This is a genomic window from Oceanithermus desulfurans (assembly GCF_014201675.1).
In the GTDB taxonomy this organism is placed as follows: domain Bacteria; phylum Deinococcota; class Deinococci; order Deinococcales; family Marinithermaceae; genus Oceanithermus; species Oceanithermus desulfurans.
This window is the reverse complement of the sequence record NZ_JACHEZ010000002.1, coordinates 275,175-329,361: the sequence shown is the minus strand read 5'-3', so window position 1 is coordinate 329,361 and position 54,187 is coordinate 275,175. Positions and strand designations below refer to the sequence as shown.

General features: G+C 71.8%; 59 protein-coding genes (2 of these 59 only partly in view). 24 read left to right on the top strand and 35 right to left on the bottom strand.

Annotated elements, in window-relative coordinates; all coding sequences use genetic code 11:
- On the top strand, positions 1-121 hold the 3' portion of the coding sequence (locus HNQ05_RS03980; protein WP_147147186.1) for a methyltransferase domain-containing protein. The gene continues 1,274 nt to the left of window position 1, outside the view; 121 of the gene's 1,395 nt are visible here — the last part of the coding sequence; its start codon lies off the left edge, out of view; its stop codon occupies positions 119-121.
- Between the two features lie 82 nt (positions 122-203).
- Here the strand turns inward: HNQ05_RS03980 and HNQ05_RS03975 are convergent, their stop codons facing one another.
- The 5 genes from HNQ05_RS03975 to HNQ05_RS03955 form a co-directional block, all read right to left on the bottom strand.
- Positions 204-617, bottom strand: a complete 414-nt coding sequence (locus tag HNQ05_RS03975; RefSeq protein ID WP_221266721.1) for a transposase — start codon at positions 615-617, stop codon at positions 204-206.
- 143 nt (positions 618-760) lie between these two features.
- Entirely contained in the window at positions 761-1,942 is a 1,182-nt protein-coding gene (locus tag HNQ05_RS03970; protein WP_147147190.1) for a serine hydrolase, read from the bottom strand.
- Complete coding sequence (locus HNQ05_RS03965; RefSeq protein WP_147147192.1) at positions 1,939-2,604, bottom strand: SdpI family protein; 666 nt, start codon at positions 2,602-2,604, stop codon at positions 1,939-1,941. The genes HNQ05_RS03970 and HNQ05_RS03965 overlap by 4 nt, the downstream gene beginning before the upstream one ends.
- A complete protein-coding gene (locus tag HNQ05_RS03960; RefSeq protein ID WP_246104113.1) occupies positions 2,564-2,872 on the bottom strand; it encodes a metalloregulator ArsR/SmtB family transcription factor in 309 nt (102 codons plus the stop codon). The genes HNQ05_RS03965 and HNQ05_RS03960 overlap by 41 nt, the downstream gene beginning before the upstream one ends.
- Before the next feature lie 50 nt (positions 2,873-2,922).
- Positions 2,923-4,728 (bottom strand): right-handed parallel beta-helix repeat-containing protein, encoded by a 1,806-nt coding sequence (locus HNQ05_RS03955; RefSeq protein WP_147147194.1) that lies wholly within the window; start codon positions 4,726-4,728, stop codon positions 2,923-2,925.
- 316 nt (positions 4,729-5,044) lie between these two features.
- On the opposite strand from HNQ05_RS03955, the gene HNQ05_RS03950 reads away from it, so the two are divergent.
- A complete protein-coding gene (locus tag HNQ05_RS03950) occupies positions 5,045-5,230 on the top strand; it encodes a YrhK family protein (protein ID WP_147147197.1) in 186 nt (61 codons plus the stop codon).
- A gap of 7 nt (positions 5,231-5,237) precedes the next feature.
- On the opposite strand, the gene HNQ05_RS03945 is transcribed toward HNQ05_RS03950, so the two are convergent.
- The 5 genes from HNQ05_RS03945 to HNQ05_RS03925 all read right to left on the bottom strand — a co-directional run bounded on the left by HNQ05_RS03945 (position 5,238) and on the right by HNQ05_RS03925 (position 10,266).
- A complete protein-coding gene (locus tag HNQ05_RS03945) occupies positions 5,238-6,479 on the bottom strand; it encodes a hypothetical protein (protein WP_147147199.1) in 1,242 nt (413 codons plus the stop codon).
- A 42-nt stretch (positions 6,480-6,521) separates the two neighbouring features.
- Positions 6,522-7,055: an inorganic diphosphatase gene (locus HNQ05_RS03940; RefSeq protein ID WP_147147201.1), complete on the bottom strand. Its 534-nt coding sequence runs from the start codon at positions 7,053-7,055 to the stop codon at positions 6,522-6,524.
- A gap of 634 nt (positions 7,056-7,689) precedes the next feature.
- On the bottom strand, positions 7,690-8,679 hold the full coding sequence (locus HNQ05_RS03935; protein ID WP_147147205.1) for a polyprenyl synthetase family protein: 990 nt from the start codon (positions 8,677-8,679) through the stop codon (positions 7,690-7,692).
- 232 nt (positions 8,680-8,911) lie between these two features.
- On the bottom strand, positions 8,912-10,084 hold the full coding sequence (locus HNQ05_RS03930; protein WP_147147207.1) for a hypothetical protein: 1,173 nt from the start codon (positions 10,082-10,084) through the stop codon (positions 8,912-8,914).
- Positions 10,072-10,266 (bottom strand): hypothetical protein, encoded by a 195-nt coding sequence (locus tag HNQ05_RS03925; RefSeq protein ID WP_147147209.1) that lies wholly within the window; start codon positions 10,264-10,266, stop codon positions 10,072-10,074. Before HNQ05_RS03925 ends, HNQ05_RS03930 begins: the two co-directional genes overlap by 13 nt.
- 78 nt (positions 10,267-10,344) lie before the next feature.
- On the opposite strand from HNQ05_RS03925, the gene HNQ05_RS12310 reads away from it, so the two are divergent.
- Genes HNQ05_RS12310 through HNQ05_RS03910 form a run of 3 tightly spaced genes read left to right on the top strand, consistent with a single transcriptional unit; the run spans position 10,345 to position 13,567 of the window.
- Entirely contained in the window at positions 10,345-11,031 is a 687-nt protein-coding gene (locus HNQ05_RS12310; protein ID WP_147147211.1) for a YcxB family protein, read from the top strand.
- On the top strand, positions 11,010-11,525 hold the full coding sequence (locus HNQ05_RS03915) for a ComEA family DNA-binding protein (RefSeq protein WP_147147213.1): 516 nt from the start codon (positions 11,010-11,012) through the stop codon (positions 11,523-11,525). The genes HNQ05_RS12310 and HNQ05_RS03915 overlap by 22 nt, the downstream gene beginning before the upstream one ends.
- Positions 11,522-13,567: a DNA internalization-related competence protein ComEC/Rec2 gene (locus HNQ05_RS03910; RefSeq protein WP_147147215.1), complete on the top strand. Its 2,046-nt coding sequence runs from the start codon at positions 11,522-11,524 to the stop codon at positions 13,565-13,567. The genes HNQ05_RS03915 and HNQ05_RS03910 overlap by 4 nt, the downstream gene beginning before the upstream one ends.
- On the opposite strand, the gene HNQ05_RS03905 is transcribed toward HNQ05_RS03910, so the two are convergent.
- Genes HNQ05_RS03905 through mnmG form a run of 4 tightly spaced genes read right to left on the bottom strand, consistent with a single transcriptional unit; the run spans position 13,564 to position 17,477 of the window.
- Complete coding sequence (locus HNQ05_RS03905; RefSeq protein ID WP_147147217.1) at positions 13,564-14,376, bottom strand: ParB/RepB/Spo0J family partition protein; 813 nt, start codon at positions 14,374-14,376, stop codon at positions 13,564-13,566. The two genes, HNQ05_RS03910 and HNQ05_RS03905, sit on opposite strands and share 4 nt — an antisense overlap.
- Positions 14,360-15,118 (bottom strand): ParA family protein, encoded by a 759-nt coding sequence (locus tag HNQ05_RS03900; protein ID WP_147147219.1) that lies wholly within the window; start codon positions 15,116-15,118, stop codon positions 14,360-14,362. The genes HNQ05_RS03905 and HNQ05_RS03900 overlap by 17 nt, the downstream gene beginning before the upstream one ends.
- Positions 15,115-15,657 carry a 16S rRNA (guanine(527)-N(7))-methyltransferase RsmG gene (locus tag HNQ05_RS03895; RefSeq protein ID WP_147147221.1) on the bottom strand — a complete coding sequence of 181 codons (543 nt, stop codon included), beginning with the start codon at positions 15,655-15,657 and terminating at the stop codon, positions 15,115-15,117. The genes HNQ05_RS03900 and HNQ05_RS03895 overlap by 4 nt, the downstream gene beginning before the upstream one ends.
- On the bottom strand, positions 15,654-17,477 hold the full coding sequence (gene mnmG, locus HNQ05_RS03890; RefSeq protein WP_147147223.1) for a tRNA uridine-5-carboxymethylaminomethyl(34) synthesis enzyme MnmG: 1,824 nt from the start codon (positions 17,475-17,477) through the stop codon (positions 15,654-15,656). Before mnmG ends, HNQ05_RS03895 begins: the two co-directional genes overlap by 4 nt.
- A gap of 88 nt (positions 17,478-17,565) precedes the next feature.
- Here mnmG and dnaA point away from each other — a divergent pair, with 88 nt between their 5' ends.
- From dnaA to HNQ05_RS03855, 7 genes are all read left to right on the top strand, one after another.
- Positions 17,566-18,894, top strand: a complete 1,329-nt coding sequence (gene dnaA, locus HNQ05_RS03885; protein ID WP_147147388.1) for a chromosomal replication initiator protein DnaA — start codon at positions 17,566-17,568, stop codon at positions 18,892-18,894.
- A gap of 260 nt (positions 18,895-19,154) precedes the next feature.
- Positions 19,155-20,240, top strand: coding sequence for a DNA polymerase III subunit beta (gene dnaN / locus HNQ05_RS03880; RefSeq protein WP_147147224.1), 1,086 nt, complete (start codon positions 19,155-19,157; stop codon positions 20,238-20,240).
- Between the two features lie 20 nt (positions 20,241-20,260).
- Positions 20,261-21,529: a phosphopyruvate hydratase gene (gene eno, locus HNQ05_RS03875; protein ID WP_147147226.1), complete on the top strand. Its 1,269-nt coding sequence runs from the start codon at positions 20,261-20,263 to the stop codon at positions 21,527-21,529.
- Positions 21,519-22,946 (top strand): pyruvate kinase, encoded by a 1,428-nt coding sequence (pyk, locus tag HNQ05_RS03870; RefSeq protein WP_147147228.1) that lies wholly within the window; start codon positions 21,519-21,521, stop codon positions 22,944-22,946. The genes eno and pyk overlap by 11 nt, the downstream gene beginning before the upstream one ends.
- 2 nt (positions 22,947-22,948) lie before the next feature.
- Positions 22,949-24,025, top strand: a complete 1,077-nt coding sequence (locus HNQ05_RS03865; protein ID WP_147147230.1) for a VWA domain-containing protein — start codon at positions 22,949-22,951, stop codon at positions 24,023-24,025.
- A gap of 8 nt (positions 24,026-24,033) precedes the next feature.
- Positions 24,034-24,288 carry a hypothetical protein gene (locus tag HNQ05_RS03860; RefSeq protein ID WP_147147232.1) on the top strand — a complete coding sequence of 85 codons (255 nt, stop codon included), beginning with the start codon at positions 24,034-24,036 and terminating at the stop codon, positions 24,286-24,288.
- A 10-nt stretch (positions 24,289-24,298) separates the two neighbouring features.
- On the top strand, positions 24,299-24,919 hold the full coding sequence (locus HNQ05_RS03855; protein WP_147147234.1) for a TenA family protein: 621 nt from the start codon (positions 24,299-24,301) through the stop codon (positions 24,917-24,919).
- Here the strand turns inward: HNQ05_RS03855 and HNQ05_RS03850 are convergent.
- Positions 24,916-25,713 (bottom strand): PhzF family protein, encoded by a 798-nt coding sequence (locus HNQ05_RS03850; protein WP_147147236.1) that lies wholly within the window; start codon positions 25,711-25,713, stop codon positions 24,916-24,918. The two genes, HNQ05_RS03855 and HNQ05_RS03850, sit on opposite strands and share 4 nt — an antisense overlap.
- Positions 25,710-26,195: a 2-C-methyl-D-erythritol 2,4-cyclodiphosphate synthase gene (gene ispF / locus HNQ05_RS03845; protein ID WP_147147238.1), complete on the bottom strand. Its 486-nt coding sequence runs from the start codon at positions 26,193-26,195 to the stop codon at positions 25,710-25,712. The genes HNQ05_RS03850 and ispF overlap by 4 nt, the downstream gene beginning before the upstream one ends.
- Positions 26,196-26,272: 77 nt before the next feature.
- Here ispF and HNQ05_RS03840 point away from each other — a divergent pair, with 77 nt between their 5' ends.
- The gene (locus HNQ05_RS03840; protein ID WP_183677602.1) at positions 26,273-27,622 is read left to right on the top strand and encodes an NHL repeat-containing protein; all 1,350 of its coding nucleotides are present in this window, start codon (positions 26,273-26,275) and stop codon (positions 27,620-27,622) included.
- A gap of 52 nt (positions 27,623-27,674) precedes the next feature.
- Positions 27,675-28,250 carry an HDIG domain-containing metalloprotein gene (locus tag HNQ05_RS03835; protein ID WP_147147239.1) on the top strand — a complete coding sequence of 192 codons (576 nt, stop codon included), beginning with the start codon at positions 27,675-27,677 and terminating at the stop codon, positions 28,248-28,250.
- Here HNQ05_RS03835 and HNQ05_RS03830 read toward each other — a convergent pair.
- The 3 genes from HNQ05_RS03830 to HNQ05_RS03820 are packed head-to-tail and all read right to left on the bottom strand — an operon-like array spanning position 28,247 to position 28,918.
- The gene (locus HNQ05_RS03830) at positions 28,247-28,582 is read right to left on the bottom strand and encodes a hypothetical protein (protein ID WP_147147242.1); all 336 of its coding nucleotides are present in this window, start codon (positions 28,580-28,582) and stop codon (positions 28,247-28,249) included. The genes HNQ05_RS03835 and HNQ05_RS03830 overlap by 4 nt on opposite strands.
- Positions 28,579-28,743: a hypothetical protein gene (locus HNQ05_RS03825; RefSeq protein ID WP_183677600.1), complete on the bottom strand. Its 165-nt coding sequence runs from the start codon at positions 28,741-28,743 to the stop codon at positions 28,579-28,581. Before HNQ05_RS03825 ends, HNQ05_RS03830 begins: the two co-directional genes overlap by 4 nt.
- Positions 28,744-28,747: 4 nt before the next feature.
- Complete coding sequence (locus tag HNQ05_RS03820; protein ID WP_183677598.1) at positions 28,748-28,918, bottom strand: hypothetical protein; 171 nt, start codon at positions 28,916-28,918, stop codon at positions 28,748-28,750.
- A gap of 93 nt (positions 28,919-29,011) precedes the next feature.
- Here HNQ05_RS03820 and HNQ05_RS03815 point away from each other — a divergent pair, with 93 nt between their 5' ends.
- Entirely contained in the window at positions 29,012-30,079 is a 1,068-nt protein-coding gene (locus HNQ05_RS03815; RefSeq protein ID WP_147147244.1) for a fatty acid desaturase, read from the top strand.
- A 167-nt stretch (positions 30,080-30,246) separates the two neighbouring features.
- On the opposite strand, the gene HNQ05_RS03810 is transcribed toward HNQ05_RS03815, so the two are convergent.
- The 6 genes from HNQ05_RS03810 to HNQ05_RS03785 are packed head-to-tail and all read right to left on the bottom strand — an operon-like array spanning position 30,247 to position 34,490.
- Positions 30,247-30,834, bottom strand: coding sequence for a trimeric intracellular cation channel family protein (locus tag HNQ05_RS03810; protein WP_147147246.1), 588 nt, complete (start codon positions 30,832-30,834; stop codon positions 30,247-30,249).
- Between the two features lie 30 nt (positions 30,835-30,864).
- Positions 30,865-31,581, bottom strand: coding sequence for an SDR family NAD(P)-dependent oxidoreductase (locus tag HNQ05_RS03805; protein WP_147147248.1), 717 nt, complete (start codon positions 31,579-31,581; stop codon positions 30,865-30,867).
- Between the two features lies 1 nt (position 31,582).
- Positions 31,583-31,918, bottom strand: a complete 336-nt coding sequence (locus tag HNQ05_RS03800; RefSeq protein ID WP_147147250.1) for a cupin domain-containing protein — start codon at positions 31,916-31,918, stop codon at positions 31,583-31,585.
- On the bottom strand, positions 31,915-32,190 hold the full coding sequence (locus HNQ05_RS03795) for a hypothetical protein (protein WP_147147251.1): 276 nt from the start codon (positions 32,188-32,190) through the stop codon (positions 31,915-31,917). The genes HNQ05_RS03800 and HNQ05_RS03795 overlap by 4 nt, the downstream gene beginning before the upstream one ends.
- A gap of 14 nt (positions 32,191-32,204) precedes the next feature.
- Complete coding sequence (locus tag HNQ05_RS03790; protein WP_147147253.1) at positions 32,205-33,350, bottom strand: M20 family metallopeptidase; 1,146 nt, start codon at positions 33,348-33,350, stop codon at positions 32,205-32,207.
- A 24-nt stretch (positions 33,351-33,374) separates the two neighbouring features.
- Positions 33,375-34,490, bottom strand: a complete 1,116-nt coding sequence (locus HNQ05_RS03785; protein WP_147147255.1) for a carboxylate-amine ligase — start codon at positions 34,488-34,490, stop codon at positions 33,375-33,377.
- A 465-nt stretch (positions 34,491-34,955) separates the two neighbouring features.
- Here HNQ05_RS03785 and HNQ05_RS03780 point away from each other — a divergent pair, with 465 nt between their 5' ends.
- Entirely contained in the window at positions 34,956-36,467 is a 1,512-nt protein-coding gene (locus tag HNQ05_RS03780) for a carboxypeptidase-like regulatory domain-containing protein (protein ID WP_183677596.1), read from the top strand.
- 12 nt (positions 36,468-36,479) lie between these two features.
- Positions 36,480-38,696: a S8 family peptidase gene (locus HNQ05_RS03775; RefSeq protein ID WP_147147259.1), complete on the top strand. Its 2,217-nt coding sequence runs from the start codon at positions 36,480-36,482 to the stop codon at positions 38,694-38,696.
- A 62-nt stretch (positions 38,697-38,758) separates the two neighbouring features.
- On the opposite strand, the gene HNQ05_RS03770 is transcribed toward HNQ05_RS03775, so the two are convergent.
- Entirely contained in the window at positions 38,759-39,265 is a 507-nt protein-coding gene (locus HNQ05_RS03770; protein ID WP_147147261.1) for a hypothetical protein, read from the bottom strand.
- Positions 39,266-39,759: 494 nt separating this feature from the next.
- Between HNQ05_RS03770 and HNQ05_RS03765 the strand changes: the two genes are divergently transcribed.
- The 3 genes from HNQ05_RS03765 to HNQ05_RS03755 all read left to right on the top strand — a co-directional run bounded on the left by HNQ05_RS03765 (position 39,760) and on the right by HNQ05_RS03755 (position 44,097).
- The gene (locus HNQ05_RS03765; protein WP_147147263.1) at positions 39,760-40,962 is read left to right on the top strand and encodes an adenylosuccinate synthase; all 1,203 of its coding nucleotides are present in this window, start codon (positions 39,760-39,762) and stop codon (positions 40,960-40,962) included.
- A 730-nt stretch (positions 40,963-41,692) separates the two neighbouring features.
- Entirely contained in the window at positions 41,693-42,493 is an 801-nt protein-coding gene (locus tag HNQ05_RS03760; protein ID WP_147147265.1) for a histidinol-phosphatase HisJ family protein, read from the top strand.
- Positions 42,490-44,097 (top strand): helix-hairpin-helix domain-containing protein, encoded by a 1,608-nt coding sequence (locus HNQ05_RS03755; protein WP_147147267.1) that lies wholly within the window; start codon positions 42,490-42,492, stop codon positions 44,095-44,097. The genes HNQ05_RS03760 and HNQ05_RS03755 overlap by 4 nt, the downstream gene beginning before the upstream one ends.
- Here the strand turns inward: HNQ05_RS03755 and HNQ05_RS03750 are convergent.
- From HNQ05_RS03750 to HNQ05_RS03730, 5 genes are all read right to left on the bottom strand, one after another.
- On the bottom strand, positions 44,074-45,909 hold the full coding sequence (locus tag HNQ05_RS03750) for a cation:proton antiporter (RefSeq protein WP_147147269.1): 1,836 nt from the start codon (positions 45,907-45,909) through the stop codon (positions 44,074-44,076). The genes HNQ05_RS03755 and HNQ05_RS03750 overlap by 24 nt on opposite strands.
- 6 nt (positions 45,910-45,915) lie before the next feature.
- Complete coding sequence (locus tag HNQ05_RS03745) at positions 45,916-46,539, bottom strand: DNA cytosine methyltransferase (protein ID WP_147147271.1); 624 nt, start codon at positions 46,537-46,539, stop codon at positions 45,916-45,918.
- Positions 46,540-46,580: 41 nt separating this feature from the next.
- Positions 46,581-47,342, bottom strand: coding sequence for an acetylglutamate kinase (gene argB / locus HNQ05_RS03740; RefSeq protein ID WP_147147273.1), 762 nt, complete (start codon positions 47,340-47,342; stop codon positions 46,581-46,583).
- Complete coding sequence (locus HNQ05_RS03735; protein WP_147147275.1) at positions 47,329-47,880, bottom strand: hypothetical protein; 552 nt, start codon at positions 47,878-47,880, stop codon at positions 47,329-47,331. Before HNQ05_RS03735 ends, argB begins: the two co-directional genes overlap by 14 nt.
- Positions 47,881-48,197: 317 nt before the next feature.
- Positions 48,198-48,629 (bottom strand): hypothetical protein, encoded by a 432-nt coding sequence (locus HNQ05_RS03730; protein WP_147147277.1) that lies wholly within the window; start codon positions 48,627-48,629, stop codon positions 48,198-48,200.
- A 39-nt stretch (positions 48,630-48,668) separates the two neighbouring features.
- On the opposite strand from HNQ05_RS03730, the gene HNQ05_RS03725 reads away from it, so the two are divergent.
- Positions 48,669-48,857 carry a hypothetical protein gene (locus HNQ05_RS03725; protein WP_147147279.1) on the top strand — a complete coding sequence of 63 codons (189 nt, stop codon included), beginning with the start codon at positions 48,669-48,671 and terminating at the stop codon, positions 48,855-48,857.
- Here the strand turns inward: HNQ05_RS03725 and HNQ05_RS03720 are convergent.
- Both HNQ05_RS03720 and HNQ05_RS03715 read right to left on the bottom strand, forming a co-directional pair.
- Positions 48,813-49,643 carry a CPBP family intramembrane glutamic endopeptidase gene (locus HNQ05_RS03720; protein WP_147147282.1) on the bottom strand — a complete coding sequence of 277 codons (831 nt, stop codon included), beginning with the start codon at positions 49,641-49,643 and terminating at the stop codon, positions 48,813-48,815. The genes HNQ05_RS03725 and HNQ05_RS03720 overlap by 45 nt on opposite strands.
- Before the next feature lie 46 nt (positions 49,644-49,689).
- Positions 49,690-50,598, bottom strand: a complete 909-nt coding sequence (locus HNQ05_RS03715) for a DMT family transporter (protein WP_147147284.1) — start codon at positions 50,596-50,598, stop codon at positions 49,690-49,692.
- Between the two features lie 61 nt (positions 50,599-50,659).
- Here HNQ05_RS03715 and HNQ05_RS03710 point away from each other — a divergent pair, with 61 nt between their 5' ends.
- Positions 50,660-51,313 carry a DUF47 domain-containing protein gene (locus tag HNQ05_RS03710; RefSeq protein WP_183677594.1) on the top strand — a complete coding sequence of 218 codons (654 nt, stop codon included), beginning with the start codon at positions 50,660-50,662 and terminating at the stop codon, positions 51,311-51,313.
- A complete protein-coding gene (locus HNQ05_RS03705; RefSeq protein ID WP_147147288.1) occupies positions 51,313-52,362 on the top strand; it encodes an inorganic phosphate transporter in 1,050 nt (349 codons plus the stop codon). Before HNQ05_RS03710 ends, HNQ05_RS03705 begins: the two co-directional genes overlap by 1 nt.
- Here the strand turns inward: HNQ05_RS03705 and HNQ05_RS03700 are convergent.
- The gene (locus HNQ05_RS03700; protein ID WP_147147290.1) at positions 52,359-53,504 is read right to left on the bottom strand and encodes a Fic family protein; all 1,146 of its coding nucleotides are present in this window, start codon (positions 53,502-53,504) and stop codon (positions 52,359-52,361) included. The two genes, HNQ05_RS03705 and HNQ05_RS03700, sit on opposite strands and share 4 nt — an antisense overlap.
- 112 nt (positions 53,505-53,616) lie before the next feature.
- On the opposite strand from HNQ05_RS03700, the gene HNQ05_RS03695 reads away from it, so the two are divergent.
- Positions 53,617-54,126 (top strand): asparaginase domain-containing protein, encoded by a 510-nt coding sequence (locus HNQ05_RS03695; RefSeq protein ID WP_147147292.1) that lies wholly within the window; start codon positions 53,617-53,619, stop codon positions 54,124-54,126.
- A gap of 5 nt (positions 54,127-54,131) precedes the next feature.
- On the opposite strand, the gene HNQ05_RS03690 is transcribed toward HNQ05_RS03695, so the two are convergent.
- Positions 54,132-54,187, bottom strand: the 3' portion of a protein-coding gene (locus HNQ05_RS03690) for a hypothetical protein (RefSeq protein ID WP_147147294.1). It continues 1,774 nt past the right edge of the window; the window shows 56 of its 1,830 coding nt (coding positions 1,775-1,830); its start codon lies off the right edge, out of view — the gene reads right to left on this strand; it ends in the stop codon at positions 54,132-54,134.

The following is a 54,187-nucleotide window of genomic DNA, read 5'->3' as shown; positions in this document are numbered from 1 at the left end:
GGACCCCGATTTCGTATCCGCGGAGCGCGTGCGGGAACTCGCGGCGGCTGCGGGGTTCGAACCACGCGAAAGCTACGGAACCGCACGTAACTTCACGCTCAACTTCGTCCGCCCCGGCTAGGGCCGCTCGCGCGCCGGCCGCTCGAGCGGGCAGCGGACCGAACGACCGATCGACCCCGTAGGGGCGGGTTTGAAACCCGCCCCTACGTTCTTGGGCCGTCGCCCGGACCGCCGGACGCCGGGTTCTCCCGGTCCAGGTGCCAGCGCAGCGGGTTGCTGGCGATGTATTCGCGCAGGCGGTCCCGTTCGGTTTCGTCACGAACGATGCGGTCGTGGTAGCTGCGCTGCCAGAGACGCCGACCGGGGGTCCCCCGCAGGGCGTTGATGCACCGGGCCGAAAAGGTCTTGAAAGCACGGACGATTTCGGGCAGACCGTGCCGCCGGTTTGCGGTAGGGGAGGGTTTTAAACCCTCCCCTACAACGGGTGCGATTGGTTTGAGGAATACGAGACCGTGGAAATGGTTGGGCATGACCACAAAGGCGTCGAGTTCGAGGTGCGGGTAGTGATTGGGTAGACGGGTCCAAACGTCTTCGACGACCCGCCCCAGGTCGTTCAATTCGAGGCCTTCTTCCGTGACCCGCCCGAACAAACACGCCCGCCCACGGGTCACCACCGTGACGAAGTACACCCCCGGGGTGCGGTAGTCGCAATCCGCGAGGCGGGTGGGCTTGTGGTGCGGGCGCCCTCCCACGGCGCCCCCTAGGGCCGCTCGCGCGCCAGCCGCTCGAGCACCGCCCCGTAGAGCCCGTAGAACGCGTTTTCGTCCAGGTCCGCGGCGTTCCAGGTGGCCGCCACGCAGTAACGGCTGCCGCCTTCGCCGGCCAGCGCGGTGGTGAGGTTCAAGACGCCCGGCTCGCTGCCGCCCTTGAAGGCGACCTGCTTCCAGGCGTCGCGGCGCGCGAGGCCGGGGTTGATGCCCGCAAGCGGCGTGTCCAGCGCCCGCAGGGCCAGCTCGCAGAGTTCACGGGCGGAGTAGAACCACTCGACCTCGGTCTCGGGCAGGGCCGCCATCAGCCCGGCCAGGCTCGGCAGCGGGCGGGCCTCGGCCTGGGCCACGAGCCTGCGGCGCTCGGCGCGGCTGGCCTCGAGCCAGCGCCGGCGCAGCTCGGAGTTGGCCTTGAGCACGAAGGCGGCGCGGGTGGTGAGCAGGGGGACGTTTTCGTAGGCGTAGACCTCCACCCGTTCACGCCCCAGCAGGTGGATGAGGTGATCGGTGGCGGTGTTGTCGCTCTCGGCCATCATCCGCCCCGCCAGGTCGGCCAGCGTCAGCGGCGTGCCTGCGGGCCAGTCCTGCAGGCGGCCCGAGGGCAGGCTCCTGTAGTCTTCGTTCAGCTTCACGGTCCGGTCCCACGCCAGCGCGCCGCTCTCCACCGCGTCCAGCACCGCTGCCAGCACCGAGAGCTTGAAGGCCGAGCCCACGGCCAGCCGGCGCTCGCCCTCGAGCTGCACCAGGGGTTCACCGTCCTTCAGCACCAGCAGCTGCTTGGCGCCCGGCCAGGCCGCCATGCGTTTCTTGGCCTCGGCCAGCGAGGCCAGCCGTGGGCGCGGCGGCCTGAAGAAAAGGCCGGCGATGCGGCCCTGCGCGTCGAGGCTGAGGCTCACCGGCACCTCGCCCCGCTCGAAGACGGCCACGTAGTCCGCCCCCTCGGGGCGCACCCCCTCGAAGGTCCCGAGCGAGCCGGAAAGCTGCTGGACGATCGCCGCCACCTGCGCCGCGGGCACCTTGGCCAGGAAGCCGGGGGCGAACCAGGAGCTTTCGATCTTCTGGGTGAAGAGCGCCTCGACGCGCGCCTCCTCGGCCGCGCCGGCCCGCACCGCGCCGCCCCAGGCCAGCAGCAGCACCAGCCCGCCCAGCGCCCACCAGGCGCGGGCCGGCTTCACGAGCCCGCCCCCTTTTCGGCGCGCCAGACGGCCCACGACAGGACCACCAGGTAGAGCGTAGCGAGCAGCAACGCCGCGGTCATCCCCCAAACCACCCACTCCGGCGGCCACCACCAGGCCGCGACGGCGACGCCCAGGCCCAGGGCGATGAAGAGCCAGCCGCCCACCCGGTTCGTCACCTGCCAGGCGCGGGGGCTGGTGAGCGTCCAGGGGGTGCGCACCCCGAAGAGCCAGTTCTGCGGTGCCTTGGGCAGGTAGTTCCCGATCAGCGCGAAGGTGAGGCCGAGCGCGACGAGCAGCACCCGCAGCCCCTGCTCGGAGGCGACCGGCCCGACCGCACCGCCCTGCAGCGTGGTCCAGGTCAGGTAGAGCACCCCCAGCTGCACCAGGGTGAGCACCCAGGCGGTGGCGGCGACGATGAGCGGCCAGGCGCGCCAGGGCCCGCGGCGGCTCGGGTCGAACCGGGGCCAGGCCGCGAGCAGCGCGACGATCAGCAGCTGCAGCGCCGGCAGCAGCAGGGTTTCGTATTTGGATCCCCAGCGGTCCACCTCGCCCGCGGCGTTCCAGTGGGCGGGGACGCGGTCGGGGAAGACCGCGAGCGCGTAGAGCGTGACCCCCCAGCTAACCGCCAGGGCTAGGCCGGTGAGCGCGTGTTTCTTCATCTTCTTCGCCTCCTTGCGTGAGCTCGAGCAGGTAGGCCAGCGCCTCCTCCATCACCGAGGCGGCCAGGCGGTAGACGCGGTGGTTTCCGCGCACCTCGACCTCCACCAGACCCGCTTCCCGCAGCACCCGCAGGTGCTGGCTGAGCGTGCTGCGCGCCAGGGGGAAGGCCTCGGCCAGCTCCCCGGCGGTGCGCTCGCCTTCGCGCAGGATGCCGAGCAGGGCGCGCCGCGTCGGATCGCCCAGGGCCTTGAAGAGGCGGTTGAGCACGGGTATTATTGTACCACTTTTTATTTCGGTATGTTGCAAAATGGCAGGGTTCAGCGCGGGCCGTAGTGGGGCAGCGGCAGGCCGCGCTCGTAGGGCCCCAGGTCGGGTGCCGCGCCGGCGTACCCGCCGCTGAGGTTCGGCAGCACCGCGCCGGCGTCGACCGCCGGGCAGCCGGGAAGCAGCTGGGGGTACTCGAGCTCGGCGCGGTCGGGCGGGCGGCGGGGGTGGAAGCTGGTAAAGCAGGCGGCGCGGTCGAGGGTCAGGCCGTGGGGCTCGAGCCCCGTGGCCGCCCGGAACGCCGCCAGGTCGGGGTAGCGGTGATCGGACCCCCATTTGAAGGCGTAGGCCGACCCGCCGGGATCGAAGCCGTCGTAGTCGAGCCGGCCCAAGACCGGGCCGTCGTCGGCCTGCTCCCAGAGGTAGCGGCCGGAGGCGGAGACGTAGAGGTTGTTGAGCGAGTCGATGCGGCGAAAGCCTTCGGTGTCCCAGAGGGCGCTGACGGCGTTGTCCCAGCCGACGAGCAGGTTGTGCGCGAGCAGCACGCGGCTGAGGCGGCGCAGCTTCAGCGTCGACTCGCGCGGGGCCATCACCTGGTTGCGGACGAAGTACCAGGGCCCGCCGTTCATCGGCTGGAAGCTGAGGCCGTTGTAGCGGGCGTTGGTAATCCGGTTTTGCCAGACGCGGACGTTGGCGTAGCCGTAGTCGGGCTCGATGCCGTCGTCGGTGACGTCGAAGATCTCGTTGCCGTAGATGTCGACGTTCTCCAGCGGGTAGGAGATGCCGTCGCCGACGAGCGAGATGCGGTTGTAGGCGACGGTGTGGCCGGAGGTGTGGCCCAGCTCGATCCCCTCGCCGCGGTAGTCCTCCTCGGGGCAGCCGTCGCCGCGGATGATGTTCCCGTCGTCATCGATGCACTGACGCAGGTCCTTGTCGCCGACGATGACGTTGTCGCGGATCACCCAGGCCTCGCCGCCGTGGTTGAGGGCGATTGCGTAGTGAAAGTCGGTGAAGGTGTTGCGCTGGATCACCACCCGCCGGGGGGCGTCCGCGGTGCGCAGACCCCAGTCGCGGCGGTCGTTGTCGCTGTCGCTGGCGTCGTTGGGGGTGCCGCGCAGGTGGACGCCCTCCAGCCAGACGTAGTCGGCGGCGATGCGCACCGGGGCGGTGAAGACCACCCCTTCCCCGGCCGCCTTCCAGACCACCCAGCGGCCCTCCTCGCCGGGGCGGTCGAAGCGGATCTCGCCGGAGGCAAAGTCGGCGTACTCGCCGGGCGCGAGCAGGAAGACGTCGCCGGGCCGCGCGTGCCGCTGCGCTTCGGCGAGGCCCCGGTAGGGGTCGGCCTCCGTGCCCGCGCCCCCGCCGCTGCCGGGCGCGACGTAGAAGGTGGGCGCGTCCGCGGCGATCCTTGGCTCGCTTTGGGTCCTGACCTCAACGACGCCCTCGTCCAAAAGACCCTCGGGCCCGGTGAGGGTGAGCCAGAGCTCGTAGGTGGCGCCGGGCTCGAGAAAGAAGACCGAGCCGGCGCAGCCGTCGAAGGCCGCGTCCTTGCCGGCCACCGGGCTGGGCGGGGTGTACCGGATGCGGTAGGGCGGCCAGCCCTCGCGCCAGGCGGTCTCGCCGGCGGCGCGGTACCTGAGGCCGCAGGCCGCCTTGGCCTCGGGGTCGGCGCCGAACCGCCACTCGAACCCCGCCGAGTGCAGGGTGGCGTAGGCGCGCACCTCGCCCAGCGCGGGGGGCGCGGTGGGTGCTTCGTCCATGGGGGGAGGGCCGCCCCCGGGCGGCCGTTCGCCCGTCGCCGGCGCCTGGCAGGCCGCCAGCAAACCGAGGGCCAGGAACGCAAACCACGTTCTTTTCATGCTTCCTCCTGGGCGGTCCGGGCCGTCGCCGCGGCGGGCGGGGCGAAGACGGGACAGGAACGTCCGCCCCGGCGGCCGGATCCGCCGCGGGCCGCGTCGTCGCTCGCGCCAGAAAAGCCGCTGGTGGCCACGTTCCGCCCTCCTCTCTCCGCCGGCATCCGCCGCCGGTCCGGAATCCGCCGCTGCTGGTGTCCCTTTGCGCAGCTGCTTTCTAGCTGAGTATAACCATATCGACATCGCCGGCTGCGGCCCTTCGGGGACCGGCGCCGGACGGAGGGACGAAGACCGCCCCTGGACGGTGTATAAGGGGGAGTAGATGCGGCGCGCGCAGAAAAAGGCCCTCACCGCCCTCGGCCTTTCCGGAGGGCTGGCCTTCGTGGTGGGAAGCGTCCTCTTCCTGAACCCCAACCGCTACACCGAAGGGGTCTACCTCTTCATCTTCGGCAGCACGGCGATGCTGCTCGAGCGCCTGGGGCGGCTCTGGCTGGACGGCGACGGCTGAAGCCGGGTCAGCGGTCGAGCTCGAAGTAGCGCCGCAGCGCCTCCGCGGCGCCGGGGGGCAGCGGCGCCTCCTGCAGGTAGCGTTCCGCGGCGCGCCGCACCGCTTCGGGCGGCGTCCCCTCCTCCCAGGGAGAGGGCAGCTCCGCCGGCGGCCCCTCCGGCGCCTTCGCGGCCTCGGGCGGGGCGGGCTCGAGGGCGTCGGCCGCGGCTCCGGAGGCGTTCGTGCGGCCCTGGCCCGCCCCCGCACCTTCGGCCCCCTCGGCCCCCTCGGCCCCGGCCTCCGCGGTGCCGGATACGGGCGTTTCCCCATTCCCGTGGCCCTCGGTTTCTGCGGCGCCCGCCCGCGGCGCTTCGGCCCCCCTGGTTCCGGCTTCCGGCGTTTCGGAGGCGGCCGTTCCCTCCCGGAGGTCCTCGGTCTTGGCCGCGCCCGCGGGCGGCCCCTCGGCCGCTTGGGGCGGGCCCGGCTGCGGCGGCGCGCCCTCCCGAGCCTCCGGCTGCGCGCGGTCTCCACCGGGGGGCTCCCCGCTGCGGTCGGCCGCCGCCCCGGGGGCGCGGCCTGTGGCCTCGTCGCCCGGCTGTACCTGCGGCCGCTCGGCGGGGGCGGTCCTTTCCTCTCCGCCTTCGCCTGCGGGCGCGTTGGTCGCGGTCTCCTGCGGGGCCGCCTCGGCTGGCGACGCCGGGGGGGCGGCCTCTTCCGGGGAGGACGGCGCCGGCTCCCCGGCCCCGGGTTCGGGCGCGGAGGGGGCTGCGGCCTCCGGCGCTTCCGCGGGGGGCAAGGCGGCGGGGGACGCCCGGTCCCGCGCTCCCCGGGGGGAGGGCTCCGCGGTGGCCGGAGCCGCCTCGCTCAGGGCTTCTCCCGCCGGCGGCGGGCCCGGGGGCCACGCCGGAAAGGGGAGGGCCGCGGCCAGGACCCAGAGCGCGAGGGCCAGCGCCGCCTCGCGCAGCGGCGGCCCCGGCGGCCGCGCCGTCCGCGCGACGCGCTCGGCCTCGGCCAGGAGCCGCGGGTAGGCGGGGTCCGCCGCGGGCGTTTCCAGCGCCGTGCGGTAGGCGAGGCCCAGCCGGCGGTCGATCTCGGCGAGGGCCGCGGCAAGCTCGCGCCGCGACGGGTAGAGGAGGGCTGCTAGCGGCAGGGCCAGCGCCCAGGGGCCGAGCGCCGGCTTCAGCGCCCAGGCCGACGCCGCGAGCAGCGCCGCGAGAGCGGCGCGCACGCGCCAGGCCCGGCGGGCCGCCCAGCGCCGGTGCAGGTCCATGGGTCCAGCCTAGCCCGGCGGGCGGTGAACTGGGTGGGAAGGTCAGGCGCCTTCCCGGTAGCGCTTCATGCAGGCTTCCACCTCGGCCACCGCGGCGTCGCGGCCGCCCCAGCCGGTGACCTTCACCCACTTGCCCTTCTTGGCCTCGAGCGCCTTGTAGGTCTCGAAGAAGTTCGCGATCTCGTCGCGCTTGCCCTGGGGCACGTCGTCCAGATCCTGGATCGCGTCGAGCCGTGCGTCCTCGGCCACCACAGCGAGGACCTTGGAGTCGGGGCCCTTCTCGTCCTCCATGTGCAAGAGCCCGATGACCCGGGTCTCGACGAGGACGCCGGGAAGCAGCGGGTAGCTGGAGAGGATGATCCCGTCCAGGGGGTCGCCGTCCTCGGCGAGGGTCTGGGGGATGAAGCCGTAGTCGCCCGGGTAGAACTGGGCCCCGGGGAGGACGCGGTCGAGCTTGACCATGCCCGTTTCCTCGTCAAACTCGTACTTGTTCGCCGATCCGTGGGGCACCTCGATGATCATGTGCACCGTCTGGGGTGCGCCGTCGCCGATGGGGATGTCGTGCAGGTTGGCCATGGCCCCAGGATACGGCGGCCCCGGCTTGCGGCGCTAGCTGTAACGTTCGAACGCGTGGTTTACGCCAACCCGTCGCCACCGGCCTCTCTCGTCAGCCCAGCGAAAGCCGGGGCCCGAGGCTTGTCCAAAAGGCGGGCCGGGGCGCTGCGCCCGTCGCGGAAAGACGAAAGCGCCCTCCCCTTTGGGGCGGGCCGGGTGGGGGGTTGGTTTTGGAAAGCGGCTCTTGAGCAGCGGCCCGTGGCTCGTAGCTTGGGGCTCGTGGTGGAGGGGTTGCGAGCAGCCTTACCCTCGGCGTCGTTTGCTACGTGGGCCCCGGATCTCGGCCGGTGGGCCGGCCTTGGCCGGGGAGGCGGGGAAAGGCGGTGGGTGGGGCGTGGCTTGTGGTTCGTGGCCGGTACCCGCGGCCTGCAGGAGCCCGCCTTGCGCCGTTCCCACACCCCACGACCTATCCACCACCTACCGCGTACCCCGTACTACGTACTACGCGCCACGCACCGCCCCCAACCACCCCCCCTCCGGCGGCTGCGCCGCCGCCTCCCCCAAGGGGGAGGCCGGGAGGAATCCGCGGCTTGCGGTCTGCGGAACAGGGCACCGCGGCCGTCGGCTCTAGGATCCGCGTCTTGGGAGGTTACGGCTAGCGCTCGCGCCAGACCAGCGCGGCCAGCAGGTCCAGCGCCTCGCGGGCGGCATCCTGCCCCGGCAGCGCGGCGAAGGCCTGCTCGAGCTCGGCCAGGGCGGGCTCGGCCATTCGTCGGGCGCGCTCGCGGGCGCGCGCCACCGCCCCCGACGCGATCAGGCGCTCGTGCAGCCAGGCCACCTCGGCGGGGTCCTTCTCGGCCCGCGGCTTGCGCAGCAGCGCCTCGGCGCGGGCACGTTCGTCGGGTTCGGCGGCCGCCAGCCAGTCGAGCAGGATCAGGGTGCGCTTCCCCTCCCAGAGGTCACCCGCGGCCTCCTTGCCGTAGGCCGCGGGGTCGCCCTCGAGGTTGAGCACGTCGTCGACGATCTGGAAGGCCACGCCCAGCTCGAGCCCGGCGCTGGCGAAGACGGGGTCGGGCATCGCCCCCGCGGCCAGCGCCCCCAGCCTGAGCGGCGCCACCGCGGTGTAGTAGGCGGCCTTGCGGCGCACCATCTCGAGGTAGTCGTCCGGGGTGAGGTCGAAGCGGTCCTCGAGCGTCCAGCTGAGGTCGAGGTGCTGCCCGCTCGCCGTCGTCTCGACGAGCTCGGCGAACTCGAGCAGCACCTTGCGGCGCGCCCCCGCCTCGGCGAGCAGGCGCCACATCGTCGCGTGCAGGGCGTCGCCGGCGTTGAGGGCGAGCGGCATGGGCACGAGCCGGTGCAGCGCCGGCCGCCCCCGGCGCTCGTCGGAGTCGTCCTCGATGTCGTCGTGGATCAGCACCCAGTTCTGGAAGAGCTCGAGCGCCGCCGCCACCCCGAGCGCCGCGGTGTCGTCGCCGTAGGCGCGCGCGGTGAGGACGACGAGGCGCCCGCGCAGCATCTTGCCGCCCCGCTCGGGGTAGTCGCGCAAGAGCCGCGCGTAGGCGGCCAGCTCCGGCCGCGGCGCGGCTTCGGGTTCGGGCAGGGCGGCGAGCAGGGTGCGCTGGATCTCGCGGGCGAGCGGGGTCACGGGGCCATTCTAGCCCCCGCGCACCCGGGCCTCCAAGCGGCGCGCGCGCCGGCGTGTGCGGGTGAAGCCCGCCGTGAACAGCAGGTAGGCGCGGAGCTCCGGGTCTCGTGGGCACACAGGCCCGCCCAGCCCAAGAGCGTGAAGAGGGGCCGGAACCCTGCCCGGTCCGCCCGGCTAATTTCAAGCATTCCGGTCGGAATTATAGGAGGTTGGCAACGGCAACCGTTGGCGTTTACGTCTTTTCGAGCTCCTCCAGCCGCCGCATCCAGGGCGCGTGCCCGGCCTCGGCCGCTTCGCGCCGCGCCATCTCCGCATAGCCGGCCTCGCCGGTGGCGCGGTGGAGGGCCCAGAGGGCGCGGCTCGCGGCGTAGGGGTCGCGCTGGGAGCGCGCCTCCTTGAAGGCCTTTTCAGCGAGCTCGCGCGCCTTGTCCGGGTAGCCCCAGGCCGCGTGGGCCTCTGCCAAAAGCGCGAGCACCACCGGGGAAAAGCTGCGCCCCATCACCTCGTGGATGCCCAGGGCCTCGCCCAGGGCGTGAGCCGCCTCCTTGGGGCGGCCCAGCGCGGTCAGCGCCTCGCCCTTCAGCATCAGCGCAGCGATGGCCAGCTCCCCGTCGGTGGCCTCTTCGGCGGCGGCGAAGGCCTCCTCGGCGAGGCGCAGCGCCAGCTCCGCGTCGCCGGCGAGCACCGCGTGGCTGCCGCGATGCACCCCCGCCCAGACGCCCAGCTCGCCCCCTTCGGCCTCGAGCGCCCGCAGCTCGGCCAGCGCCGCGGCCTCGTCGCCGGCGCGCAGCCGGGCGGCGGCCAGGTTCAGCCGGGCGCGGCCCCGGTATTTTTCGGGGATGGCCTCCAGCACGGCCTCGATGACCCGCGCGGTGTCGGCGGGGCGGCGGGCGCGCCAGTAGAAGTCGGCGAGGTCGAGGGCCGAGGCGGGCTCGAGCGGATAGGCGGCCTCGGCCCCCGCCACCAGCGCCAGCGCCGCATCCCCCGCCCCCTGATCGAGCAGGGCGTTCGCCTTGCCCACCGCGGTGCCCCACAGCGCGTGCAGCACCTCGCGCCGTTCGGCCTCGAGCCAGTCCTGGAACTCGGGGATGGCGCTCGCAAACCCCGCAGCCAGCTCGCCATAGCGCTCCGCCGTCTTGGGCCAGTCGCGGTAGGCGTCCTGCCAGTAGGCGAGGACGTCGCTCTCGGCGCGCAGCTGGTACCGCCCGTCGGCCTCCTCCAGGTAGGGGCCGTAGCGGCTCGCGCGCACGAGCTCCAGCGCCCGGTCCAGCTCGGGAATCCGCTGCTCCAGCTCCTCGCGGCTGCGCCAGCCCGGCCGCGCCAGCAGGTAGATCACCAGCTCGGCCCCGGGCGAGCGCGGCAGCTCGGGGGTGCGGCCCAGCAGCGCGACGCTCAATCCTTCCACGGTTCGACTTCTTTGTAATAGATCAGGGCCGAGTACTCGGCGACGCGGCCGGAATGGGCGGTGGAAAACAGCACGTCGACGATGATGGCGTCGTCGGGAAGATCGGCCACCACGGCGTTGAGTCGCTCTTGGAACAGCTCGGGATCCGTGCCCGTGACCAGGCGGAAATGCACCTCTTTCATGCCTACACCATACCGCGCCGCCCGCGGCCGGCGCGCTCCTGCGTGGAAACCGTCGAATCGGGTAGAATATACAGCAACATGAGCGCATATCAAGAAAAGCTTCGGGAGCTTACCCAAGACGAGGTCGTTTCACAGCTCGAAGGCGCCGACGGCCTTCTCGCCCTCACCCGGGCCGAGCTGTTCTACATCGGCGAGGCCGGCGTGCAGCGGGCGCCGTTGGACAAGATCAAGAAGGTGGTGGGGGGCAAGGGCGGCACCCTCGTGGTCATGGGCGAGGCCGCGCCGCTCATCGAGGCGCCGGTGCGCGCCTTTCAGGTCGACGAGCTGCGGCTCTTCTTCGAATCGGTCAAGACCTTCGTGGCCCGCCAGAAGCAGGCTACGGTGAGCGCCCCGCCGCCGGAACCGGCCCCGCCGCCGGCGCCGCCGGAGCCCGAGCCGGCGCCCGCGGAGCCCGCGGCGGCCGAACCCCCCGAGAGCGCCGAAGAGCGTCCGGTGACGCTCGAGGAGGAGCTGCCCCCGCCGATTACGCCCCCCGAGGAACCCGCCCCCGCCGCGGAGATCTACACCACCGAGCCCGCGGCCGCGCCGGCGCGCCGCACCGGCGGTTTCATGGGCGCGCTCCTCAAGCTCTTCAGCCTCGGCACCCTGGGGGCCGCCGGGTACTGGATCTACATGAACCCCACGGCCGACCTCAGCTACCTGATCTTCGCCGGCGTGCTCGGCCTGGGCGTGGCCCTGGTGGAGTGGCACGCCTCCAACCTGTAGCCCTCGTCCTCTACCTGGCGCTGGTGCTGGCGCTGGGAATCGCGCGTCTGGAGCCGCACCTCACCGTGCGGTTTTCCCCTGTGGCCTCGGAGCAGGAACCGCCGGTGGTGGCGGTGACCGGGGCGGTGCGGCGCCCGGGAGTGTACGCGCTCGAGCCCGGAGCGCGGGTGGCCGACGCCCTCGCGGCGGCGGGCGGCGGGACCCCCGAGGCCGACCTGGACGCGCTCGACCTCGCCCTGCCCATCGCCGACGGCGAGTCGCTGCGGGTGCCCGCCCGCGGTGAGGCGGCGGCCCGGGCTCCGGGCGTTCCGCGGCCGCGGGTGAGCGTCAACCGCGCGAGCGCGGAGGAGCTGGAGTCCGTGCCCGGCATCGGCCCCGCGCTGGCGCGGCGGATCGTCGCCTGGCGCCCTTTCCGCACGCTCGACGAGCTCGTGCGGGTGCCCGGCATCGGCCCCCGCACCCTCGAACGCCTCCGCCCCTACCTGACGCCGTGACCCCCTACGCCTTCGCCGCCGGAGCCCTGCTGGCCGCGCTCGCCGGGCCCTGGGCGATCCTCGGGCTGCTGGCGCTGCCGGCGCTCCCCAGGAGCGCGCGCTGGCCGCTGGCGCTGGGGCTGGGGCTGGTGCTGGTGCGCCTCGGAACGCTCGGCGACCCCTGGGCGGAGCGGCTGGGGGAGCGCGTCGTCCTCGAAGGCGAGCTGCGCGGCGGGGTGCTGCACACCGCTCCGGCGCCCCTCTACCTGCGCGGCTACCCACCCCTGGCGGACGGCTGGGTCCGGGTGGAGGGCCGCTTGGCGCGGCCCGACGGCGCCCGCCTGCCCGGCGGCTTCGACCGCCGCGCCTGGCTGCGGGGGCGGGGGGTGCGGGCCGAGCTGCGGGAGGTGCGGCGGCTCGCGTACCGCCCCCCGCCCCCGGGGCTGCGCGACCGCGTGCGCGCGAACCTGCTCCGGGGCCTGGACCCGGCGGCCGCGGGGCTGGCGCGGGCGCTCACCCTGGGGGAGCGTGAGGCCCTGGGGGACGACGTGCAGGCCTTCCGCAGGGCGGGGCTGGCCCACGCCCTGGCCCTCTCGGGGCTGCACGTGGGCCTCCTCGTCGGCTTCTTCGTGCTGCTCGCCGCCCCGCTGGGGCGGGGACGCTACCTCGCGGCGCTGGCGCTGCTGCTCGGCTACCTGGCCCTCGTCGGCCCCAGCCCCTCGCTGTTGCGGGCGGCCCTGATGGCCGGGGTCTGGCTGCTGGCCCGCGCCGCGGGGCTGGTGGAGGTGCCGCTCCCCTCGCTCCTGGCCCTGGCCCTGGGCGCGCAGCTGGTGGTGACGCCGTACGCGGTGGGCAGCCTCTCGTTCCAACTCTCCTACCTGGCGGTGCTGGGCATCGCCCTGGCGCTGCCGCTGCTGCCGCAGCGGCCGCGCTGGAAGGCGGCGCTGGTCGGCGGCCTCGGCCTCACCCTGGCCGCCCAGGCGGCCACCCTGCCGCTGGTGCTCGACCGCTTCGGCTACCTGCCGCTGGCCAGCCCGCTGGCCAACCTGGTGCTGCTGCCGCTCGTGGGCCTGCTGGTGCCGCTGGGTTTCCTCAAGGCGGCGCTGCCCGCCCTTTCGGGGCTGCTGGCCGCGCCCTTCAACCTGACCGCGGAGCTCCTGCTCGGCGGCACCCGTCTCTTCGCCCAGCTGCCGGGGCTGCACTGGGGCGACCTCGTCGCCGGCGGCTACGCGCTCTACTACCTGGCCCTGGCGCCGCTGGCCCTCGCGCTCTACCGCCGGCTGGCGCCGCGCCTCGCGCTGGCGCTGGCGGCCGCGGCCGTGCTCGTCGCCGCGGCGACGGCCGACCGGGTGCGCCCCGACGTCTGGTTCCTGGACGTGGGCCAGGGGGACGCGGCGCTGGTGCGGCTTCCGGGCGGGGTGGAGATCCTGGTCGACGCCGGCCACGCCTGGGACGCCCGCGGTCTGGCGCGGGCGCTCGCGGCGCTGGGGGTGGACGACCTCGACCTGGCCGTCGGCACCCACCCCGACGCCGACCACACCGGCGGCCTGCCGGAGCTGCTGGAGCTCGTGCCCGTGGGGGCGCTGGCGCTGGGGCCGCCCAAGCCCGACGACCCCCTCGACGCGCGCCTGCGCGCCGCGGCCCGGGACCGCGGGGTCCCGGTCGTGAACGTGAGCCGCGGCCGGGTGCTGCGCCTCGGCGGAGCGGAGCTGCGCTTTGTGCACCCGCCGCCCTCGGCGCCGGGGCAGGACAACGACCGCAGCCTCGTCTTTCTGCTCACCTACCGCGGCCGGCGGCTGCTCTTCACCGGCGACGCCCCCGCCCGGCACGCGCTGGCGTGGCCGCCCGGGCGCGTGGACGTCCTCAAGGTGGCTCACCACGGGGCCGCCGACGGCACCACGGACGCGCTGCTGCGCCGCTTCCGCCCGCGGGTCGCCTGGATCGGGGTGGGGCCCAACGCCTTCGGCCACCCCGACCCGGGGGTGCTGGAGCGCCTTGCGGCCTGGAACGTGCGGGTGCTGCGCGCCGACCGCGACGGCTCGGTGCGGCTGCCGCTGCGCTAGCCGCGGTAGCCCAGGCGCTCCAGGATCGCGTTCAGCTCTTCCTCGGAGTAGTAGAAGATCTCAAGCCGGCCCTTCCCCTCGCCGCTGAAGCGCACCTTGAAGCCCAGCTGGCGCTCGAGGTCGCGGGCGAGCTCGGCGTAGGCCGCGCCTCTGGGGGCGGGCTTCTTCTTCGGGCGGCTGGCCAGGCGCTCGGCCTGGCGCACCGAGAGCCCGTCCTTGACGATGCGCTGGAGCAGCCGGCCGCGCTCGCCGGGCGGCGCCATCAGCAGGGCGCGGGCATGGCCGGCGCTGATCTTCCCCTCGGCCAGGGCCTGCTGGCTGGCCTCGTCGAGCTGCAGCAGGCGCAGGGCGTTGGCCACGGTGCTGCGCGCCTTGCCCACGGCCTCGGCGATCTCGGCCTGGGCGTGGCCCATCTCGACGAGGCGTTGGTAGCCCTGGGCCTCTTCGATGGGGTTCAGGTCCTCGCGTTGCAGGTTCTCGACTAGGGCCAGCTCGAGTGCGGTGCGGTCGTCGAGCTCGCGCACGACCACCGGCACCTCGGCGAGCCCCGCCATCTGCGCCGCGCGGTAGCGGCGTTCGCCGGCGACGAGCTCGTACCCCTCGCCGCGGGGACGGACGAGCAGCGGCTGCAAGAGCCCCTGCTTCTTGATCGAGGCGGCGAGCTCGGCCAGCGCGGCCTCGTCGAAGCGCCGCCGCGGCTGGTCGGGGTTCGGCCGGATCAGCGCCAGCGGCAGGCGGGTGGGGTGGCCCCCGGTCTTGGGCAGCAGGGCGTCGAGCCCGCGGCCCAGCCCCCTAGGCTTTCTCGACACGTCGCATCACCTCCGCGGCCAGCCGACCGTAGGCCTGCGCCCCCGCCGAGGTGGGGGCGTACTTGGCGATCGGCTCGCCGTAGCTGGGCGCCTCGGAAAGGCGCACGTTGCGCGGGATCACCGTCCAGAAGACGCGGTCCCCGAAGTGCTCACGGGCGTTCTGCTCGACCTGCTGCGAGAGCAGGGTGCGGCCGTCGTACATCGTGAGCACGATGCCGAGGATGCGCAGCCCCGGGTTGAGCGCGCCGCGCACCTTCTCGACGGTCTCGACCAGGCGGGCGATGCCTTCGAGCGCGTAGTACTCCGTCTGCAGCGGCACGATCAGGCCTTCGGCGGCGGCGAGGACGTTGATCGTCAACGGGCCCAGGCTGGGCGGGGCGTCGAAGAGGACGAAGTCGTAGCCTGCCTCCACCCCGGCCAGGCGGGTGCGCAGCCGGAAGGGGTCGTCGAGCAGCTCAGCGGCCGCGGCGACCAGGCCCTCGCCCGCGGGAAGCAGGTCCAGGCCGTAGCTCTCCAGGTGCACGGTCTGGGCGGCCGGCTCGGCGCCCTCGAGCAGCACCGCGGCCGTGCCGGCGTCGGGGGGACTCGGCGCCACCCCCAGACCCGAGGTGGCGTTGGCCTGGGGATCGAGGTCGACGAGGAGGACCCTGCGGTCCAGCAGCGCCAGGTAGGTGGCCAGGTTGACCGCGGTCGTGGTCTTGCCCACGCCGCCCTTCTGGTTCACGATGCCGAGCCGCTTCACCGCGGCGCCTCCAGCCGCAGGGCCACCAGCTCGGCGGCGGGCCCCAGGGGTTTCACGTGAAACACCTCGGCGCCCAGCCGCTCCGCCTCCTCCCGCCACCCCGGCCCCTTGCGGGCGATCAGGGTGAGCGGGTAGTCCGCCGCGTGGGCGACGAGGCGGTAGACGACGTCGAAGGGGGCGACCGCCTGCGCGGTCACGTAGGCGGTGCGGCCGGTCCACTGCTGCACGTCGCCATTGTACACGCGCACGTTTTGCAGCCCCAGGCGGGCCGTGACCAGGTCCAGGAAGGCCGCGCGCTTGGCGCGCCGCTCGGCGAGGGTGAGGCTCAGGTCCGGACGCGCGATCGCGAGCGGGACCGCCGGCAGCCCCGCGCCCGAGCCCACGTCGAGGACGCCGACCCCCTCGGGCAGGACCGCGCCGTAGGCGCGCGCCGCCTCGAAGTGGCGGGGCAGCTCGGCGAGCACCTTGGGGGAGACCAGGTTGGCGCTGGCGGCGTAGCGCTCCAGCAGCTCGGTGTAGGCTTCGAGGCGGTTCTTCATGCGCTCCTGCGGTTCTGGCGGGCGAGGTGGACGAGCAACGCGGTGATCTCGGAGTCGCGCAGCCCGGGGATGCGCGCCGCCTCGGCCAGGTTGGCGGGCCGGCGGCGGGAGAGCTTCTCCACCGCCTCGCGCGAGAGGTTGTGCACGGTGCGGAAGTCCAGCTCCGGGGGAACCGGGTAGGCCGCCAGCTCGCCGGCGCGCGCCCGCTGGCGCTCCTGGCGCTCGATGTAGCCGGCGTACTTGGCGCGGATCTCGACCTGCTCGGCCTCCTCGCGGCTCAGCGGCGCCGGCGGGGGGCCGACGCGCCGCCAGGCCTCCGCCAGGGTCGCGCCCGGGCGGCGCAGCCAGACGCTGGCCGGCACCCCCTCGATGCGTGCGCGCCCGAGGCGTTCGAGCTCGGAGCGCACCCTCGCGTACTTCGCGGCCACCCGCTCGGCGTCGGCGGCCGGCCGCAGCCCCCAGGACGCCGCCCGGGGAACGAGGCGCTCGTCGGCGTTGTCGCCGCGCACGAGCAGCCGCAGCGCCACCCGGCTGGTCATCATCCGGTAGGGCTCGTCCACGCCGCGGGTCACCAGGTCGTCGATCAGCACCCCGATGTAGGCCTCGTCGGGGGCGAGCGCGACCTCGGCCTGCCCGGCCGCGAAGCGCGCGGCGTTCAGCCCGGCGATCAGGCCCTGGGCGGCGGCCTCCTCGTAACCGGAGGTGCCGTTGACCTGGCCCGCGAGGAAGAGGCCGGGGAGGTGGCGCGACATCAGGCCGGGGCTGAGGTCGGTGGGGTCGAAGGCGTCGTATTCGACGGCATAGGCGTAGCGCTGGATGACGGCCCGCTCGAAGCCCGGCAGGCTGCGCACCATCCGCTCCTGCACCACCGGGGGGAGGCTGGAGGAGAAGCCCTGCAGGTAGACCTCGCTGGTCTCGAGCCCGTCGGGCTCGACGAAGAGCAGGTGGCTGTCCTTGTCGGCGAAGCGCACCACCTTGTCCTCGATCGAAGGGCAGTAGCGCGGCCCCACCGCGTCGATCCGGCCGGCGTAGAGGGGCGACTCGCCCAGGTGATCGAGGATCAGGCGGTGGGTGCGCGGGCCGGTGCGCGTCGTCCAGGTAGGCAGCGCCGCCGCGTGGGGGCCGGGACGGCCGGAGAAGCTGCCCGGAGGGTCGTCGGGGGGCACCTCCTCGAGGGCGGCGAAGTCGATGCTGCGGCGGAGGATGCGCGGGGGCGTGCCCGTCTTGAGCCGCAGGGTGCGGTGCCCCAGGGCCTCGAGGGCCGCCGAGAGGTGGCGCGCCGGGGGCTCGCCCTGCCGCCCGGCGGGGCGGCTTTGCAGCCCGTACCAGATGCGCCCTCGCAGGAAGGTGCCCGCGGCCAGCACCGCAGCCGGAGCCCGCAGCCCCCGTCCGTCGGCGGTGCGCACCCCGGCGAGTCGGCCGCCCTCGCGCAGGATATCCACCACCTCGCCGCGGACCACCACAACGTTTGGCTCCGCGGCCAGCGCCGCACGGGCCGCTGCGGCGTAGCCGTCGCGGTCGGTCTGCACCCGCAGGCTGCGCACCGCCGGCCCCTTGGAGCGGTTGAGTACCCGGGTGTGGATGGCCGCGGCGTCGGCGAGCCGGCCCATCCAGCCCCCCAGCGCCTCGACCTCGTGGACGAGCTGGCTTTTGCCGGGGCCGCCCACCGCGGGATTGCAGGGCATCAGGCCGATGCGCGCCGGGTCGCCGGTAACGAGGGCGACCCGCGCCCCCAGCCGCGCCGCGGCCGCGGCCGCCTCGATCCCCGCATGGCCGCCGCCGACGACGACCACGTCAAAGGTTTCACGTGAAACCTCCATACCCCTAAGGCTAGCACGCGCTCGGAAAAATTTGGGGCCCGCCGCTCCGGCTCGGGTAGAATGTAAAGGCTTGTTGGAGGTGCCCGGTTTGACCCACGAGAGCATCTGGGAAAACGTCCTGGACTACGTACGCGAGAACGTCACGAGCGTCGAATTCGACACCTGGTTCGCCCGCGTGAAGCCGCTGGGGCTGACGGGCGGGGCGCTCGAGCTGGGCGTGCCCACCAGCTTCGCCGGCGACTGGATCCAGAAGCACTACGGCCACCTGATCCAGGAGGCGCTTTTGCGCCTGGGGGCCCAGTCGCCCGAGTTCCGCCTCAAGGTCGTGCCTGGCGAGGTCGTTCAGGACGCGATCCTCCAGGAAGACGCGCGCGTGCCGGCCGCCGCCCCCCGCACCCGCCTCAACCCCAAGTACACCTTCGAGAGCTTCGTCGTCGGCCCCGGCAACTCGATGGCGCACGCCGCGGCCATGGCCGTGGCCGAGGCCCCGGGCAAGGCCTACAACCCGCTCTTCATCTACGGGGGCGTGGGGCTGGGCAAGACGCACCTGATGCACGCCGTGGGTCACTACGCGCGCCAGCGTTTCCCGGAGATCCGCGTCGAGTATGTCTCCACCGAGACCTTCACCAACGACCTGATCAGCGCCATCCGCTCCGACCGCATGAACCAGTTCCGCGAGCGTTACCGCTCGGTGGACATGCTCCTCGTCGACGACGTGCAGTTCATCGCCGGCAAGGAGCGGACCCAGGAGGAGTTCTTCCACACCTTCAACACCCTCTACGAGGACGGCAAGCAGATCCTGCTCACCTCCGACCGGCCGCCGCGCGAGATCCTCACCCTCGAGTCGCGGCTGCGCAGCCGCTTCGAGTGGGGGCTGATCACCGACATCCAGCCCCCCGACCTGGAGACCCGGATCGCCATCCTCAAGATGAACGCCGAGCGCCGCGGGGTCCAGCTCAGCGAGGAGGTGCTCGAGTACGTGGCGCGCCAGGTGGCCTCGAACATCCGCGAGCTGGAGGGGGCGCTGATGCGCCTGATCGCCTACGCCTCGCTCTCCGGCGTGACGATCACGCCCAAGGTGGCCCAGAGCGCGCTGGCCGACCTCTTCCACACCGCGGGCGAGGCGGTGACGATGGACGAGATCCTCGCGGCCGTGGCCGAGCACTACGGCGTCACCCCCGCCGACCTCAAGTCGAAGGGGCGCAGCAAGGAGGTCGTGCGGCCGCGGCAGGTGGCCATGTACCTGATCCGCCAGCTCACCGGGGCTTCGCTGCCGGAGATCGGCCAGTTCTTCGGGGGGCGCGACCACACCACCGTCCTCTACGCCACCCAGAAGATCGGCAAGCTGCTCGCGGAGGACGCCGAGCTGCGCCGGACCGTCGAGGGGTTCGAAAGCAGGTGGGCCGGCCGTGGATAACCCTGCCCATAACCCTGGGGAAAGCCTGTGGAACAGCCTGTGGACAACCGCGGCGGCGGCCGGCCTGTGGAGAAGCCCGGCGCCCTCCCCAGGTTTTCCCCGGCGCGCCGGGGCTTGTCCCCAGCGGCCTCCCCAGGCCGGCGCCCGTCCGGCGCGGCGCGGAAGCGGCTTTTCCACAGTATCCCCAGCCCCTACGGTTACGACTACGGTATCTTTAAGTTTAAGGAACTTCGTCACCTTCCTTTAAGAACGGAGGACGTATGCAGGTTCGCTTGCCCAAACGCACCTTTGCCGAAGCGCTCGGCATGCTCGAGCGCATCATTCCAGCCCGTGCCAGCAACCCCGCGCTCACCCACCTGCGCTTCGAGGTTGCGGAGGGGGGGTTGCGGCTTCAGGGCTCAAACGGGGAGCTTGATCTGGAGCTCGTGGTTCCCGCCGAGGTCGAGGGCGCGGCGGTGCGCCTGGTTCCCGGTCAGCTGATCGGCCAGGTGGTGCGCAACCTCCCCGGCGAGCTGGTGGAGCTGGGGCTCGAGGAGGGGCAGCTCACGATCGAGAGCGGCTCCTTCACCACCCGCCTCACCACGGCCGACCCCGCCGAGTTTCCCCCGCTGGCCTTCGAGGCCGAGACCGTGGTCCGCCTGCCGGCGCGCGAGCTGGGGCGGGCGCTGGCGCGCGTGCGTTACGCCGCCAGCGGCGAGGACTACCGCGCCATCTTCCGCGGGGTGCAGCTCGAGCTGCACCCGACGCGGCTGCGCAGCGTCGCCTCCGACGGTTTCCGGCTCGCCCTCTACGACCTGGAGCTCGCCCTCGACGCCGAGCGCAAGTTCGTCGTCCCCGCGCGCAGCGTCGACGAGATCGTGCGCGTCCTCGAGCGCACCGAGGGCGAGGTCGCCCTGGGGTTGCTGGGCGGCCACCTCACCCTGGCCGCCGAGGGCTTCCGCATGGCCGCGGCGCTGATGGAGGGCGAGTTCCCCGACTACGAGCGGGTGATCCCCCCGGAGTTCGCCCTCGAGGCCGAGATCGACGCCGCCGCCCTCAAGGACAGCCTCAAGCGCGTCAAGGTGCTGGCCGACCGCAACAACCACCGGGTCGACCTGGTCTTCGAAGGGGGGCGGCTCGAGGTGGTGGCCGAGGGCGACTACGGCCGCGGCGTCGAGCGGCTCGAGGTGGACGCCCGTGGCGAGGCGCAGATGGTGCTCGCCTACAACGCCGAGTACCTGGAGGGAGCGCTGGGCCCGATCGCAGGCAAGGCGCGCCTGCGCTTCTCGGGGGCGGCCAGCCCCAGCGTGATCCAGGACGCCGAGGACGGCGGCTACCTGGCCGTCGTGGTCCCCCTGCGGGTTTAAGCTGAGGGGCGGAGGTGGCCATGACCACAATCGTCGAAGTAACCGCACGCGAAGTCCTGGACTCCCGCGGCAACCCCACCGTCGAGGCCGAGGTGACGCTGGAGGGCGGGCAGATCGGGCACGCGATGGTGCCTTCGGGCGCCTCGACCGGTGAGCACGAGGCCGTGGAGCTACGCGACGGCGGGCCCCGCTTCGGGGGCAAAGGCGTGCTCCAGGCGGTGGCCAACGTGAACGAGCGGATCGCCCCCGAGATCATCGGGATGAACGCCCTCGACCAGGAGGGGATCGACCGGGCGATGCTCGAGCTCGACGGCACCCCCAACAAGGCGAACCTGGGGGCCAACGCCATCCTGGCGGTCTCGCTGGCGGTCTCGCGCGCCGCGGCCGAGGCCGTGGAGCTGCCGCTCTTCGCCTACCTGGGCGGGGCGCAGGGGGTCACCCTGCCGGTGCCGCTGATGAACGTGATCAACGGCGGCAAGCACGCCGACAACCGCGTGGACTTCCAGGAGTTCATGCTCGTGCCCGCGGGGGCGCCCAGCTTCCGCGAGGCCCTGCGCTACGGCGTCGAGACCTTCCACGCGCTCAAAGGGGTGCTGCAAAAGCGCGGCTACGGCACCAACGTCGGCGACGAGGGCGGGTTCGCCCCCAACCTGCAGAGCAACGAAGAGGCCGTGGAGGTCCTCATCGAGGCCATCCAGGCCGCCGGCTACGAGCCGGGCAAGGAGATCGCCCTCGCCCTCGACCCGGCCGCGAGCGAGTTCTACCAAGACGGCAAGTACCACCTCGAGGCCGAGGGCAGGGTGCTCGGCTCCGAGGAGATGGTGGAGTACTGGGCCGACTGGGTCGAGCGCTACCCCATCGTCTCGCTCGAAGACGGCCTCGACGAGAACGACTGGGAGGGCTGGAAGCGGCTCACCGAGCGCCTGGGCGACCGGGTGCAGCTGGTCGGCGACGACCTCTTCGTCACCAACCCCGACTTCCTCATGCGCGGCATTCGCGAGGGGGTGGCGAACGCCATCCTGGTCAAGCTCAACCAGATCGGGACGCTCTCGGAGACGCTCGAGACGGTGCGGCTCGCCCAGCGCCACCGCTACCGCACGGTGATATCGCACCGCTCCGGCGAGACCGAGGACAGCTACATCGCCGACCTGGCGGTGGCGGTGAACGCCGGCCAGATCAAGACGGGCTCGGCCTCGCGCTCCGACCGCCTGGCCAAGTACAACCAGCTGCTGCGCATCGAGGAGGCGCTGGGCGCGGCCGCCCGCTTCCTGGGGTACGATGCTTTCTAAGCGCACCAAGATCGTCGCCACCATCGGGCCCGCTTCGCGCGACCCCGAGGTGCTCGCCCGCATGATCGCCGCGGGGCTCAACGTGGTGCGCCTCAACTTCAGCCACGGCCGCCCCGAGGACCACCGCGAGACCGTCGAGATGGTGCGCGCCGCCGCGGAGCACGCCGCCCGCCCCGTCGCCATCCTGCAGGACCTGCAGGGGCCCAAGATCCGCGTCGGGCGCTTCGCCGAGGGGAAGGCGGTGCTCAAGGCGGGGCAGCCCTTCGTGCTCACCACCGCCGACGTCTCCGGCGACGAGCACAAGGTCTCGGTGAGCTACAAGGGGCTGGTGGGCGACGTGGAGCCGGGTCAGATGCTGCTCCTCGACGACGGGCGGCTGCGCCTGCGGGTGGACCGCGTCGACCACGCCAGCGGCGAGATTCACACCGTCGTCGAGGTGGGCGGGGTGCTCTCGGACCAGAAGGGGATCAACATCCCCGGGGCCGACCTCTCGATCCCGGCGATGACCGACAAGGACATCGAGGACCTGGCGCTGGGCGCCGAGCTGGGGGTGGACTGGGTCGCCGTCAGCTTCGTGCGCAGCCGCGACGACCTGCTGCTGGCGCGCCACTACATGAACCGCCTGGGCCACGACGCCAAGCTGATGGCCAAGATCGAAAAACCCGGGGCGGTGCAGCGCTTCGACGAGATCCTGGCCGAGGCCGACGGCGTCATGGTCGCCCGCGGCGACCTGGGGGTGGAGATGCCCCCGGAAGAGGTGCCGATCGTGCAAAAGCGGCTGATCCGGCGCACCCGCGCCGCCGGCAAGCCGGTGGTCACGGCCACGCAGATGCTCGAGTCGATGATTCACAGCCCCAGCCCCACCCGCGCCGAGGCCTCGGACGTGGCCAACGCCATCTTCGACGGCTCCGACGCGGTGATGCTCTCGGCCGAGACCGCCGTGGGGGAGTACCCGGTCGAGGCCGTGGCCATGATGGCGCGGGTGGCCCGCGCCGTCGAGGGTTCCCCGGAGTACCAGAACGCCCAGCGGATCCTGCGGCCCGAGCCCGAACACAACACCCAGGACGCCATCGCCCTGGCGGCCACCGAGGTCGCCGAGTCGCTGCCGGCCAAGGTGATCGTCGTCTTCACGGCGTCGGGGTCCTCGCTGTGGCGGGTGGCCCGTTACCGCCCCGGGGTGCCCATCCTGGCGCTCACCCCCAACGCCCGGGTGCGCCAGCAGCTGGTGCTGGCCTCGGGGGTGTACACGGCTACCGCTCCCGACCCGACGAGCACCGACGAGATGGTCGCCGAGGCCGTCGACTTCGTCAAGAGCGCGAAGCTGGCCGACGTGGGCGACCGCATCGTCATCACCGCGGGGGTGCCCTTCGGCGTCCGCGGTTCGACGAACATGGTCTGGGTGGAACAGGTGAAGTAGCCGTGCGGGTGCGCTACGCCCGGGCCCGCCCCGACGCGCCGCCGCCGGCCGCGGCGCTGGCGCTGGCCGCCGAAGCGCTTTTGCACCTGGGGGAGCGGCCCGAGCCCGAGGGGCTCCCCGACGAAGAGCGCCTTCGGCAAGCCCTGGAGGACGCCGCCCGCGAGGCGGGGGAGGCCGACCCCGGGGCCGCCGCTGCGGCGACGCTGGACCTGCTGCGAAACCGCGGCTGGATCGAGCCGGCGGGCGCCGCGGCGCCGCGGCTCCAGGCCCATCCCGAGCTGCTGCGCCTGGCGGCGTTGCGGGCGTTGCGGACGCTGCTGCCGCAGGCGCGGCCGTCCGGCGGGGCTTGGCCCCGCGCCGGGGTGCGGGGGCCGCACGAGCCTCACGGCCCGGTGCGCCCCTGGCGCTGGGGGGAGCCGCTGCAGCTCGACGCCGCCGCGACCCTGAAGGCGGGGCTGCTGCGGGGCGGGCTGACGCTGGCGGAGCTGCGGGTGCGCGAGGGCGAGGGCGGACGGCGTTCCGCGGTGGCGCTGCTCCTCGACTGCTCCCACTCGATGGTGCTCTACGGGGTCGACCGCTTCGGCCCCGCCAAGCGGCTCGCGCTGGCGCTGCATCACTGGCTGGGGCGCGAGGGCGACCGCCTCCGGGTCGTCTGCTTCCACGACGTCGCCGTCCCGGTTCCGCCCGAGCGGCTTCCCTTTCTGCGCGCCCTCCCCTCGCACACCAACACGGCCGCGGCGCTCGAGGCCGCCCGGGAGTGGTTGCGCCGCCAGGGCGACGTGCGCCGGCGGGCGGTCCTCGTCACCGACGGCCGCCCCACCGCGGTTCTGCGCCCCGACGGCCGGGTCTACAAGAACGCCTGGGGGCGCGACCCCGAGATCGAGCGGGCCACCCACACCGCGGCCGCGCGCCTGCGCCGCGCGGGCGCGGAGCTCGACGTCTACATGCTCGACGACGAACCCCAGGCGCTGGCGCGGGTGCGCGAGCTGGCCCGCACCGCCCGGGGGCGGGCGTTCCAGGTCGACCCGGGGCAGCTCGGGCGCCGGGTCCTCACCGACCTGTTGCGGACCGCGCGGTAAACTGGGGCATGCGCCGTTGGTGGCAGGCCGCCTGGGTCACGGGCGTGCTCGAGGGATGGTCGCGGAGCGTAGGGGTCTGGACGCGCCGCGCTCCAGCCTGGGTCTGGGAGCAGCGGCAGGCGCGCACGCCGCTCTCGCTCGGCCTTACCTACTACCCGGCGCGCGGTGCGGGCGGGATCGAGCTCGTGCCCAAGGACGCCTACCTGCAGGAGGTCGAGAACCTCTTGTTCACCTGCACCGCGCCGCCCGAAGAACGGCGGTAGACTTGGGGCGATGAAACACCTGCTGGCTCTACGGGACGCGCACTGGGACGAGTGGGAGCGCCTGCTGGGGCATCCCTTCCTGCATCGCCTGCGCGGCGGCGAGGTGTCCGAGCGCAGCGTCTACGCCTGGATGGAGCAGAACTACCGCTTCGTCGAGGGGTTGTTGGAGCTGCAGGCGCGCCTGGTGCCCCGCGCCCCCCGCGCCCACCGGTTGGTGCTCGCCCACGGCCTGGTGGGGATCGTCGAGGACCTCGACTGGATGGCCATCCAACCCATCAACCCGGCCGCCCCCGCCCACCCCGCCCGCGAACGCTACCTGGCCTTCCTGCGGGTGCTGGACCAGGAACCCTACCCGGTCAGCGTCGTCGCGCTGTGGACGATCAACCGCGTCTTCCACGACGCCTGGAGCAGCGCCGCGCCCAGCGGCGGCCCCTTCGTCGACCTGGTGGAACACTGGACCGCCCCCGAGTTCCAGGCCTACCTGCACGACCTCGCCGAGGTGGCCGAGGAGGCGTGGCTGGCCGCAGGCGAAGCGGAGCGCCAGCGGGTCCACGCCCTCGTCGGCGAGATCCTGCGCCTCGAGTGGGGAAGCTGGGACATGGCCCAGGCCTTCGCCGGCCACTACGGCTAGCCCAACGCGGCCGTCACCCGCCCCGACCAGACGGTCACGGCCCTTCCCCACAGCAGCACCCGGTCTCCCCGCAGCTCCAGCTCGAGCGCCCCGCCGCGCGGCGACGCCTGATAGGCGCGCAGGCGGTCCCGCCCCAGCACCCCCGCCCAGTAGCGGGCCATGCGCGCGTGGGCCGAGCCGGTGACCGGGTCCTCGTCCACGCCCACCGCGGGGGCGAAGAAGCGCGAGACGACGTCGTAGGCGCCGCTCTCGTCGCGGGCCGTCACCACCACCCCGCGCGCCGGGGCCCGCGCCAGCCGGCCCGGGTCGGGCGCGAGCGTCCGCACCGCCGCCGCGCTTTCCAGCACCACGATCCAGTCGTCCTCGGCGCGGCCGCTCCAGACCGGCCGCGCCCCGCCCAGCGCCGCCGCGATCTCGTCCGGCAGGGTCGCGGCCACGGCCGCCGGCGCGGGGAAGTCGAGGCCGATCCGCTCCCCCTCGCGCGTCGCGAAGAGCCGCCCGCTCCGGGTTTCGAAGACGAGGCGCGGCTCGGAACGCTCCAGGTGGCGCCAGAGCACGTGGGCGCTGGCCAGGGTGGCGTGACCGCAGAGGTCCACCTCGACCCTGGGGGTGAACCAGCGCAGCCGCCAGGCGCTGCCCTCGGGCCAGAGGAAGGCCGTCTCCGAGAGGTTCATCTCCGCGGCCAGGGCCTGCATCCAGGCCGGGTCCGCGGGCGAGGCGAGCACGCAGACGGCCGCGGGGTTGCCGGCGAAGGGGCGGTCGGTGAAGGCGTCGACGCCGAAGAGGAGGCTCACGCCTCCTCCAGCACCACCAGCGCCCGCGCCTGCACGTGGTCCGGGGCCAGCCCCTCGCTGGTCTTGAAGGCCACGCTCACGTCGGCGGGCTCGAGCCCGCACAGCTCGGCGATGCGGCGGCGCATGGCCTCGCGGTGGGGGGCCAGCTTGGGGCGGTCGAGCGTCACCACCGCCCGCACCTGGCGCACCCGCCCGCAACGGGGCCGCTCGCAGCGCAGCGGGTGGGCGCCGGCGAGCTCGAGCACCCGCTCCAGCAGCTCCTCCCCCGCAAGCCCCGCCCAGCGCGGGTCCGTGTCGGGGAAGACCTCGCCGATGTCGCCCGCGCCGACCGCGGAGAGCACCGCGTCGGCGATTGCGTGCAGGAGGGCGTCGCCGTCGGAGTGGGCCACCGCCCCCCGGTCCGAGGCGATCTCCACCCCGCCCAGCATCAGCTTCCGGCCCGGCTCGAGCCGGTGGGCGTCCTCTCCGTAGCCGATCCACATGCTCCCAGTCTACCGGAGCCCCTTTGTGACGGTGTTGTGACGCAGGCGCGCTAACCTCGCAGGGAGGTGATCGGAAGATGAAAACCAAGCCGACGACGATCCTGGCGGCCGCGTTGCTGATCCTGGCCGCCTGCAGCGTACCCCCACCGAAGGTCGCCCTCGAGCCCGACGCCGGGTTTGGCAGCGGGGGCGTCGCGGCAGCACCCGACGCCGGGCCGCCGGGGAGCGGCGACGTAGCCTACCGGTTGTTGCGAACCAACGACCGCTTCCTGCTGGTCGGGCACGGCTGCGCCACCGCGCGGGCCCTGTGCGGAATAAGCGACCAGAGCAACTGGACCGCCACCGCCTGGGGGTTTGACCCGGGCGGCACGCCCGACGCGGGGTTCGGAACAGGCGGCGTCTTCCGCGACGGCGACGCGGCCGGCGGCAACTCCACCAACGTGGCCTTTGGCGCCGCGCTCACGGACGCGGGCCCCGTCCTGGCGGGCGGCGGCCTCAACGCCAGCGGCGACCTGGACGCTGTGCTCTGGGCCCTCGACGACGCGGGCCAGCTGGACACGGCGCGGTTCGGCGCGGGCAAGGCGCTCCTCGGCGACCTTACCGCCGCTGGCGCCCACGACTTCGTGGAGGCCGTGCGGGCCGGCACCGGGCGGTTCTGGCTGGCCGGAGGCATTCAGGACCCCGCCGTCGGGCACTACCAGCCTGCCGTCTGGGCGGTGGGCAGCGACGGCTCCCCGGACGCCGCCTTCGATGGTGACGGCGTCTTTGTCGCCGGCACGAGCGATACGGCCTGGTTCAACGACCTGGATCTGACCCAGGGCGCGCCCGTGGCCGTGGGAGCCGAGCTGCAGGGGTCGGCACGGCCGATTGCGATGAAGGTCCGGCCAGAAGGTGGACTCGACCCCGACTTCGGTACCGGGGGCCGCGTGGATCTGCCGCTCGGAGGCTACTCCACCGGCGAGGCGCTGGCCGTGCAGGTAGCGGACGACGCGATCGTGGTTGCCGGGTACGTGGACGATGGCGACGGGCACGTGGCGCTGTGGCGCTTGAGCCCGGAAGGTGCCGTGGAAACCGACTTTGGCGATGGCGGCCTGCTCGTTCTAGATGGGCGCTCGCCAGCAAACTACTACGATGCGCGCGTTGGCTTGGTGCTCGAAGGCCATCGCTACTGGGTTGTGGCGGGCTTGGAAAATTCCTCGGGCGATCTGGACATGGCCATCTGGCGGGTGCTCCCGAGCGGCGAGCCCGACCCCGACTTCTGCGGCGGCGGCCCCTGCACCTTCGCGGGCATCGCCGGGGGAAACGGCGACGACTGGGGCAACGACCTGCTCCTCGACGGGAACACCGTCTACGTCGGCGGCTGGAGCTGGAGCGGCGGCGACCGCGACGCGGTCATCTGGAAGCTCGACGTCACCCCCACGCGGTAACGCACCGCAAGCAGCGCAACGCCGGGCCCGGGCCCGGCGTTATATTTAGGCCATGCCCACCTACGACGAAGCCCTGGCGTTGATGCACGACTGGACCCCGTCCGAATCCCTGCGCCGCCACATGTACGCGGTCGAGGCGGCGATGCGCGCTTACGCGCGCAAGTTCGGCGAGGACGAGGAAACCTGGGCCATCGCCGGGCTGATCCACGACTTCGATTGGGAGAAGCACCCCGAGACCCACCCGAACAAGGGCGCCGACCACCTCGCGGAGCTGGGCTGGCCCGCCGAGATCGTGCGCGCCGTGCGCGCCCACGCCCCGGAGCGCAGCGGGGTGGAGCCCGAGACCCTGATGGAGCGCACCCTCTACGCCTGCGACGAGATCACCGGCCTGATCACCGCCGCGGTCTACGTACGCCCCGACCGCTCGATCCACACCCTAACGGTCAAGAGCCTCAAGAAGAAGTTCAAGGACAAGTCCTTCGCCCGCGGGGTGGACCGCGAGATGGTGAGGCGCGGCGCGGAGCTCTTGGACGTGGAGCTGTGGGAGCACGTCGGCTTCGTGCTGGAGGCCATGCAGCGCGACGCGGGGCGGCTGGGTCTGGCGGGCGAGGCGGCCGCGGAGGGCTAGCCGGAACCGTCGAAGCCCAGCTGCCCGGGCAGGAAGAACCCCTCGTCGAGCGTCATCCAGGGGTCCCGGGTGACGATGCGGTAGCGCACCCGGCCCGAAAAGCGCGCCGCGTCCTCGCGCGCCCAGCGCTCGGGGCCGCCCGGCGCTCCCGGTTCGGGGGCGGGCCAGGGGCCGGTTCCGGCGCGCACGATGTAGCGCACCCCGTCCCCCACCACCAACCAGACGGCCACCAGCCGCGGCGCCAGGCCGGCCAGGCCGTCCTCGGGCCAGGCGGCGCGGCGCAGCTCGCCGCTGCGGGAGGCCACGATCCAGAGCGAGGGCTCCGCGCTCACGATTCGGGCGGGTTGGGGCCCCAAAGGAAGCCCGCGATCACCGAGAAGCCGAGCGCGATCATGAAGGCGTTGACGGGGGGGTTCCCCTGCCAGACCAGATAACCCAGGTAGAGCCACGCCCCCGCGAGCAGGAGCACGGCCAGTACGCGTCGGAACGGCATGCCCCTACGTTACCAGGAACGCGACGCCGATCCCCGCGATGAGCAGGGACGAGGCGATCCAGAGCGGGTAGACGCGGGCGAAGGCCGGCACCCGCGCGCGCAGGACGACCCCGATCAGGGCGTCGATCACCCCAACGGCGACGAGGAAGGCGCCGACAAGCGGGTTGGTTTCCATGAAAACTATCATACGTTACCCACCATCCGCCCGTGAAAGTCGCTATACTTACGGCAAGCCATCCGGCCCGCGCTTCGGCGCCTGGAGTTTTTCATGAACGAATCCCCACAACAAAGAGTCCAACCCAAGGACTGGGTCCCCCTGGTCCGCCCCTTCACCCGGCCCTCGACCTGGCGCAGCCTCGGCCAGGTGCTGACCAGCTACCTGCCCTTCCTGACCCTCTGGTACCTGGCTTACCGCGCGCTCGAGGTGCACTGGGGCCTCACCCTGCTCCTCGACCTGGCCGCCGCCTTCTTCCTGGTGCGCATCTTCATCCTGCAGCACGACGCCGGCCACGGCTCCTTTTTCAGGAACCCCCGCGACAACGACGTGCTGGGCTTCGTAAGCGGCGTGCTCACCCTGACGCCGTACGGCTACTGGCAGCACGCCCACGCCCGGCATCACGCCACCAGCGGCAACCTCGACAAGCGCGGCGTCGGCGACATCTACACGATGACGACCCAGGAGTACCTGGCGGCCACCCCCTGGCAGCGCTTCAGCTACCGCGTCTACCGCAACCCTCTGGTGATGTTCCTGATCGGGCCGATCTGGGTCTTCATGCTCAGCTACCGGCTGCCCCTCGGCTACGGCAGCGACAAGCCCAAGGTGCGCGCGAGCGTCTGGTGGACCAACCTCGCCCTTGCCGGCCTGGTGGCCCTCGTCTTCACCGTCTTCGGCTGGGAGGCCTTCCTGCTCGTCTACCTGCCCGTTCAGTACTTCGCCGCGATGATCGGCATCTTTCTCTTCTACGTCCAGCACCAGTTCGAGGACGCCTACTGGGAACCCGACCCCCGCTGGGAGTACCTGAAGGCGGCGATGGAGGGCAGCACCTACCTGAAGCTGCCGCGGCTGCTGCAATGGCTGACCGGCAACATCGGGCTGCACCACGTTCACCACCTGGCCCCGAAGATCCCCAACTACCGCCTGCAGGAGGCTCACGACCGCATCGAGCTGATGAAGGTCGCCCCCACGGTCACGCTCGCCGACGCCTTCAAAATCGCCTTCGCCGACCTGCACCTCTACGACCCCGGGCGGGACCGGCTCGTCGGCTTCCGCGACGTGGCCGCCCAGGCGCGCGCCGCCGACCGCGAGCGCAAGAGCGGTGAGCGCACCGCCCAGTAAGCGCTCCGTCTGAGCCGAAAAACCGCCGGTTCGCGGCGGTTTTTCCTTGGCTCCAGCCACGCTTTACCGCCCACGGATGCATCTCCTGGTGCATACCTGCATGTCGTGGTATACTACGTTTCGTCAATAGGCGGAATCCCGGTTCGCCTTTTTTCTTTTGGCCCGCCCTAGCGCGGCGTCGGCAGGACGAGGCCCAGGGCGCGGCTGCCAAGGCGCAGCAGCACCGCGGTCGCGGCGGCGGCCGCCAGGGCGTTGGGCCCGCCGCCGAGCAGGTAGTGGACCGCGGCCCCGCCCGCGGCGGCGGTCGCGTACCAGTCGCCGGCGCGGTAGAAGACGCCGGGCACCTGCTGGGTGAGCAGGTCGCGCAGCACCCCGCCGCCCACGCCGCTCACCGTGCCGGCGAAGACGACGCCCCAGAAACCGAGGCCCGCCTCGAGCCCGCTGGCCGCGCCCAGCGCCGCGAAGACGCCGAGGCCCAGGGTGTCGAGCAGGTAGAGCCCCCGCCCCAGCCGCCGCACGGCGCGGTGCAGGAAGAAGACGCCCGCGCCCACCAGGGCCACGCTCCACAGCAGCGCTTCGTCCGTAAGCGAGGCCGGGGGCAGCCGCCCCACGACCAGGTCGCGCACCGAGCCGCCGCCCACGGCGGTGATGCTGGCGACGAGCAGCACCCCCACGAGGTCGTAGCGCTTGCGCACGCCCTCGAGCGCACCGCCCGCGGCGAAGGCCAGGGTGCCGAGCCAGACCCAGAACTCCACGGGCCCATTGTGGCACGGCGGCGGGCCGGACTAGTCCGCGGGCTTGCTGCGCCGCGGACGCAGCTCGATGACGCTGGGGATCACCCCGGTGTCGCTCTCCAGCACGTAGAGCACGGTCTCGGCCACGTCGGTGGGCTGGATCTTCCAGTCGGCGTCGGCGCGCTCGCTGGAGAAGGTGGTGTTCACCGAGCCCGGCAGGATCGTGCTCACGCGCACGCCCCGGGGGCGCAGGTCGTGCAGGCTGGCCTCGGCGAGGCCCAGCAGCCCGAACTTGCTGGCGTTGTAGGCCGCCCCTCCGGCGAAGGCGTAGCGGCTCGCCAGCGAGCCGATGTGAACGATGGTGCCGCGCTCCTCGCGCAGCATCGTGGGCAGGACCGCGCGCATGGCGTGGAAGGCGCCGTCCAGGTTGACCGCGCGCACGCGTTCCCAGTCCTCGTCGGAAAGCTCCCAAATCGGGCCGAAGACCCCCACCCCGGCGCTGTTTACCAACGCCCAAACGGGGCCGAAGGCCTCTTCCAGCCGCTCCACGGCGGCGGCCAGGTCGTCCGGGCGGGTGACGTCGCCGGGGAGGGCGAGCGCGGCCCCGCCCGATTCGGGGTAGGCGAGTTCGCGGGCCAGCTCTTCGAGCGCCGCCCGCCCGCGCGCGAAGAGGCCCACCCTGGCGCCGCGCCAGGCCAGCGCCCGCGCCACCGCCTCGCCGATGCCGCGGCTGGCCCCGGTGACGAGCACCGCCTTGCCTCGCACCACGCTAGCCACCGAAACGTTCCAGCAGGTCGGGGCGGACGGGGCTGAAAACGTCGAGGACCACGCTGGGCTCGAGCGCCCGCACCGCGTGCGCCGCGCCCCCGGGAATCCAGACGGCCTCGCCCGCGCCCACCTCGCAGACCTCGTCCTCGATCTGGAAGGCCAGCCGCCCACTGAGCACGTAGGTGATCTGCTCCTCGGGGTGGCGGTGCTCGGGTACGGTCACGCCGTGGTCGAGCACCACGTGGTTGAGCATCGTCTGCCGGCCGCCGAAGGCCGTGGCGCGGGCTCCGGGGAAGAGCTCGCCGTGGGGGCTTCCTTCCAGGTCCTTGCGTTTCATGACCACTCCTTGATGGGTACGAGCTCGCCGCCCTCGACGGCTTTACGCAGCACCCGGGCGCGGCGGTCGAACCAGATCTCGAGCACCGCCCGGTCGAGGCTCTCGGGGGCGACGATCACCTTGCGCACGTAGTAACCCTCGGCCGTGGGGCTGAGCTCGCTGGCGCGGGAGATGCGCAGCGGCACGACCTCGCCGCTAGGCTCGGTGCGCACCCGCACCCAGTAGGCCATACCTTCGGGTTTGACGTGCGGATCGGGTTTGCGGAAGAACATCTCGCTTCAGTCTACTAGGCGTCGCGCACCAGGCGGGTGAGCAGCTCGGCCAAGAGCGCCATGCGCCGGGGCAGCTCGGCGGTGACGACGTGCTCGCTCAGCTGGTGGGCGTCCGCCCCCATCGCCCCCAGGCCGTCGAGGGTGGGCACGCCCAGGTTGGCGGTGAAGTTGCCGTCGGAGCCGCCGCCCACCTTGCCGGGCTTGGAGTCGAAGCCGAGGTCGCGGGCCACGCCGCGGGCCAGCTCGAAGAGGGCCAGGCTCTCGGGGGTGGGCTCCATCGGCGGGCGGTTGAGGCCGCCCTCGAGCTCGAGGCGCGCCTCCGGGTGCACCGGCTCGAGCGCCCGCATGAAGCGGTCCACCCGCTCGGCCTCCTCCAGCGTCCAGGCGCGCAGGTCCACCAGCACCTCGGCGTAGTCGGCCACCACGTTGCTGGCGGTGCCGCCGCGGGCCACGTTGGGGCCCAGGGTGGTGCCCTTTTCCAGGTCCTGGGCCTCGACGACCCGGAGCAGCTGGCGGGCCGCCTCCACGATGGCGTTCACGCCCTTCTCGGGCTCGACGCCCTGGTGGGCCGCCCGGCCGTGCACCTTGAGCTTGTACCAGCCCACGCCCTTGCGGTGCACCTTGAGGTCGCCGGCGCCGGTGGGGGGCTCGAGCACCAGCGCGTAGTCGGCGCCGCGGGCGGCGTCTTCGATGAAGATGCGCGAGGTCACCGAGCCCACCTCCTCGTCGGGGGTGAGCAGCACCTCCAGGTTGGGGTGCTCCGCCCCCGAGTCGCCCAGGTAGCGCAGCGCCCAGAGGATGAAGAGCAGCCCCGCCTTCATGTCGTAGACGCCGGGGCCGTAGATCCGGCCGCGCTCCTCGCGCCACAGCTTCTTCCACGAGCCCACCGGGTGCACGGTGTCGTAGTGGGCGAGCAGCAGCACCCGCGGCCCGCTGCCGCGGCGGAAGAGGCGCAGCACCGCGCCGGCCTCGGTCTCGAAGCGGCGCAGCTCGCCCAGACCCGCGAACTGGGTCTGCAGCCACAGCGCCGCTTTCTTGATCCCGGGCAGGTGGTGGGTGGGCGACTCGATCTCGACCAGCTCGCGCAGGTCGGTCAGGTAGGCGTCCAGGCGTCGTTCGAAGTACGCGAGGGTGTCTTGGGCACGTGCCTGTGCTGACATCACGTCTTCACGATACTGCAGTTCTCAGGCGATGTCCCGCAGCGTCTCCTCGATCAACCAGTCCACCACGGCGCGCAGGTCGCCGGTCTCCTCGTAGATGGCCAGCTGCCGGTCGGCGGCGGTGCCGCGGTCGAGGACGGTGTAGACGTGCTCCACCGCCCAGCGGCTGTCCAGGTCGTCGAGGACGTCGTCCACGAACTCGACGAGCTCGACCAGCAGGTCGCGGGCCCACTTCTCGCGCCGCTCGCCGAAGTCGATCAGCTTGCCGTCGAGGCCGTAGCGCGCGGCGCGCCAGACGTTCTCCTCGATCAGCGGGGTGGGGTACTGGCGGAAGGTGACGTTGTCGCGCCGCATCAGCCAGTGCTTGTAGATCAGCGCCTGGGCCAGCGCCGCGATGGCGATGGCGTCGCGGGGGTTGGTGGCCAGGTCGGTGGCCCGGAACTCGATCGTGGGGTAGCGGTGGTGGGCGCGCATCGCCCACCAGATGCGCGAGGCGTCCTGGATGGAGCCGGTCTCGATCAGGATCTCGACGAAGTGCTGGTAATCGGAGTAGCTGGAGAAGGTGGAGGGAATGCCGGTGCGCGGCAGCCCGCGCCAGATCAGGCTGCGGTAGCTCTTCAGGCCGGTGACGCGGCCGCGCCAGAGGGGGCTCGAGACCGAGAGGGCCAGCAGGTGGGGGAGCATGTAGCGCAGGGTGTTGATGGCGTCGACGCGGAACTCGTCGTCCTCCCCCGTGCCCACGTGGACGTGGGTGCCGAAGATGAGCAGGGCGCGCACCGCGTCCTGGAACTCGCCCAAGAGCTCCATGTAGCGGTCCTTCTGGGTGATGGGCACGTCCTCCCACAGCGCGAAGGGGTGGGTGCCGGCGGCGACGATGCGCGCCCCCTTGGCCGCCGCCAGCTGGGCCACCTCGCGCCGCATCTCGACGAGCATGCTGTAGGCCTCGCGGATGTTCGCCGCCGGCGGCGTGCCGATCTCGACCATCGCCTGGTGCAGCTCGGGGTTGAGCAGCTGCTTGAGCGCGAGGGGGGCCTCGCCCAGCACCTCCGCGGCCACCGGGGCCAGGTCGCGGGTCTCCGGATCGATCAGCTGGTACTCTTCCTCGATGCCCACGGTCAGGGGCGGCGCGCCCTCGTGCATAACCATTCCTCCAAAACGGTTGGAGCATTTTACGCCATCCCCCTCAGGTAGACAAGTGCAGCCGGGAAAATCCCCGGATACCGCCGCCCCGCGCCCGGCGTAGAGGTATCCGCCGCCACGCATAATGTACCGCTCCGTACCCGCAGCGCCCGGGACGGGGCGCGGGCGATGGTCGTACCCCGCGGTCGGGCGCGGCACGGGCGGGGACGAAGATGGTCCTGTCGCAGGTGTAAGTAAGCAGGAGAAACGAAACACGATAAACATACATATACGAAGCCAGCCGCAGTAGAGAAATGCGCAACCCGTAATCTTGAAGGGAACGTATCGAATATAGTAAAACACAGGAAGCTACACAAAAAGGAAGGAGGTGGTCGCAGGAATCAACCGCTGCCCCTTGCAACGTTCGTAACCTCAAGCCGAAGAAAGACCGATGCGCGCACGAAAATGGAAAGGAGGCGCGTGCACATGCACCCAAACATCAAAGGAGTGGCCGCCGCTTTGGGGCTGGCCCTGCTGCTCGCGGCCTGCCAGACGCAGACCGCACCGCGGCCCGACGGGGGGCCGGGCGGCGGCCTGGGACCGCAGCCGACGGCCGAGTCGGGAACCGTCGCGGGGTTCGTGGTGAACGCCAACGCGGGTGAGGGCGTGCCCGGGAGCGCCGTCGCGGCGTACGAGGCCGGAACCGACAACCTGCTGGGCACCACCAGCACCGCGTCCGACGGATCGTTCTCGCTGGACGTGGCGGCGGGAGCGGTGGACCTCAGGTTCGAAAAGGAGGGCTACGCCGGCTCGCAGGTGCTCAACCTGCGGCTCGACGAGGAGGGGGTGACCCGGATCGCCGTGATCCAGCGCGAGGCCTTCAACCCCGACTGGCCGACCACCCCTCCCCAGGTGACGCTGGGCAAGGTCGCCGACGGCAACGTCTACGAGGCCGCGTTTGGCTTCATCCCCTACGACGTGACGGTATCCCCGGCCGCCCCCCTGACCACCGACCTGATCTACGCGGCCCTGGGCAAGACCCCGGGCTCGGGCTTCATCACCGGCTACCGCGAACTCTTCGTGAGCACCAACGCCACCGGCGACCGGTTCCTCGATCCGCTGCGCTACGCCGCCGCCGGCCCCACGACCTTCCAGGTGGTGGCCTACGACACCAACGGCAACCGCACCCAACTCTTCCGCTACGTTGAGGTTTCGGTTCCCTTCATCAACGACGTGGACCTGGTGCCGCCCGAGCTGCGCAGCGTGATGGCCGTGACCCTGAACAAGCAGATCGGCTTCTTCAGCGTCCAGCCGCAGGCGGCGCCGGCGGGGGCCAACCTCTACGTCGACCTGGCCTGGCTGCCCAAGATGGACTTCAGTCACGTCCCCAACGACGCCCCCTACGGTTACCGCGTGTACCGTAGTTTCGACGGCGATGACTTCGAGCTCATCGGTACCGTTGCCGGGTCCACCACCTTCTACACCGACGCCAGCCCGCTGCTGGCCCCGGGGCGGACGGTGCACTACCGCGTGACCGCGTTCGTGGGCGAGCTCGAGTCCCCGCCCTCCAACGTCCTCGTCACCACCCCGCTCGACGTCTTCGACGTCCGGCTCACGGGCCCCGGCGACGGGGCCGTCGGCGTGCCGGTCGCGCCCACCTTCACCTGGGAGGCCAGCACCACCCTTAGCGGCTACCACTACTACGCCGGAGCCGTCTGGGACACCCTGACGGGGGAGAACGCCTGGTTTGCCAGCCCCGCCTCGCCGATGCTGGTCAACCGCACCTCCTGGACCTGGAACGAGGACGGCGCGTACAGCAACACGCCGCTGGAGACCCTGCAGCGGGGACGCAGCTACGAATGGCAGCTGATCGAGGCCTACGCCCTCGACGACCCCGTCCACCCCACGGCGGTCTCGATCGCGGCCGACGGCCTCGGGCTGTGGTTCCCCTTCGGGGTGGCCTCGACCGACCACTTCACCTTCACCACCGCGCCGTAAGGAGGTCTGGAGATGAAACGCATTCACTGGACGATGCTCGCCGCCCTGGGCTTCCTCATCGCGGCGTGCAGCACGCAGCCGCCCCAGGCGAACCGCGACGGCGGCGCAGCGGCGCCGGAGCGCGAGGTTACGATCCTCGCCGACCACGTGACCGACCAGATCGTGGTGGGGTACAGCGACCCTGCCGACCTGGAAGCGCTGGTTCAGGTTCTCGATGAAGCGCGGGTAATCCGCACGATTCCTCAGATGAAGGCCGCCCTGGTCGAGCTGCCCGCGGGTACGCCCGCCTCCGCCGCGCTCGCCAAGCTCAAGCACGAGCGGATCGCGGGGCTGCGCTACGCGCAACCCAACTACACCCACCCGCTGCCCGATCCGGTGCAGAACGCCGCACCCTTGGGCATGAACGACCCGCTCGAGGCCCAGAAGTGGGACCACGACGTCATGCAGGCCGAAGCCGCCTGGGCGACCGCGGTTGATGGGGCCCTGCCTGACGGCAGCGGGGTGGTCATCGGCGTCGTGGACACCGGGATCGACGGCACCCACCCCGACCTGGCCGGAGCCTTCGTGAACGGCTTCGACGCCGTGGGCTGCTCGACCTTCGGCGTCATTCCGCCCGGCTTCGACGCTTCCCAGGGGCAGATCCACGGCACCCACGTGGCCGGCATCGCCGCGGCGCGCGGGAACAACGGCCAGGGCGTCGCAGGCGTGGCCCCCAACGCGGCGCTGATGGACCTGCAGGTCTTCTGCGGCGGCAGTACGGACGACTTCACCATCGCGGTGGCGGTCATCGCGGCCATCTTCGACCTTGACGGCGACGGCGTCGTGCCCGACGTGATCACCATGAGCCTGGGCGGAAAGGGCTACGGACAGCTCCTCAAGGACGTTCTCGACAGCGCCATGAGCGGCTACAACGTCATCACCGGCGCGGCCCTCCCCGGCTACGACGACGGCACCGCCGGCGGCGTGCCCGGCGACGGCGTGCCCGACCGTTCCGTCATCTTCACCGTGGCCATGGGGAACTCGGCGCAGGACGAGGTGCAGTACCCCGCGGGCTACCCGGGCATCGTCGCCGTAGGCGCCACCAACGCGCGCGACGAAAAGGCGGACTTCTCCACCTCGGGCGGCCACATCAGCGTCGGGGCGCCGGGGGTGGACATCCTCTCCACCTGGCCCACCTGGGACCGTGACGCCACCGGACGGCCCTACCTCTACTACCGCATCTCCGGCACCAGCATGGCCACGCCGCAGGTAGCCGGGGCGGCGGCGCTGGTCAAGCAGTTCCTGCCGGGCGCGAGCGCCTACGAGGTGAAGCGCCTGCTGGAGGTCACCGCCGACGACATCGGTCCTGCGGGGTTCGACCGCGGCAGCGGCTGGGGCCGCATCAACCTCAAGCGCCTGGTCGACCGGGTGGCCGCCGTGCGCGTGGGCTCCGAGAGCACCGAGAAGGGGGCGGTGGCCTCGGTCATGGTGCTTACCGAGAACCCCTGGGACAGCAACGGCGACGGCGCGGTCGACCCAGGCACCGACGAGCGCGCTCCGGTAAGGGCGGTCGACGTGCACCTGATCCGGGACGGTGCGGTGAAGTACACGGCCAAGACGAACGGCCGGGGCATGGCCAACTTCGTCAACATCGCCCCGGGAACCTACAAGGTGATGGTGTCCGGTCAGGACATCATCGACGGCGCCGCCATGGCGTTCTGGCCCTACGAGCGGGTGAGCTGGGACGTGGACGGCGACCCCGGCAACGGAATCACGCTGGGCAGCCTCGACGTTCTCCCCTGCGGCGGCTTCGAAAGCGCCTCGCCGCTCGTGGCCACCCTGAGCAGCACCCTGCAGGCGACCCTCAGCTGGACGGGCGGCGGCGACCTCGACCTGGCGGTCTACGAGTACGACCCCGCCCTGGGCGTGCGCGCCTGGCATACGGCCAAGACGGGCGCGCTCTGGGGCAGCTTCGACGGCGACGACCCCGGCGCCGACCCCACCCACGCCAGCGAAACCTACACGCTGGACGCGGTGCACTACCCCAGCCTGGCCGGAGGCTACTACCACATCAGCATCGACGCTTCGGGCGCCACCGTGGGCACCACGGCCACCCTGACGCTCTCGATGAACGGCGTCACCAAGAGCTACGGCCCCATCCCGGTTACGCCCGGCACCACGGCGTTCGACAACGACCTCGACCTTCTCTTTACGCTGATTGGTTTCGACAACTGGCCGACGGTGTACTGATCCCGTCAGACGAACGCCCGGGGGCGGCCGCCCCCGGGCGTTCGTTGGAGCGCGGCGTCGGCTCACGGCACCACCTCCAGCACCAGCAGCCGGAACTTCTGGTTCATCTCCGTCCCCCCGGTTACCGGCATCCGCTCCGCCTCCTGCCGGGGAATGACCACCAGCGCCAGCAGGTTCCGCCCGCTTCCGCCGGCCAGCCACTGGCCGAAGACGGCGAGGTACTTTTCCGGAGGCAGGCGGTAGACGACCCCACCCCCCTCGCGGTGTTCGGCGATGGCCGCTACCGAAAAGCTGGCGTAGGGGGTTCCCGGCAGCAGGTCGAGGTTGGGCTCCAGCTTGGTAAAGGTGTCCAACTCGGCCAAGTAGTACTTGCCGTCGTTGGAAACCAGGTTGAAGCGAGGGCGCTCCATGATGGACTCTGCCTCAGGCGCCATGAAGTAGGGCAACCCGAGCCCGTCGAACCGCCACCCCTCCGCGGGGGTGCAAAGCGACGGGTCCGACGAGCGCACCACGGCCCCGGAGGTGCTGAAGAGGTAGTAACAACCCGTACTCTCGTCGAGGGTGCACAAGGTAACGGACCCCTCCGACCTAAGGCTGTTTGGGTCAGGCACGCTTTCTACGGGCGTAACCGACCTGGTGGGGAAGTCGAAGATCAAGAAGCGGTACGAAGTAAGGGCCTGGTATCCTGGGCTGAACTCGTTGATCAACAGCAGGTGCTCCCCGTCGGGGACCAGTAAAGGCTGTCGGTGCCGGGCGCGGGCACGTCGACCAGAACGCGCACCTGCGCGGCGAGTGCCCACCCACCCCCGAGCCCGAGCCACGGCACGAGGGCGGAGAAAACAAGCGCTAACGCCGCGGAGGCCAGCCTCAGCCGGCGCGACCTCGGGTTCGGCCGCATGGTTCCACCTTGGATTCACTATACTATGAGCGCCCGCGAGCACCGGCCGGAGGGCCGCCGGCGACGGTGGCCCCCGCGACCCCCGCCGAACATCGCAGCCGCCCGCACGGGGCGGCGCCGGCCCCCGGTGGTGGGGCGCGGACAATGCGGTAAGCTGGGGCCGTCATGCCGGGAGTCGCGATCCTAGGGGCCCAGTGGGGCGATGAGGGGAAGGGGAAGGTCACCGACGCGCTGGTGGCCCAGGCCGATTACGTGGTGCGCTTCCAGGGCGGGGCCAACGCCGGACACACGGTCGTCGCCGGGGGGCACACCTTCAAGCTGCACCTGCTGCCGACGGGGGTGATCCACCCGCACGCCACCAGCGTGCTGGCCGACGGGATGGTGGTCGACGCCGAGGCGTTCGCGGAAGAGCTCGCCGAGATTCGGCGGCTGGGCTTCGAGCCGCGGGTGCGCGTCTCCGAGCGGGCGCACCTGGTGCTGCCGCACCATAAGTTCGTGGAGAGCAAGGGGAACTTCGTCGGCACCACCGGCCGCGGCATCGGCCCCGCCTACGCCGACCGCGCCCGCCGCGTGGGCATCCGCGTCGGCGACCTGCTCGAGCCCGAGGTCCTCGCCGAGCGCGTGGAGCGCTTGCTCGCGGCCAAGCCCAACTCCACCGCGGGCGCCGGATGGACGAGCGCCGCGCGGGCGCTCGAGGACCTGGAGCGGATGCGCGAGGTGCTGGGGCCCTACGTGGCCGACACCGGCGCCGAGCTGCGCGCGGCCTGGAAGGCGGGAAAGAAGATCCTCTTCGAGGGGGCCCAGGGCACGATGCTCGACCTCAACTACGGCACCTACCCCTACGTGACCAGCAGCCACCCCAGCGTGGGCGGGATCGTCGTGGGCACCGGGCTTTCCCACAAGGCGGTGGGCAAGGTCTACGGCGTGGCCAAGGCCTACGCCACCCGGGTGGGCCACGGCCCCTTCCCCACCGAACTCGAAGGCGAGCTGGCCGAGACCCTGCGCGAGAAGGGCGGCGAGTTCGGGGTGACCACGGGCCGCCCCCGGCGGGTGGGCTGGCTCGACCTGGTGGCCCTCAAGTACGCCGTGGACGTCAACGGCATGGACGGGATCGTGCTGACCAAGCTGGACGTGCTCTCGGGCTTCGACGAGGTCAAGGTGGGCGTGGCCTACGGCGCGGACGGAACGGTGGAGTACCGCAGCTTCGCGGGCTGGGGCGAGCTCGAGGGGCTTGCGAGCCGCGAGGCGCTGCCGCCCACGCTGGTGGAGTACATCGAGTTCATCGAGGACTATCTGGAGATTCCGGTGGTGATGTTCTCCACCAGCCCCCGGCGCGAGGACACCTTCGGCAGCGTGAGCTGGGTGTAGGGACCACCGCCCAACCGCCGCTCCTGGCCTCACTTTTCCGTCGCAGGATGGGCGAAGCGGGGTTCGGGCGCCGCGCTCGCCGCAGATCGCTCTACCTTTTCATGGCCCAGGGCAAGCGGCGGCAGGCCACCCGACCCGGAGTCTCGTAGCGGCTCCTCGCTCCTCCTCTTTCTCGTCATCCCCGACGAGGCGCGAAGCGCCGAAGTCGGGGATCTTGTCGTGGCCGCGAGTTGCGGGTGAGCCGGTGTGCTGGCGGCGCGGTCCGCACTTCGAGCGCTCAGCCCCCCCACCCGCACCAAGCAAGATTCCGGGCCTCGCAAACCATGTGGTTTGCTCGCCCGGAATGACGAAAAACAGCGGTAGGTGGTGCGTGGTGGGCCGTAGGTGGGAGGTTGCAAGAGAAGGGCGAAGCGGGTAGCGGCCGTAAGCCGCCCGTCTTTTTACTTCGCGACCCCATGGCCGCGACGCCCCGGGCTTTCGCGCCCTACTCGTTCTCTTCCTCCCTTACACCCCATGACCCTCTTCCGTCATCCCCGACGAGGGCAAAGCGCGGGGGCGGGGACCGCATGGTTGTCGCGAAGCGCAAGCGCGTCCAGTCGCCGCCTTTGCGGAGGGGACCTCGATCGACCCCGCCCATTATCGTCATCCCCGACGAGGCGCGAAGCGCGAGATCGGGGATCTTGTCGTGGCTGCGTGGGCCGAACGAACCGGCGCGCCGTAGACTGGAATTATGTACGACAGCCACGTGCACACCCCGTTGTGTCAGCACGCCGAAGGCGCCCTGGAAGACTACGTGGCCGCGGCGCACGCGGCGGGCCTGGCGGGACTGGTCTTCACCGACCACAACCCCATGCCCCCCTGGTACGACCCGAAGAGCCGCATGACCGAGGCCCAATTGCCGCTCTACCACCGCCTCGTCGAGGCCGCGCGCGGGGCCGCGCCCGACGGCTTCTACGTGGGCCTGGGGCTCGAGGCCGACTTCCACCCCGGCACCGAGGCCTACGTGAAGGCCCAGCTCGAGGCCCACCCCTACGACTACGTAATCGGCTCGGTGCACTATATCGGCGCCTGGCCCTTCGACCACCCCGACTTCGCCGACGAGTTCGAGCGGCGCGACCGGCTCGAGGTCTACGCCGACTACTACGCCCTCGTCTACGCCGCCGCCGAGTCGGGTCTTTTCGACGCCGTCGGCCACCTCGACCTGCCCAAGAAGTTCGGCCACCTTCCCCCGGAGGAGGCCTGGGATCTGGTCGAGGGGGTGCTGGGTGCGGTCCGCGACGCCGGGCTCGCCCTGGACGTGAACACCGCGGGCTGGCGCAAACCCGTGGGCGAGCTCTACCCCGCGCCCCGCATCCTCGAGCGCGCCCGTGAGCTGGGCATCCCGGTGGTGCTGGGCTCCGACGCCCACGCACCGGGCGAGGTGGGGGCGCGCTTCGCGGAGGCGGCGGCGTTGCTCGCAGGAGCGGGCTACCGCGAGGCCTGGGTCTACAAAAACCGCAAACCCGAGCCCTATCCGCTGGAGGCGTCGTGACCACCAAGGACCTGGCGCGGATGCTCGGCGAGGCCGCCGACCTGATGGAGGTGCTGGGCGAGACGGGGTTCCGGGTGAACGCCTACCGCAAGGCGGCACGGGCGCTCGAGCGCTACGAGGGCGAACTTTCCGAGCTGGTGGCCGCGGGCTTCGACCGCCTGCCCGGCATCGGCAAGGGGCTCGCCGGGGCGCTCGCGGAGATCGTCGCCAGCGGCGAGTTCGGCTACCTCGAGGAGCTGCGCGGCCAGGTGCCCCCGGGCGTGACCGAGCTGTTCATGGTCCAGGGGTTGGGGCCCAAGCGCATCCGCGCGCTCTGGCAGGCGGGGATCGACAGCCTCGAGGAGCTGGTGCGCGCCGCCGAGGAGGGGCGCGTCGCCGCCCTGCCGGGTTTTGGTAAGAAGACCCAGGAGACGCTCGCCGAGGCGGCCCGCTTCGCGCTGGCCAACCTGCGGCGGGTGCACCTTTCGGTGGGGCTCGAGGCCGCCCGCTTGCTGCTCGCCGATCTGGAGGCCGCGGGGATTCACGCCGCGCTGGCGGGCAGCCTGCGCCGCCGGCTGGAGACCGTGGGCAACGTGGACCTGGTGGCCCGGGCTGCGCCCGAGGCGGTGCTTTCGGCCCTTGGCGAGCACGCCCACGCGGTGCACGGCCGCGTCGTGCTGGGGCGGCTCGAGGGGCTGCCGTTGCGCGTCTTCTGCGCCTCGGAGCACGACTTCGGCACCGTGCTGGTGCGCGCCACCGGCTCGGAGAGCTGGGTGCGGGCGTTGGGCGAGCTGCCCGTGAGCGCCGACGAGGCCGGGGTCTTCGCGGCGCTGGGGCGGAGGCCGGTGCCGCCCTGCTGGCGCGAGCCCGAGCACCTGGGGCTCGAGCCGCCGGAGCGCTTCGTCGAGCGGCGCGACCTCGCGGGGCTGGTGCACCTGCACACCGCCTACTCCGACGGCACCGCCAGCCTGCGCACCATGGCCGAGGCGGCCATCGCCGAGGGGTACGCCTACATGGTGGTGAGCGACCACTCCCAGACCGCCGCCTACGCCGGCGGCCTCACCCTGGAGGCCCTCGAGCGCCAGTGGGCCGAGGTCGACGCCCTCAACGCCGAGCTCGCCCCCTTCCGTATCCTCAAGGGGATCGAGTCGGACATCCTCCCGGACGGCGCCCTCGACTACCCGGACGAGGTCCTGGCCCGCTTCGACGTGGTGCTGGGCTCGCTGCACTCGCACTTCAGCCTTCCCCGGGAGCAGCAGACCGAGCGGCTCTTGCGCGCCGTCGAGAACCCCTACCTGACCGTGCTGGCCCACCCTTCGGGCCGGCTGCTGCTGCGGCGCCGGGGCGCGGAGGCCGACTGGGAGCGGGTGCTCGCGCGCGCCGCGGAGATGGGGAAGATCGTCGAGATCAACGCCAACCCCTGGCGGCTCGACCTCGACTGGCGGCTGGCGCTCGCCTGGCGCGAGCGGCTCCTCTTTTCGATTGGGCCCGACGCCCACGCCCCCGAGGGCTACGCCGACGTCGCCTACGGGCTGTGGATGGCGCAGAAGGCCGGCCTGCCCCCCGAGCGGGTGGCCAACACCTGGCCCGCCGAGCGCTGGCTAGCTCTGCGCGAGCGCGTCTAGCGCCGCTTTGACCTCGTCCTCGGGGGCGCGCGCGACGAAGACCACCCGCTCGCCGCGGCTCCAGGTCTGCGCGGCGTGGACGATCTCGGCCTCCTCTCCGCGCAGCCGCACCAGCGGCAGCAGGAAGTCGGGCAGCTCGAGCTGACCCACGGCCCCGCCGGCGAACCCCTCGGGAACGGCCCACTCCAGGGTGACGACGGCTTCGTAGTTGAGGGCGTGCTCCCAGTCGCGGATGTCGATGGGGCGGCCGAAGGCGATCTGCCCGCCGATCTGCTCCACCATCTCGGCGCTGACGCCCTTGGCGTCGACCACGGGGTAGGCGCGGGCGGTGTGGAACTCCTCGCGCGCGATGGCCACGGCCAGAACGTTGACCTCGGCGTTGGTCGTCGCGGCGAGCAGCGTCTCGGCCTCGTCGGCGCCCACGCCGGCCAGGGTGTCCTCCTCCAGGGCGTTGCCCAGCACGGCCTCCAGCCCCGCGCGGCGGGCGGCCCAGACCAGGCTCTGGTTACGGTCGACGAGGACGACCCGGCGGCCGTGCTCCTTCATTAACTGGCCCACCGTGCGCGCCAGGGGCCCGGCGCCCACGATGATGGCGAGCTTGCCGGTGCCGCGGGTGAGGCCGAGCAGCCGCGCCACCCAGGGGGCGGTCAGCCCCGCAAGGGTGACGGTGACGAAGATGGTCACGAAGACCGCGGCGAGCAGCGCGTCGCCCCCGGGGATGCCCGCCCCGCGGAGCGCGAGCGCGAAGAGCGAGGCCACCGAGGCGGCCACGATGCCGCGCGGCCCGATCCAGGCGACGAAGAACTTTTCCCTCCAGGAGAGCGGCGAGCGCCAGGTCGCCGCGGCCACGGCCAGCGGGCGCACGACCAGCGCCAGCACCAGCGCGGTCCAGAACGCGGGCCAGCCCGCCTCGCGCACCACGGCCAGCGGCAGGTCGGCGGCCAGGAGGATGAAGAGGACGCTGATCCCCAGCACCGTCAACTGTTCCTTGAAGTGGCGCAGCCGCCGCTCCTCGGGCACCTCGCTGCGCTGGAAGACCAGACCCATGGCCACCGCCGCCATCAGGCCGGCCTCGGGTAGCAGTGCCTCGGCGACGGCGAAGGCGACCCAGACGCCGGCGAGGGCGACCAGGTTGCGCAGCTCGAGCGGCACCCAGTCGTGCCGGCGGAAGAGGCGCGAGAGCAGCAGCGCCCCCACCGCCCCGACCGCGCCGCCGGTGAGCAGCCGGCCGAAGTAGGCCCAGATCGCGCCGTACCAGGTAAGCGGGTGGGCCCCCGAAAGGCCGAGCACGACGTCCATGACCGCGACGGCCAGCACCGCGCCCACGGGGTCGACGAGGATCGCCTCCCCCTCGAGGATGGCCTTGAGCTTGCGCGGCACCCGCACCCGCCGCAGCAACGGCTGCACCACGGTGGGGCCGGTCACCGTCATCAGGGAGCCGAAGAGGATGGCCAGCGGCCAGCTGAACCCGGCCAGCGCGTAGGCGGCCAGCGTGGCCAGCACCCAGGTGACGACCACCCCGGTGGTGATCAGCCCGCGCACCTCGGACGCGGCGCGGCGCAGGTCCTCGAGGCGCAGGCTCAAAGCGCCCTCGAAGAGGATGACGGCCACGGCCAGCTTGACGAGCACCCCGAGGCCCTCGCCCATGTACTCGGGGTGCACCCAGCCGAGGACGCTGGGGCCCGCGAGCACCCCCGTCACCAGGAGCAGGACGATCGCGGGGATGCGCAGCCGGTGCGCGACCAGCTGCGCCGCCAGCCCCAGGCCCACGGCCCAGGAAACGGTCAGGAGCAGCGCCTGTTCGTGCGGCACGGAGGTTCAGGCCTCTTCGCTGGCGGCTTCGCCTTCGCCCGCACGGCCCAGCAGCCGGTCTTCCAGCTCGCCCAGGTAGGCGGCCAGGGTGTTGCCGGTGCGTTCGACGTCGGAGGCGAGGCCGCGCTCCAGGCTCTCCAGCCGCGCCAGCAGCTCGCCCTTGAGCTGCTCGGTCTTCTGGTCCACGCGCCCGGAGATCTCGGCGTGCTGCGACTTGAGGGTGTCGTGCTCGAGGGAAAGGGCCTTGCGCGCCTCCCCGGCCTCGAGGCTGACGTGTGCCTTGAGGTCGGACTGGCCCTGGGCCAGCGCGCTCAGCTCCTGCTCCAGGTAGGTCTTCAGCTCGGCGAAGCGGCTGGCCTCGGCCTGGTCGGCCAGCTTGCGCGCCTGTTCCACCTGACGCGCGTAGCGGCGGATTTCGATGAGGGCTCCGGTCTCGATCACGGCGATGAAGATGAAGTAGAGCAGGCTGAGCAGCGCGATCACGGCCAGCAGGATCAGCCCCAGCGGCGCGGAGACGCGGGTGAAGAGCAGGTTGATCTCGCTGGGCGCGGTGAAGAGCGGCCAGTTCAGGCCGGCGAAGAGCGCCACCAGCAAGAGGATGACCAGCACGGTCAGGTTGCGTAGGTTCATGGAACCCCCTTTCCCCGGCGGGCCGGGAACGTCGTCTGCGATTATACTTCGCGCGAGATTTTTTCCGGAACGATGCGGGTGCCCACCTGCCCCGCGAGCAACTGCGGCAGGGCGCCCGGCTCGCCCCGGGCGATCATCACCCAGGGGGCGCCGAACTCGAGCGCCAGGAGCGCCGCCCGCACCTTGGGGATCATCCCCCCGGCGATCGTACCGTCTTCGATGCGCGCCTCCGCCTCGCCACCGTCGAGCACGGGGATGCGGCTCTCGGGGTCGGCGGGGTCGGCGAGCACCCCCGGCACGTCGGTCAGGTAGACAAGCGGTTCCCCCAGACAGCCGGCCACCGCCGCGGCCACCTCGTCGGCGTTGACGTTGAGGGGGCCCCCTTCGGCGCTCGCGATCGGGCTGATCACCGGCGTCAGGTGGCGGCTCATCAGCGCGAAGAGGAGCGAGGTGTTCACCGCGGTGATGCGCCCCACGCGCCCCAGCCGCTCGTCCAGGGGCTCGGCGCGCAGCAGGCGGGCGTCGCGGCCGCTGAGGCCCACGGAGAGCCGGCCCAGCTGCGAGAGCCGGTCGGCCAGCTCCTTGCCGAGCTGCGTCAGCACCTGCTCCACCACGGCCATCTGCTCGGGCGGGGTGACGCGCAGGCCGCCTTCGAACCGGGTCTCGAAGCCGCGCGCCTCCAGCTCGGCCCCGATGCGCGGACCCCCGCCGTGCACCACGATCAGCTCGCCCTCGTGGTGCGCGAGGTCGCGCACCAGGGGCTCCGCTCCGTCCAGGCTTCCGCCGATCTTAACCACCAGCATGGTCTTCCTCCAGCGCGGGCGCCGCGTCGTCTTCGATGACCCAGACGTCCTCGGGCAGCCCGCCTTCCTCGTCGAGTTCCAGTACGTCGCCGAACCCGATCACGGCGTGGTCGGGAAAGATCCCCAGCATGCCCGCCAGGGCGCGTACCGCCGCGGTCTTGGGCTCGCCCGCCTGGGCGGCGGCCACTGCCGCGGCGTCCAGGTCGTCGGGGAGCCGCCCCGAGGCCCCCGACGGCGCCGCCTCCACCCCCTCGCAGAAGCGGTAGCGGACGCGGCCCTCCTCGGCCAGCCCCCAGCAGAGCCCCTCGTCCTCGTAGACCGCGAAGAGCGCCGCGCGGCCGAGCCGGGAGGCCGCCGCGAGCGCCGCCCAGAGCCGCGCGGGCACCTCGTCGGCCTCGAGGCCCTCGTCGTAGAGGCTGTACCAGGGCGGATCGGGCGCCACGTAGAGCGCGAGCCCCGGGGTGCGGAGTTCGCGCGCCAGGGCGCGTACCGCGTCCGGGTCCTGCGTGCGGACGTGCAGGCTGGTAAAGCTGCGCACGCCGCAATCTTACACGACCGCCCGCGGGTGCGGGTGAGGCGGAGGGCGGTACGTGGTGAATGGGTTTTCGGAGGTAGGAAGTGGGGTGTGGGGTGTGGGGTGTGGGAACGACGCAACCACAGGTTCCTGCAGGCCACGGGCCACCGGCCGCTTTCCGTATCCCCATCCCGGCCCTTCCCAAGGGGAGGGCGGCCGCCACGTTCCGCCGCCGGGGCCGCACCTTAATCCCGATACCCGGAAGCCGGCTTTCGCCGGGGTGGCGGGGGAAGGGGCTCGCGGCGGCGGGGCAGGGGAAACGACGCGTGCAGACGGCGCCGCTAGGGCTCGAGGCGGAAGCTGGTCTGTCCCAGGAGCTCGCCGTTGAAGAGGAAGTAGACCGTCCACTCCCCCGCCTGGCTGCGCGCCTTGGTGGGGTTCAGCTTGAAGTGCCAGAAGGTGGGCTTGACCCGGCCCTCCCAGCTCTTCGGGACGTCGAAGCTGTACCCGGCGCGCTCGACCTCGCCGCGCGGCGGGATCAGGTACATCTCGAAGGCCTCCTCCCCGGCGTCGCCGGGTTCGAAGCGCCAGTAGGTGACGAAGACGATCGCCCCGTCGGCGGCGTGGAAGACGCGCGCGGGGCGGGCGATCTTGTAGGTGTGCAGATCGGCGGGGTCGAAACCGGGCGCGGGCGGTCCCATCTCCACGCGCTCGAGCTGGGCGGCTGAGGCCAGACCGAGGGCCAAGACCAGCGTAAGACCGATCCGGAGCATACCCAAGCATACCGCGCGGCGCCGTGCCATAATGCGCGCGTGCGCTACGCCTGCCCTTCCTGCGGCCGCTGGGTGCGTCCCCTCGTGGACATCACCGCGGTCAGCTGCCTGCGCTGCGGGGTCTACGCCCGGCGGGAGGACGAAGAGCAGCCCGCCCTCCTTGAAGCCGCCGCCCCCGAGAAGTTAGTGGAAGAAGAGAACCGTCCCCTGCGCAAGAACGCCCAGTAAGAGCACGAGCCCCAGGCTGAGGCTGAAGACCGGAGCCGGCCGCTCGGGCCGTTCCGCGGGCAGCCGGTGCCGGCGGCTGAACCGGACGACGACCACCGCCGCGACCGCCAGCAGCGCCAGCGCCGCCGCCGGACCCACCGGCCCCAGCGTCCCCTCCGGGAGGAAGGGGTACACCCCGACCGCCAGGGCGTTGTTGGTGAGGTGGACCCAGAACGCCGCCTTAAGGCTGCCGCCGCTCAGCACCCAGCGGCCCAGCATCCAGCCCATAAGCAGCGAGAAAGCGAACCAGGAAGGGCCCGGATGCAACAGCGCGAAGAGGACGCTCGTGGCCCAGAGGGCGAACACCCCGCCCCGGGCCCGGGCGTAGCTTCGCAGCAGCAGGCCGCGAAACAGCCACTCCTCGAGCAGCGGAGCCAGCAGGACCAGGTAGAGGAGGTCCGCCACCAGCGCCGTCGAACCGAAGCGGTCGGGCGGTTCCGCCCAGAGGAGGGGGCTGGCCAGGCCGGGCATCGCGACCCCCAGCGCCAGGGTTGCCGCCAGCGTCGGTACCCCCAGGCGGACGACGTCGCCCGCCGAAACGCCCACCCAACCCAGACGGCGTTCGAGCGGGGCGCGGTACCGGCTCCAGATCCAGGCGGCCAGACCGCCCAGGACGACGACCTTGGGCCAGGAGACAAGGTCGCTGTCCGGCGCAAAGAGGATGAGCGGGCCGGTCAACAAACCGCCCACGAGGGGCGCACCCAACACGTACGCCGCCAGCAGCCGGTTGGCCGCAAGGGGGTTCATGCTGGAATCCTACCATTCAACCCCGCCCAGCCGGGTCATCGGGCGCTCAGCCGCGCGCCTGGCCCAGTACCGCCGTGCCCACCCCGCCGAGCAAGACCGCGGCCCCCACGAAGACCAGCGGCGGCGGAACCTCGCCGAAGAACAGGTAGGCCAAGAACCCCGAGCCCAGCGGCTCGAAGAGGATGGCCAGCGTCACCATCACCGGCGGGATCCAGCGCACCGCCCAGTTGAAGCTGGTGTGGCCGATCAGCTGGCTGGTAAGGGCCATGGCCAGGGCGTAGCCGTAAAAGGCGGGCGGCCAGCCGGTGTAGGGGGTGCCGAAGAGCGCGGGCAGCGGCAGCAGCACCGCGGCGGCGGTGGCGTAGGCCACGGCCACGTACTGGCCGATCGAGAGCCCGCGGCGCTGGGCCTCGCGGCCCAGCAGGAAGTAGCCGCTCACCGTCCAGGCGCCCACCAGCGCCAGCGCGTCCCCCAAGAGCGGCGCCGACCCGGCCGACCCGCCGCCGGCGTCGCCCAGCCCGATGAGCACGCCGCCCGCCGTGGCGAGCAGGATGCCCCCCAGGGTGAGGCGGCCGACGCGCTCGCCCAGCCAGAGCCAGCCGAAGAGCGCCACCCAGATGGGGTTCGTCGTCACGATCGTGACCGAGGCGGCCACCGAGGTGTAGGCCAGGCTCGTCACCCAGGTGCCGAAGTGGGCGGCGAGGAAGACCCCGGCGAGCACGGCCATGGCGAAGGCCCCGGGCCGGGGGCGGGCGCGCACCAGCCCGGGCCAGGTCGGCGCCAGCAGCAGCGCGGCGAGGCCCAGGCGCACCCCCGCGAGCAGCAGGGCCACCCCGGGGCCGGAAGCGCCGGCGCTGGCGAAGGCGAAGCGAATGAAGATCGCGGCCGCGCTCACCGCGGCCACCCCCACGACCAGCACGGCGACCACCGTGCCCAACCCCGGACGCGCCCCCATGGTCCGATCCTACCCCGCAGGGAGATGCGTCCCCGGACGCTCTGCCTATAATGGGCTCACCATGAAGCTACCCTCGCTCTTCGGCGGCACCCGCGGCCTGGAGGCCCAGATCGACCTCTACTTCGACAAGGTGCAGGAGGCCGGGCTGGTCTTCGGCCGGGCGATGGAGCTCTACCTCGAGCGTGGCGTCTCCGAAGGCTTCGAAGAACTGGTGCGGCGCGTGACCGAGGTGGAGGAGGAGGCCGACGACCTGCGGCGCGAGATCGAGACCCAGATGACGACCCACACCCTCATCCCCGAGCTGCGCGAGGACGTGCTCTCGCTCATCGAGCAGGTGGACGAGGTGACCAACCACTACGAGGCGGCGGTCTACAGCTTCTACATCCAGCAACCCGTCATCGACGCGGCCTACCGGGCCGACTTCGCCGAGCTGGCGCGGATGGTGCAGCAGACCGCCGAGGAGATGGTCACCGCCGCGCGCGCCTTCTTCCGCGACCTCAGCGCCGTGCGCGACCACGTCAAGAAGGTGCAGTTCTACGAGTCCGAGGCCGACAAGATCACCACCCGCGTGGGGCGGCAGATCTTCGAGAGCGACCTCGACCTGGCACAAAAGATGCACCTGACCTCCTTCCTCGACCGCCTCGACAGCATCGCCGACACCGCCGAGGACATCGGCGACAAGCTCTCGATCCTGACGATCAAGCGGATGGTCTGATGAGCCCGGGCCTCTTCGCCTACCTCTCCAGCGGGCTGTTCCTGGGGTGGTCGCTCGGAGCCAACGACGCGGCCAACATCTTCGGCACCGCCGTGGGCACCCGCATGGTGCGCTTCGCGACCGCCGCCCTGATCGCCAGCGTCTTCGTCATCCTGGGAGCGGTGATCAGCGGCGCGGGGGCCTCGCACACCCTGGGCAAGCTGGGTGCGATCAACACCCTCCCGGGAGCGTTCATGGCGGCCCTGGCGGCCGCGCTCAGCGTCTACCTGATGACCCAGCGGGGGCTGCCCGTCTCCACCAGCCAGGCGATCGTGGGCGGCATCATCGGCTGGAATCTCTTCATGGGCCGGCCCACCGACCCCGCCGTGGTCTCCAAGTTCGCCTTCGCCTGGGTGGCCTCGCCGATCATGGCCGGGATCATGTCGGCGCTGCTCTTCCTCTTCGCCCGCGCGGTGCTGCGGCGGGTGAAGATCCACCTGCTGCGGCAGGACCATTACACCCGGATGGGGCTGATCTTGGTGGGCGCCTTCGGGGCCTACAGCCTGGGGGCGAACAACATCGCCAACGTGATGGGGGTCTTCGTGGAGGTGTCCCCCTTTCCCGACCTGCAGCTGGGCCCGGTGGTGCTCTCCTCGGCGCAGCAGCTCTTCCTGATCGGCGGCATCGCCATCGCCGTGGGCATCTACACCTACTCCGAGCGGGTGATGCTGACCGTGGGGCAGGACATCGTGCGCCTGACGCCGGTGGCGGCGCTGGTGGTGGTGCTGGCGCAGTCGCTGGTGCTCTTCCTCTTCGCCTCCCAGTCGCTCGCCGCTTGGCTGGTGGCCCACCACCTGCCAGCGCTGCCGCTGGTCCCGGTCTCGAGCTCGCAGGCGGTCGTGGGGGCGGTGATCGGGTTGGGGCTGATCACCCCCGGCGAGCGCGTGCGCTGGGACGTGGTGCGCAACATCGCCGTCGGCTGGCTGCTCACCCCCACCGTGGCCGCGCTCATCTCGGTGGTGGGGATGTTCGTGCTGCAAAACGTCTTCAACCTGCCGGTGCGGCCCTAGAGCAGGTCGAGAACCGCATTGGCCGCGAAAAGGCGGTTTCTCCGTTGCCCGGTGAGCTCGGTGAGGATCCCGGCCTGGGTTAGTCGCGCGACGGCCTTATTGGCGGTTGCAAAGCTGATTCCAAGCTCAGTTTCTAGCTGACGCACGGTGAAAACGGGACGCGAAAACAGGTGGTCCACGACCAGCAGCAGGGTGCTGTTGGCATGGGCGCCCTGCAGCACCGAGCGGTATTGTTCCCGCAGCTCCACCAAACGAGCCGATCGCTTGAGGGCGTCGTTGGCCTGGGTAAGAACGCCGCGAAGGAAATACCCAACCCAGGAACGCCAGTCGCCTTCGTTCGTTACCTTTCCCAGGAGTCTGTAGTAGTCTTCCCGCGTATCCTCGAAATACGCACTTAGGTAGAGCAGGGGCTGGCTGAGCAACCCCTTATCGAGCAGCATCAAGGTGATGAGCAACCTTCCGATCCGGCCGTTGCCGTCCCAAAATGGGTGAATGGCCTCGAACTGATAGTGAACCAGAGCCAGATCGATGAGGGGGTGGTAGCGGGTGGATTCTTGATTGATATACCGCTCGAGGCTCGCTAGTAAACCGGGAACCAGGTGATGTGGTGGCGGTACGTAGGTAGCGGAAGGAAGATCGTGACCGCCGATCCAGTTCTGCCCTCTTCGCAGCTCGCCGGGACCCCGATTTTTTCCCCGAACCCCCTCCATCAGGGTCTGATGCGCCTTGCGCAAAAGGCGAATGCTGATGGGCAGCTCATGCAGCATGGCGACGCTTGTTTCAAGGGCTCTGACGTAATTTCGGACTTCGAGAGCGTCGTCCTTGATCTCGGGTGGCGGAAAAAGAGGCACCTCCGCCTCGGCGGCGTAGAGATCCATCAGAGAGGCCCGCGTTCCTTCGATGCGCGAAGAGCCGACGGCTTCGATGCGGGCAAAGGGCCTGATAAGGAGATGGGGGTTGGGTAATCTGTGCCCCAAACCGTCGAGGCGCCCCAAGGCCAAGGCGGCATCGGCGAGCAGCCTGGACAGCTCATGGTCGAGGTCGAGCCGTGGTGGGAGCGGGTGCGGGACGAACGCAAAAACGCCGCCCCCGAGAGGAAAGAGATCACCCGGACTTTGTGCAGAAAACCAGCTTGCGCCCACGCCTTATTTTACATTATTCAAAAAATTAAAACAATACAGTCTTATATTACTCTTCGTAAAATAACGACCACCCCTGTTCGTGAAGCAACGCTGGCTCGGGTATCCTGACCTCGTGAACCCGACCTCCGAACCCGAGTTTGTCCAGATCTTCACCACCGGCGGCACCATCGACAAGATCTACTACGACGCCAAAGACGACTACACCGTGGGCGATCCGCAGATCAGCAAGCTGCTGGAGGAGGCGCGCGTCAACTTCCCCTACGCGATCGAGGCGCTCTTCAAGAAGGACAGCCTGGAGATGACCGAGGCCGACCGCGCGCGGATCCGCGAGGCGGTGGCGGCCAGTCCGGCGCGGCGGGTGCTCATCACCCACGGCACCGACACGATGGTGGAAACGGCCCGGGCGCTCGCGGGCGTGCCCGGCAAGACGGTCGTGCTCGTGGGGGCCATGCAGCCGGCGCGCTTCTTGGGCTCGGACGCCGAGTTCAACATCGGTTACGCGGTCGCCGCGGTGCAGCTGCTTCCGGCGGGGGTGTACATCGCCATGAACGGAGAGGTGTTCACCCCCGACCGGGTTCGGAAGAACCGCGAGCGGCTGCGCTTCGAGCGCACCGAGCCCTGAGCGGGCTACCAGCCGAGCCAGGGAGGCGGCTCGAGCGAGGCCAGGAAGGCATTGCGCCGCT

Coding starts and splice junctions, on each gene's coding strand:
- mnmG (WP_147147223.1), bottom strand. CDS start 17,477: ATGGAGGTTTCACGTGAAACCTTTGACGTGGTCGTCGTCGGCGGCGGC.
- HNQ05_RS03790 (WP_147147253.1), bottom strand. CDS start 33,350: ATGTCAGCACAGGCACGTGCCCAAGACACCCTCGCGTACTTCGAACGA.
- argB (WP_147147273.1), bottom strand. CDS start 47,342: ATGCTGGTGGTTAAGATCGGCGGAAGCCTGGACGGAGCGGAGCCCCTG.
- HNQ05_RS03780 (WP_183677596.1), top strand. CDS start 34,956: ATGCACCCAAACATCAAAGGAGTGGCCGCCGCTTTGGGGCTGGCCCTG.
- HNQ05_RS03765 (WP_147147263.1), top strand. CDS start 39,760: ATGCCGGGAGTCGCGATCCTAGGGGCCCAGTGGGGCGATGAGGGGAAG.
- HNQ05_RS03800 (WP_147147250.1), bottom strand. CDS start 31,918: ATGAAACGCAAGGACCTGGAAGGAAGCCCCCACGGCGAGCTCTTCCCC.
- dnaN (WP_147147224.1), top strand. CDS start 19,155: ATGCAGGTTCGCTTGCCCAAACGCACCTTTGCCGAAGCGCTCGGCATG.
- HNQ05_RS03730 (WP_147147277.1), bottom strand. CDS start 48,629: ATGCTCCGGATCGGTCTTACGCTGGTCTTGGCCCTCGGTCTGGCCTCA.
- HNQ05_RS03835 (WP_147147239.1), top strand. CDS start 27,675: ATGCCCACCTACGACGAAGCCCTGGCGTTGATGCACGACTGGACCCCG.
- eno (WP_147147226.1), top strand. CDS start 20,261: ATGACCACAATCGTCGAAGTAACCGCACGCGAAGTCCTGGACTCCCGC.
- HNQ05_RS03825 (WP_183677600.1), bottom strand. CDS start 28,743: ATGCCGTTCCGACGCGTACTGGCCGTGCTCCTGCTCGCGGGGGCGTGG.
- HNQ05_RS03705 (WP_147147288.1), top strand. CDS start 51,313: ATGAGCCCGGGCCTCTTCGCCTACCTCTCCAGCGGGCTGTTCCTGGGG.
- HNQ05_RS03940 (WP_147147201.1), bottom strand. CDS start 7,055: ATGGCCAACCTGCACGACATCCCCATCGGCGACGGCGCACCCCAGACG.
- HNQ05_RS03820 (WP_183677598.1), bottom strand. CDS start 28,918: ATGGAAACCAACCCGCTTGTCGGCGCCTTCCTCGTCGCCGTTGGGGTG.
- pyk (WP_147147228.1), top strand. CDS start 21,519: ATGCTTTCTAAGCGCACCAAGATCGTCGCCACCATCGGGCCCGCTTCG.
- HNQ05_RS03795 (WP_147147251.1), bottom strand. CDS start 32,190: ATGTTCTTCCGCAAACCCGATCCGCACGTCAAACCCGAAGGTATGGCC.
- HNQ05_RS03745 (WP_147147271.1), bottom strand. CDS start 46,539: ATGAACCTACGCAACCTGACCGTGCTGGTCATCCTCTTGCTGGTGGCG.
- HNQ05_RS03710 (WP_183677594.1), top strand. CDS start 50,660: ATGAAGCTACCCTCGCTCTTCGGCGGCACCCGCGGCCTGGAGGCCCAG.
- HNQ05_RS03860 (WP_147147232.1), top strand. CDS start 24,034: ATGCGCCGTTGGTGGCAGGCCGCCTGGGTCACGGGCGTGCTCGAGGGA.
- HNQ05_RS03955 (WP_147147194.1), bottom strand. CDS start 4,728: ATGAAAAGAACGTGGTTTGCGTTCCTGGCCCTCGGTTTGCTGGCGGCC.
- HNQ05_RS03760 (WP_147147265.1), top strand. CDS start 41,693: ATGTACGACAGCCACGTGCACACCCCGTTGTGTCAGCACGCCGAAGGC.
- HNQ05_RS03950 (WP_147147197.1), top strand. CDS start 5,045: ATGCGGCGCGCGCAGAAAAAGGCCCTCACCGCCCTCGGCCTTTCCGGA.
- HNQ05_RS03720 (WP_147147282.1), bottom strand. CDS start 49,643: ATGAACCCCCTTGCGGCCAACCGGCTGCTGGCGGCGTACGTGTTGGGT.
- HNQ05_RS03855 (WP_147147234.1), top strand. CDS start 24,299: ATGAAACACCTGCTGGCTCTACGGGACGCGCACTGGGACGAGTGGGAG.
- HNQ05_RS03715 (WP_147147284.1), bottom strand. CDS start 50,598: ATGGGGGCGCGTCCGGGGTTGGGCACGGTGGTCGCCGTGCTGGTCGTG.
- HNQ05_RS03945 (WP_147147199.1), bottom strand. CDS start 6,479: ATGGACCTGCACCGGCGCTGGGCGGCCCGCCGGGCCTGGCGCGTGCGC.
- HNQ05_RS03815 (WP_147147244.1), top strand. CDS start 29,012: ATGAACGAATCCCCACAACAAAGAGTCCAACCCAAGGACTGGGTCCCC.
- ispF (WP_147147238.1), bottom strand. CDS start 26,195: ATGTGGATCGGCTACGGAGAGGACGCCCACCGGCTCGAGCCGGGCCGG.
- HNQ05_RS03785 (WP_147147255.1), bottom strand. CDS start 34,490: ATGCACGAGGGCGCGCCGCCCCTGACCGTGGGCATCGAGGAAGAGTAC.
- HNQ05_RS03840 (WP_183677602.1), top strand. CDS start 26,273: ATGAAAACCAAGCCGACGACGATCCTGGCGGCCGCGTTGCTGATCCTG.
- HNQ05_RS03895 (WP_147147221.1), bottom strand. CDS start 15,657: ATGAAGAACCGCCTCGAAGCCTACACCGAGCTGCTGGAGCGCTACGCC.
- HNQ05_RS03925 (WP_147147209.1), bottom strand. CDS start 10,266: ATGAAAGAGGTGCATTTCCGCCTGGTCACGGGCACGGATCCCGAGCTG.
- HNQ05_RS03775 (WP_147147259.1), top strand. CDS start 36,480: ATGAAACGCATTCACTGGACGATGCTCGCCGCCCTGGGCTTCCTCATC.
- HNQ05_RS12310 (WP_147147211.1), top strand. CDS start 10,345: ATGAGCGCATATCAAGAAAAGCTTCGGGAGCTTACCCAAGACGAGGTC.
- HNQ05_RS03965 (WP_147147192.1), bottom strand. CDS start 2,604: ATGAAGAAACACGCGCTCACCGGCCTAGCCCTGGCGGTTAGCTGGGGG.